Genomic DNA, 57,671 nt, shown 5'->3' on the forward strand with positions numbered 1-57,671 from the left:
AAATCCGCCGCCGTAAGCCACTCTCCTGCCGCCTGCTCTTCCGGCTCCTGCTTGCCTTGGAGCCGCAGCGCAGCACGAATCCGCGCCAGCAGCTCTTCGATCTGAAACGGCTTCGTAATATAATCATTGGCTCCAAGATCAAGCCCCGATACTTTATCCTCAACGGAACTCTTGGCTGTCAGTAGCAGTACGGCTGTGTGGGAATCATGGGCACGAATCCGCCGCAGCAGCTCAATCCCGCTCAAACCGGGGAGCATAACGTCCAGCAGAATTAAATCGACGTCCTGACTGCGGTATGCCTCCAGCGCATCCAGCCCGTTATCCGCCTTGGTGACCTGATATCCTTCACTCTCCAGCTCGATTTCAAGCAAACGGGATATTTTCGCTTCATCCTCAACAATTAGTATCTTCCCGCTCAAACGCGCCCCTCCTACCGATCGTATCGAAATGGCTTCTTAACCCGGAACGCGTGCAGCCCACTTGGCCGCTTGCGTAATCATTAAACGCAGCTGAGGCTGGAGAAAGGACGGTTCGTGATGGCCCGGCATCAAGAAGACCACACGTCCGATGCCATACGTATGGCACCAGGCAGCAGGCCACTGCTTGCCTTCGAATTCATAATGCAGCAACACGGTTTTTTCCGTAAACGGACTGAATATGAACCGATAAGGCTCCTCGTCCAGCACAAAAGGCTCTACGCCTTCCGTAATATCATGATCGGTCTCCCCCGGAACGAAGTACAGCTTCTCCATGGGCGGGTGTCCGTCAAAACGGGCGCCGATCAGCTGCGCCAGCTCATAACGATTGGCCAGCGTAACGCCGTTATGAATCACAAGCAAGCCGCCGCCTCCGCTTACATAGGACAGCAGACCTGCAGTCTGCCGGGGCGAAACGCGCTCGTCCCATAGGTCGCTGTAGGCGATGCAGAGCTCGTAAGGGTAGAGATTGCTTTCATGCAGCATTTTATGATTTTCCGTGCACTGCACGGTGAACATGTCGTTCAGTAGGTGTGTCATTTGTTTATCGATGCCTTGCAGCGGATGAAACTTCGGGTGGGTATAGCTGCCAAGCAGCAATGCTTTTCTTTTATCCATCGGTCATCCTCCTATTTACTACTCAATATTTCACATGATCCTTAGGAACATGCATGAAGAAGCTGGCATGGACTGAAATCTCCCCAACTTCATTACGTTATATCATGACATTATTCTTGGTTTTGAGCAAAGTAGCGGCCAAGCGCCACCATCATGCTGCCCATTCGCTCTTCCTCGGGAACCACCATGCGTTCAATGCCTTCCTCGCGAAGCCCCTGAGCCGTAACCTTGCCGACAGCCGCTGCCACGACCGGTCCGCGGAACGCCTCCAGCACAGCCTCCAGCTTGCCATGGGCACGTGCATAATCCGCAAGAAAACGAAACTGGGGGGCGCTTGTAAAAGCAACCGCGTGAACCTTACCGTCCACAATTTCATCAACGAGTTGCGAAACATCCTCCTCCAGCGGCGGAATGTGCTTATAAGGCAGGATCTGCTCTACTACCGCCCCACGACTTTCCAGCCAATCCACCAGCTTCGGAGCAGACTCGCCATGCAGCTGAAGAATGACACGCTTGTCCGATAGGTCATGCGGCTCCAAAGACCGGGTCAGCCCCGACGTACTGCCGTCATCATCTCTGACGACCGGTGCCAGCCCGCGCTTTTTCAGCGCATTGGCCGTTTTGTACCCTCTTGCCGCAATCGAGGTGCTCTGCAGCGTTTCATTCAATGTATCCAAAAGGCCCATCTGTTCTGCTGTATCATAAATAGCCTCCAGGCCGATTCCCGTCGTAAATATCGCCCACGGTGCAGGCGCTTTGAGCCAAGCTTCGATCGAACGGCGCAGTACTTCATCATCCAAAAATACGGTTCCCTGGGCCGGACGAAGCAGCGCGGTGCCACCCATCTTCTCCACCAGCTTGGCCATGTCTGCTGCCTTGCGCGGACCAGCCAAAGCGACGATCCGATCTTTCATATGCTGTGCCATGTTATATGCCCCACTCTCATCATTTTCTAGCTTGTGCATCCGTCAGTCTTACAGCTTCAAGCAGTTGACTCCAGTATAAAGGCCCCGCTCCTAGAGATAAAGCCACTTTGGTCTTATTCTTTCATAAAGCCCCCGTTTCCTGCCACAAACAAAAAAGCAGCAAAGGAATATAAGCTCCTTTACTGCTTCAACACGAAATATTCGGGGCATATTACAGCGCCCTTGAATCTCTTAAATCTTAAAGCGTTTCACCATCTCCTGCAGTTCTTCAGCTAAACGGCTTAAATCCGCAGAAGATGCGCTGACCTCTTCCATGGAAGCAAGCTGTTCCTGAGAGGCTGCCGATATGGTCTGGGTCTGGCTTGACGTTTGCTCCGACACCCCACGGATATCTTCAACGGACTTTTTCGTGGAAGCTGTATCTTGAGCCAATTCCTTAGCCGATTTCGAAGTGGTTCTTACCTGGCCGGACACCGTGTTCACTGCCTTTTTGATACGGGAGAAGGAGCGTCCGGTCAGATCCGCTGCGTCAACGCCGTCCGATACCTTCTGCCTGGCGGCTTCCGTCATTTCCATGGTTCGTTCCACTTCTGCCAGTATTCCTGTAATCAGCCCCGATATGTAATCCGCTGAGCTTTCCGACCTTTGAGCAAGCTTACGGATTTCCGCGGCTACAACCGCAAATCCTTTGCCCTGCTCCCCGGCTCTCGCAGCTTCGATAGAGGCATTCAGCGATAATAAACTCGTCTCCTTGGCAATGTCGGTAATGGCTGAAGCGATACCACCGATCTCCTCGGTCCGCTCAGACAGCCGATGGATAACCCCATTCAGATCATTCATCGCATGATCAATATCCTGCATCGTCGCTGCTGCGGTAATCACCGTCTGGTTCCCTTCTTGGGCCAATTCCTCCGTCTGGTTCATGGCTGCAGTAACCTTCTCCAATACATCCGCAATGTCATCAGCATGCCGGGATACTTGAAGAATACCCTTCAGAATCTCCTCCGCGGCGTTCAACTGACGTTCACTGCCGGCGGCAACCTCCTGAATGGAAGACGTAACATGCTCGACGGCGCTTGTATTTTGCAGGGCGCTTGCGGACAATTGCTCTGAAGATGCGGAAACATTCTCCGTCATGGCTTTGACCCCGTGAACCATGTCCCTGAGACTATCCACCATCTGCTGAAAGTGATCGGCCAACTCGCCAATCTCGTCACGCTTGAAACCATTCATGCGAAGCGTCAGATCCCCCTCGCTAATGACTTCCGTCGCTTGGCGCATACGGCGGATCGGTTTGATCACAGAGCTTACATTCCAAGTCACCATGATTAAGGCGGCTAGCAGCGAAACGCTCATAACCACAATCATCGTTTGGCGGATGCCATTAACGGAGTCGTCAACCTCCTTAACAAACATGGTCCCGGCAATTTTCCATCCGGTTCGTTCATTCGTAATGTAGTTCAATTGTTGCTCGATGCCGTCATGATCATAGTGAAAATGACCGGTTGGCTGCTCATACATCTTGGAGACCCAAGCTTCCTTAGCCAACGCGTCCGTCCCTGCGTCATAATCGGGGTGAAACAGATATTTGTGATTTTGATCCAGCACCATCGTATAGCCTTCTTTACCTACCTGCACTTGGACCAGACTCCGGATGCTATGAAGGTTGAGGTCAATGCCCACGACGCCTTTGCCGTCAGGCAGCATCTGAGCTAGCGTTACTACAATCAAGGAGCCCGTGTTCGAAGTATAGGGGGCTGTAATAATCGGTTGGCCCGATGCATTCATTGCCTGCTGGAACCATTCCGTTTGTCTAGGATCATAGTCGGACGGCAGCTTTTCCCCTGATGCCTTGATAATGCCAGCCTGTGCCGTACCGATAAAAACGTCCACCGTCTCCGGATGAAGTCCCAGGTACTGCTTCAGTGCATTGATAGTTGAACCCGCTTTCGCTTCGAGTTCCTTGTCGATTTCAGTGGACTTCATCGCCACGCTTAAATAATTCAGGTCATCGAACTTGGATTGCAGCGTGTGATTAATGATCTCATTCGCCGTCTCGACGCTCAGCGATGCACTGCGCAGAATTTCTTCCTCGACAGTTCCCTTGGCGTCACGGTAAGTGATAATACCGATAGCGCAGCTGGGCACAAGAAGCACGAGCAGAAATGTGAGAATCAGGTTTCTTCTAATACGATTAGCTCTTTTTTTCTTCATTGGTTTCTTTCCTTTCTAAACTGCAGTGAATCTCACCTGTCTTCTATAAAAAAATACTCCTTTCAACTTATCGGCATCTCTAAGACCATTCATTATGTAGTATATATAGGTAATTATTTCCACTAAAAGAGGGGTACCCATGTTATGCGGGTACCCCTCTTGGCGGCGGTCATAGACCACCTCTATATAAAGGCCATCCATCCTGCACAGCGAAAAACAAAGATGGCTGGCTCTTATAAGTTCAAACTACGTTACTTCGGCTGATTGGAAGGTATGAATCCGCTCAGGTCTACGCCAAGTCCGGCAGCGAGTCTTGCACCATATTCGGCGTCCGCACGGTAGAAATTGCATACGGCACGGAGCTGGATATCAGATTTGACCTGACTCAGGTCATCAACCAGATTGCGGATCAAATGATCCTTCTCCTGTTCCGTAAACGAACGGTACAATTCTCCGGCTTGGGTGAAATCATCTGTTTTTTCAATACGCTGGCGAACGACATGCCCGATGAGCGGTGCTTCGCTTTCATTTACAGTAGGGTCTTCCACAGGACCTGTTGTATAGCTGTTCGGCTCATAGTTTACCGGCGACGGATCTTGATTCACGTTCATCAAGCCATCACGTTGATGATTACGCACAGGAGCATACGGGCAGTTAATCGGGATCTGCAAATAATTCGCACCGAGTCGATGACGCTGCGTATCCGGGTAAGAGAATAGCCGGCCTTGCAGCAGTTTATCCTCCGACGGCTCGATGCCAGGCACCAGCGCACTTGGGGAGAAAGCGACCTGCTCAACTTCGGCGAAGAAGTTCTGCGGATTGCGATTCAAGGTCATGGTGCCGACCGTTACGAACGGGAAGCGATCCTCCGGCCAGGTCTTTGTAGCATCCAGTGGATCAAAGGACAATTCATCCATCTCTTCCGGGGACATCAGCTGTACCTGCAGGCGCCATTTCGGGAAATTCCCGTTTGCGATGTGCTCATGAAGATCACGGGTGGCGTGATTGAAGTCCTTGCCCTGCACTTCGACCACTTCATCGGCATTCAGCGTATTCACGCCTTGTACGGATTCCCATTTGTATTTAATGTAAGTCACTTTACCTTCGCTATTCACCCACTTGAAGGCGTGGACACTGAAGCCATCCATCTCGCGATAGTTCGCTGGTGTGCCATGATCCGAGAACACCCAGGTCATCATTTGCGTGGATTCCGGGGACAGCGTCATGAAGTCCCAGTACCGGCCAGGCTCCTGGATGTTGGTCTCCGGCGAAGGTTTCAAAGAATGCACCATATCGGGGAATTTGATCGCGTCGCGAATAAAGAAGACCGGAATATGATTCCCTACAATGTCATAGTTGCCTTCCTCCGTATAGAACTTCACGGCAAATCCGCGTGGGTCGCGTGCCGTTTCGGGTGACCCTGTTCCATGAATAACCGTGGAGAAGCGAACGAACACAGGAGTTTCCTGACCAATTTCCTGCAGGAATGCAGCTCTCGTATAAGGCTTCATGTCGTGCTCCACAACAAATGTGCCATGTGCACCTGCCCCGCGGGCATGAACGACACGCTCCGGAATCCGTTCACGGTCGAAGTGGGCAATTTTTTCGATCAGATGATAATCCTCAAGCAGCGTCGGTCCGCGGCGTCCTGCCGTTTTGGAGTTTTGGTTATCTCCGACTGGAGCCCCTTGATTGGTTGTCATTCTATCCATATATGAACCCTCCATCATTTCTATAATTGATTTTAGACTGAATCTAAATTTATGATTTGATTGTATCACTGGAGAATCCATTGGATCATGATTGTCGCATGAGTGTTATATGACCCTTCTATGATCGTTATATGAAGGTCGGATGAATTCATTTTGAGTACCGCAAAATGAACAAAAAAAGGGAGGGGGATTAGTCCGCCAGGCGGTATCCCACTCCTCTAACCGTTGCAATATAGCGCGGGGCTCCCGCGTTGTCGCTCAGCTTTTTACGCAAGCTTTTGATGTGGACGTCAACCACATTGCTGCCGCCCATAAAATCCGTATCCCAAATTTTGCACATCAGGTCCTCACGCGTGCAGACGGCTCCTTCGCTGTCCAGCAGGAGCATCAGCAAATGATACTCTGTCTTGGTCAAATGGATCGGAGTGCTGCCCCGGTGAATGGTCATTTTATCCCGATCAATGGATAAGTCTTTATAGACGAGGCCGCGCATGACCTCTTCTCCACCCGACAATCCGGCAGCAGGAGAGAATAATCGAATGGTTCGCTGCACCTGATACATCATCGTATCTTTGGAACGGGCAGGCCATACCATAAGCTCTTCGTTTAACAAACTTGAACCTGCTTTGCTCATTAACTCTTCCCCTACTAGGTATAGAATCGGAATAGAGGAATGTTCGGGCAGCAGGAGTTCCTTCTCCTTGTTGAACGCCGCCATATTCCGGCAGCCCGTCATATCGGCAATAATCAGTCCTGTATTCAATGCCGACTGAAGACGCGGTTCCCATTTGCGGAACATCATCACCTCGAAGCAGTTCTCGGTCAAGGTAATGAACATTTCATTCACCCGTCCGGGGGAACGGCTTAATAACGCAGCCCGCAGGGTTGTGGGACAAGCATCCCCTATCGCCATCGCGATCGGCGTCGTCGGACGAACATACAGATTGCCGGACTGGAAATCAGGAAATGAATAGACCGTTCCCAGTTCCGTCATTTCTTCCGTTTGGTTTGACATTCTGGACACACCCCCCCGAATACGACGTGAGCATGATGGATGACGTAATTGGTTTCACCGGCTACCGTAGCAGCCCAATCCTCTGGCACCTCCGTCATGACCTCGTCCACTTTACCGCATACTTCACAAATAATATGTTGATGATCGTCCATACGGGCATCGTACCGGCTCGCGCTCTCGCCCAGCTTCAATTCACGGATCAGCTGCTTATCCGTCAAATAACGCAGGGAATTATAAACCGTTCCGTACGCTAAATTATATCCTTTCTCCACCAGCCGGTTCATGATATCCGCAGCAGTCGGATGATCATGCGATTCCCGAAGGACATCGTACACCGCTTGGCGTTGCGTCGTCAGATTTAAAGATTTCAAGGTATTCACCCTTTTAATTTATTTTTAGATCAAGTATAAATCCTATTCTCTTCAAGGTCAACATCCCGTGCCAGAATTTCCGCTGGTAATCTTTAAGATTTCTTTAGATTCAATTAAAAATTCCTTTAGCTTGTGTGGTTAGAATTAGAACATACATAAAACGATGAAACATATATAGCCCGCCAAAGGAGGCGATCGATCGCCATGGAATCCATAGCCAAGCATCCCCGTCAAGCACCGTCATCCCCTGAATTATCCCGGCGGCAAGCCGGCACGATTCGGCATAAACCTGCGAAGCCCCGCAAGGGACGCACAAAATTAAGCTTGCTCCTGCTATTGTTTAGCGTCATTCTGATGGCCGTGTTCATAGCGCGGGTGTTTATTCCTCCTCCCATCAAAGCCAGTTCGGCCATCTTGATTCATGCAGATACCGGCCGCGTGCTCTATGCTATGCATGCCGATCTTCCCCTTCCTCCCGCGAGCATGTCCAAGATGATGACCGAACTGCTGGTGCTGGATGCTGTTCGTTCTGGGCAGCATGCTTGGGACGAGAATGTACCGGTCAGCCGATATGCCGCAGAGGTGCCCGGTTCAGGCATCGGCATGCATGAAGGCGAACGTTATACGTTGAAGCAGCTGTTCGAAGCGCTCATCATCCATTCGGCCAATGATGCGGCCGTAGCTATTGCGGAGCATCTCGGCGGGTCGGAGTCCCGATTCGTGGAGAGCATGAATACCCGGGCGAAACAAATCGGCCTCTCTGATCGCACCTTCTTCGCCAATGCTTCCGGTTTGCCTGCCGCTGACCTCGCTCCCTTTGCCGAAGCGGCCACCGAACGCGATACCGTCATGACTGCCAGGGATTCGGCCATGCTGGCCCGATGGCTGCTTAACAAACATCCGGATTTGCTCGAGGTAACCAGCCAGCGCGATTTGCTTGTTCCGCAGAAGAAGCTTTCCCTGCATACCACCAATCTTATGCTGCCTGGCGAGCCGCATTCTTACGAAGGTAATGACGGATTTAAGACCGGATACACCCGCTCCGCCGGTTATTGCTTTACCGGAACTGCGTCGCGGGGTGGAAATCGGCTGATTTCCGTCGTGATGGGAACCGGGGATGCCGATCAGCGGTTTACGGAAACCCGGAAGCTGATGGATTACGGATTCGAACGGCAAGGCATTCTTTCGAATCTCCTATCCGCCCTTTTTTAATTGTTGTCATAGAAGAACTCACGATTTTGAAGGCCAAGCTGCACTCTATGGGGTCGATTTAGGGTACACTGTTCGTAAGGAATCATCGTTTCCAATGGGGCGATTTACTGGAGGATATCTTAATGAGAAGTATATTAATCGTAGATGATGATAAAGAAATTTCCGGGCTGATCTCCATCTATCTGGAGAATGAGGGTTACCGCGTAATCCAAGCCCATGACGGGGAGGAAGCACTGCTGGCCATGACCACCAATAACGAGACGGTGGATCTCGTGATTCTGGATGTCATGATGCCTAAGCTGAACGGGATTGACACCTGCCGCAGAATCCGCGAAACCTCGTCCATTCCCATCCTGATGCTGAGCGCCAAGAGTGAGGATATGGATAAAATACTGGGGCTGATGACCGGCGCGGATGATTATATGATTAAACCGTTCAATCCGCTGGAGCTGACGACTCGCGTCAAAACACTGCTGCGGCGCTCCACTCTGTACAATGCGGAGCTGCATCGGGAGGACAGCGAGCGGATCGAGATTGATGGGCTCGACATTAACCGGAGTACGCATGAAGTAACGGCCAACGGCAAAGCGATCTCTCTGACGGCGAGAGAATTCGAGATTCTGTATTTGCTTGCCCGCCAACCGGGGAGAATCTTTAGCGCCGAGGATATCTTCCAGCAGGTCTGGAAGGAGAAATATTACGTATCCAATAATACGGTCATGGTTCACATCAGCAACTTGCGGGACAAGCTCGAGAAGGAGCTGGGTTATAAGCTCATTCAAACGGTATGGGGTGTCGGGTACAAAATCCATGCGTAAACTGCAATGGAAGATCATCACGCTGTTCTTTGTCGGCGGAGCCCTGACCCTGTCCATCCTGTTCATCGCCCAGCAGATCATCCGAATGATCGGTCGGGAATACTGGAAGGAGCCTTGGGTAAACACCCTTTTCAGAGTTGATCGTACTTTGGAGGATTTCTTCGGTTTCCCCATCATCCCGACGATCATCGGCATCATGCTATTTATCTGCATGGTATTGCTGCTGAGTCAGAGCACCATTCGTCAAATCAACCACTTAATGGAGGGTACACAGCGTTTGGCGAAGGGCGAATTGGATGAAGAGATTATCGTTAACTCGAATGACGAACTGGGCCAGATGGCAACGCACATCAATCAAATGGCCAAGCAGCTCAAGCTATCGCTGGAAGAGGAACGAATGGCGGTCCAGTCCAAGAACGAGCTGATCAGCAACGTCTCGCATGATCTTCGCACCCCCCTCACCTCCATCATCGGGTATTTGCGGCTGGTCAATGAAGACCATTACAAAGATGAAGTCGAGCTCCGGTATTATACCGATATCGCGTATGATAAGTCGCTGCGCCTGGGCGGACTCGTGAACGATTTGTTTGAATATACACGAATGGGGTACTCCCCGATGAACCGTGTTGACATTAATTTGGTGGAGCTGCTCGCACAATTGGCCGTGGACTTTTCACTAACCGGGCAGCAGGAAGGCGTACAGGTCAACTTCACGCCTAAAACTGAGAAAATCATGATCTCCTCGGACGGGGATAAACTGATGCGCACCTTCGAGAATCTGCTGTCCAATGCGGTACGGCACGGACGGGAAGCCGGGGTGGTGGATTTGAAGGTATCAAGTGATTCGAAGTTTGCCGTCGTACAGGTCATCAATTACGGCCCCCCGATCCCTCAATATGCGATCCCCTATCTGTTCGAGCGGTTCTACCGGGCGGACGAATCTCGCACCGATCAAACCGGCGGCTCCGGACTTGGCTTGGCTATCGTAAAGACCATCGTGGATGCCCATCACGGCACGATTCAGGTGACCAGTAATACGGAACGGACGATGTTTGAAGTTCTCCTACCTTTGGAGACTCCTGAAAATTAACAAAATAAAACATTTAATATTCGACATACAATTCCATTTTCCGATAAAATAGGGTGTGAATGTCTTCATCGCCTTGCCGCCCTTGTGCAAGGTACATGAAAGGAATGATCCCCCATGACTAATATACTATTTACCAACTTTTGTATATTTGTGACTTTCTTATACTTGTCCGGACTGCTGTCCAAAAAATATGTAGCAGGCGTTGTGACACCGTCCATCAGCGTTAAGATCAACGCTGGACTGCTCTTTGGCATTTACGGGATCATCTTGATGTACTATTCTTTCCCGATTGACCCCCGGTTTTTCGCGGATTTGCGGCATTTGGCCATTGTAGTGATCGCCAGCTACTTGGGTTGGCTTCCATCCCTGATTGCCGGCGTGCTCATTGCGCTCGGGCGATTGATTCTGTTCGGCATGTCCGCTTCCTCTGCCATTGCGGGAGCCGGCATGCTACTGATCGGCATCATATGCGGGACGGTATCTCGTATCCATTGGAATCGTTTAAACAAAATGCTGCTCATGAGCGTATCGAGCATGCTGGTGCTCCTAGGCATTATGTGGATGAATATCCAGGACCACCATAAGGTATATACTGTCTTCACACAGCACCTTATCATATCCGTCCTCGCCACGGTGGTCATCTACATGTTGACGGAGTATATCAACACGTCCAATCAACTATTTCTGCAGATGAAGAAAAATGCGGAAACGGATCACCTGACCAGTCTTCACAATTTGCGCCAGTTCGAGCAGCTGTTGTCGGAACGTTTTCTCGAAGCCCAGCATTTCAGCGAACGGCTGGGTGTTCTTGTCGTGGACATTGATCATTTCAAAAAAATAAACGACACCTACGGCCATGCGGCCGGAGATGCCGTTTTGCAGCAGCTCAGCAAAGTGCTGAGGGAGCATTCCCGTTCTTTTGATGAAGTGTCCCGCAACGGCGGGGAAGAATTCTCGGTGCTGGTCCCAGAAGCGACCATTAACGAAACGGCCGCTATTGCAGAACGAATCCGGGCCGCCGTAGCGGATCATATCTTTGTCCTGGAAAACGGAACCAAGATCCAGATCACCGTGTCGATTGGGGCTGCCGTACATCCCGATACGATCCGGTCGAAAAATGCCAAGGAACTGCTTCAGCAAGCGGACCGCGAACTGTACCGCGCCAAGGACAGCGGGCGCAACCGCGTATGCTCCGCTCCCGAAATCCATGATCTGATTCTTTCTTAATTCGAATCCGCCTTCAGTATTTCTTCAATGGCAGTCAGCGTATCTGAAGAGAGCTTAATACCGGAAGCCTTCACATTCTCTTCCACCTGCTCCGGACGGCTGGCCCCCACCAGTGCACTAGCTACGTTATTCTGACGCAGAATCCAGGCCAAGGCCAATTGGCCGACGGTCATACCCAGCTCGTTCGCAACAAGGCCCAGCGCCTGTACCTTCTGAATGCGGTCTTCACTCATTTTAAGCCCGTCGGCTCCAATCTTCGATGCGCGGCTGTTCTCCGGCACGGCTTGCTTGGAGGCGTACTTGCCCGTCAGCAGCCCTTGCGCAAGAGGAGAATAGACCACTTGACCAATGCCCTTCTTCTCGCCTAACGGGATGATCTCTTCCTCGATCTTGCGCTCGAACATGTTGTACAGCGGCTGATTCACCACGATGCGATCCAGCAAATAGCGGTCCGCCACGGCCAATGCCGCTTCCATCTGGGCAGCGGTCCACATGCTGACTCCTACATAGAGCACCTTGCCTTGCCGGACAAGGTCATCCAGCGCCCGCAGCGTTTCCTCTATCGGTGTTTCTTCATGATGTCGATGGCAGTAATAGATGTCGACATAATCGGTACCCAGCCGCTTCAGACTCGCATCGCACTGCTCTCTAATATGTTTGCGGGAAAGCCCCTGATCATTGGGTCCGTCCCCCATTTTGCCGAATACCTTCGTGGCCAGAACATAGGATTCCCTTGGGAATGCTCTCAAAGTTTCCCCGACAACCACTTCAGCCGCCCCCTGGGCATACACATTCGCTGTATCAAAAAAATTAACGCCGAGTCCATATGCGGTCTGAATCGACTTCACCGCATTCTCCCGTTCCACATATCCCCCGTACGTCAGCCAGCTCCCGAGACTGATATCGCTAACCTTCAGTCCGCTTCCGCCTAATCTTCTAAATTCCATATGTGAAACCTCCTTCATACAAGATAGATGCTTATCCCTTATTGTAACATCTTCCTGTACGATAGACAGATGTGCCCTGTCTAACGTTTATAACCGGTCGACTTTATTTTCACCATGACCGATACATTAAACTTGGCATGGGGATACATGGCGTCCCATTCCTCCATCTCCGTCTTATTGTTCCAGTGCGTCCCTCCATACCGAAGGCCGAAACCCAGCGGGTCCAGGCCCGTTTTCTGAATTTTCTCCAGCAAGTTTTTCACCGCTTGGGATAGTTCCTTGCTAAACTGCTCTTCGATCTTATGCAGACCCTTCTGATTCAGTTGTGTTGGATCCTCTTTCTCTTCCAAAATCGCCGTTATCCGAATATTGAAATCAATCGTTTCTTCCCCTGGTTTATCCGTTACGATCTTGTATCTTGCTCGGGTTCTATCCGTGTTGACTTCAAGCAATTTGCCGTCCATTTTCGTCCCGAAATTCGTGCTTAAATTACGACGATCCAACAGGTTAAACAGCCTGGTTTCATCCGGCGTCAGAATCACCTTCACCTTGTCCTTATCCATCAAGGCTACTCTCTCGATATTCAGGATCTTGTCAGTGGTAGTTTCCACAACGGGCATGACTGGATCTTCCCCTTCCTCTAACATTCGGCGGGACAAATCGAAGGAGTATGTCCTAGTAATGAAGGGAGATTCCGTCCCATCCTCGCTGAGCGCCAGAAATATTGCGTTCCCGGCAATCCGCTCCGTTGGAGGATCCGTCTTTAATACGGCTTCTGCCGAAGGAATGGCGACGGCTGGATACATTAAGAGCTGCATATCCCGCCTCCGAACGGTCCAGTCCTGGATTTTGCTGATATTTTTTCGAGCATAGGCTTCGCCGTACATGACCCCCTTGCAATGACCAAAGTCAAGTTCCTTATCCACTTTGGATTTGACCTCCCTGATCGCTTCCGCAATACTTGTTGATTCTTGTGTAATAAGGAAAGACTTCTTATCCCCAATCTTAGGGTCTCCTGAAGGAATCGCCATTTTGAAGGTAAATCGGTTCATATCGGGGTTTTTCTCAGAGACGTCAATACCAATGGACACGACAAAAAGTCTGAGATCGATATCCCTAAAATCACATCCCGACACAAATAAAAAAGAGCAGCACATGAGCCAGACCAGCCATCGTTTCAGGTCTTTCATGCCTTCTTCCTCCTTTTCCTCCATACCGCATAGAATAATAGGGCAATGAGCAGGAATTCCCCAGCGAACCGGACGTCCAAAAAGACAATCGCCATATCATTTAATATGTATTGATTAACGATAAACGACGTGCCGAAGATAATCAGGGAAAAGAGGAGAAGCACCCACCACTCGAATTTCCTCCTTTTAGACATCGCTTCCCCCTTATCGACCTTTAATCCGAAGCCTCCCAGAATCAACTCCTTGCCCACATGCCAATGAACGATGGAATTCACGAGGGAGAGGCACATATACACCACGTAGAAGACATAAATCATCCGTTCAATGATGAAATAACGAATCCGAAGTGAGTCCACCGTCGAGAAGGCAGGATACACGTGTCCTCCGGCGCCCGCGGCTCCCAATATGCCGATGGATGCAAAGATCGAAACCAGAAGAGTAAGAATACTAACCATCACAATCGCCCAAATATGCCGCACCCTGAATCGGTGAAATATCCGATTAAATACCACCATGTTCACGTAGCCAGTAAAAATATAGGTTGCCGCGGCTACAGTCCCGTAATTGGGCATGTTCCATGCATGGGTAATGATCTGCCTTACGGCATCCCAACTGAAATACGGATTGCTGAAGATACGCCATGACATATAAGCGATGATGGGGACGGTAATGTACAGAATCATCTCCAGGGCATAAATAATGGACTCGGAATCCAGCCTGGCACTTAGTGCCACAACCACCAGAAATCCCATCAGAACGATATAGGGTGATACATCCGGACTGATGTATCGGGAGGTAATATCAACGAAACTGACCAAGGTAATGACGCTGGAGAAATACCACCCGAGTCCGTATAAAACAAGCAGGATGCCGGATATCCACTTGGGCATAACTGAATGAAAAATCTCCGGCAGCCCTTGTCCCGGAAATTTCTGAATCAGCTTCACGAAGGTAAACAGCAGCAGAGTGCCAATCGGAATGGACACGAGGATCGACATCAGCGCACCGTCAAAGCGATCCGTAATCAAGACGCGGGGGACATAATTAATCAGGTTGATGGTTGCATTGAGCAGGAAGAGGTAATAAAAATATTTATTTCTAACCACTTCGCTGATCTCCTTTCTTGTTCCAATCCATCGCAAACATCTTCAGGTAGGGTTTGCCAAAGGACCTGAGGCTCGTAAGGTACATGATCATGGCCACTATGCCCAGAACGATGCCAACCAAGCCGAAGAAGGTGGCCAGGACAATGAACAAATACTTCGTGACACGTATGCCGAAGCTCATCATACTAATCGGTATCACGAAATTTGTTATCGCAACGGCGGAAACCAAGATGATCATGATGTTACTGACCAGTCCCGCTTCCGTAGCAGCAGTCCCCAGAATGAGACCCCCTACCGTGGTTGCGGTTTGACCAATCGCTTTGGGCAGCCGGACACTCGCCTCTGTCAGAAATTCCATCGCCAGCAGCATGAAGATCACTTCGAAGAAAGACGGGTATGGCACCGTAGCCCGACTTCCTGCAATAAGCAGCGTAACCTGCATCCTCAATATTTCCGGATTGTAAGAGGTGAAGGCCACGTAAAAACTTGGTATCAGCACGGTGACAAACAATGCGATATACCGGATGACCTTGAGAAACCAGCCCACCGGGGGAAGCTGTATTTTGTCATCCATCGCCGTAAAGAAATCATTGAATATAGCCGGCAGTAAAATGGCATATCCCGTGGAATCCATCAACACAGCGATCTTTCCTTGAGATATATTCAATACAGTCCGGTCAGGGCGTTCGGTCAGCATAAGCGTCGGATACAGACGGAATTTAGGATTCATCGTATGTCTCTCGATTTCAGAGGCCGATTGCACAATATCCGCCTTGATCTCGGACAATCGCTTTCTAAGCTCCTGTAATACCGTTTCTTCCACTTTGCATGCATCATACATAATGATGATTCGAGTCTGTGATATTTTGCCAAGGGTCATGAATTCCGTCTTCAAATTCACGGTTTGGTAACGGTGACGAATCAGATTCAGGTTCACCTCGATATTTTCCGTAAACGAATCATCGGGGCCTTGAATGACGTTCTCCGTACTGGCGGGTTGGATGAAGCTTGCATTAACCAATACGGCGTCAAACAGGAGCACGCTGTCCCGAATGAATATGGCTACGCAGCCCCTTAGTATATTACGGAGCAACTCCTGTTTATCTTTTGGCTCCACACTTGAGGGAAAGGATCGGATGAATTGGTCGTATAACTCCAAGGAATTCAGCTCATAGAAACGGTTGATCAAATTATCGTTAATCATGATAGGGTCGCACATACTCTTAAGATAAATCAATAACGCATGCTCACCTTCATTCTTCAGCTCACGCTGCTCGATATCCCCGACATTACGAAGATGTTCTTGCAGACATTGCCTGGCTTCCTCCGCATTTAGATATTGTTCGCTGGTCATGATACCACCCCTCATTCACTAAATTCCGGTTCTCCCGCTGTTCTTTAGGTTCTGCACAAATGTCCCAAATTATTTACAATCATCCAGAAAAACTTAGGAAGACTGCGAATCGAAATCACCTAGTTTCTAATCATTCCCACGTGGTAATAATGAAGACAAGAGTCGGAGTTTAAGGGCAACGCCCATAGAAACTGAGGAGGAATCGTGAATGAACCCATCCAATTCATCGCATCAAGAACTGCCGCAATATCCGGAGTCACTGTGGAGAGCGACAACGAAACTGCCCACCTTCCCCCGCTTGGCCGAAGATATTGAGACGGATGTTGCCATTGTCGGAGCCGGCATAACCGGCATTACAACCGCTTATCTGCTTGCCAAGGCAGGCAAAGATGTCGTGCTGATCGAAGCAGGGCAAATCCTGAACGGGACCACCGGTCATACAACAGCTAAGGTTACGGCACAGCATGGGCTGATCTATCATGAATTTATGAATCATTTTGGGGAGGAGAAGACAAGACTCTATTACGAAGGAAATCGGGAAGCGATTGAATTCATCAGGAATATTATTGGCGGAGACGAAGAGAAATTCGGGCTGAAGCTGGAGGATGCCTATATCTACGCTCAACAGGAGGACAAGTATCTCTCGAAGCTGGAGGATGAAATCAAAGCCTATGAAAAGCTCGGCATTCCGGGAGAATGGCAGGATAGCCTTCCTCTGCCTATGCCGATTCGGGGAGCCATTAAGATGCCCGGGCAATATCGATTCCACCCTCTGCAATATCTTAAGCATCTGACCGAACAATTCCTGATGCTCGGAGGGCGGATCTATGAGAATACGACCATGGATGAAAAGGCCGAAACCGATGGACCGCTCACGCTGCTGACCAAACGGGGCGGTCACCGAATTACTTGCAATCACGCAGTGTCCGCATCTCATTTTCCGTTCGTTGACGGAAAAGGATTATTCTTCACGCGGCTGCATGTGGGACGCTCCTATGCCATTGCTGTCAAACCCGAAACCGCTTATCCGGGCGGGATGTATTTAAGCGTGGATCAACCGACCCGTTCCCTGCGGTCAGCTTCTTATGGCGGTGAGGATTTGGTTATCGTCGGAGGCGAGAATCATCCGACGGGCCGCAGCATCTGCACCCATCAGCATTACGAAAACCTGGAGCTGTTTGCAGGAAAGCTGCTGGGCGCTTCCGCGATTCCTTATCGCTGGTCGGCCCAGGACCTGATTACTCTGGACAACATGCCTTACATCGGGCCGATCACATCCAATCAGGACCGGATCTTTGTCGCGACAGGCTTCCGGAAATGGGGCATGACAACAGGAACATTGGCCGCGAATATCATCTGTGATCAAATCTTGGAGAAGGATAACCGTTACGCCGACGTCTTCAACCCGTCCCGCTTCATGGCAGATCCAAGCATCAAAACATTTGTTGCACAAAATGCTATGGTTGCGAAAGATTTCGTTTCCGGCAAGTTCGAAATGTCCCATGCTGATATTACCGAGCTGAAGGCAGGCGAAGGCGCCATCGTCCGCCATAACGGTCAGCGCGCCGGGGCTTACAAGGATGATAAGGGGAATCTCCATCTCGTGGATACGACATGTACCCATCTCGGCTGCGAAGTGGAATGGAATGAGGGCGAACGCTCATGGGATTGCCCTTGTCACGGATCACGCTACCGTTATAATGGCGAAGTGATTGAAGGGCCGGCCATTGAGCCGTTGAAGCAGTTGGACCCGGAGAGCTAAGCGGACGCTGCGCTCCCTCAAGGACTCTAACCTAAAAGAAGTGAAGCCCATGCGAGCTTCACTTCTTTTTTTATAACAGGGGACTACACACCGGAGTGGCCTAAATTCAACCAAAAATAACATATTTCTGGTATAATAAGCTTACAAATCGTTACGGGAGGGACAGCTATGGTTCTAGGCCCTGAGTATTTGGATCGAATTAAAGAGGACGTCTCGGAGACTAAGGCAAAGGAGAAGCTGCGCGGTATCCGGCAGCAAAGCCTGCTTAGTGATTTTTTAATGACCCTTGCTGCTGCAGGTGCCTTCATTGTGGTGGCTGCCATCTTTGGTTTTATCTTGTATAACATACGATATTAGAAGCCCTTCCCCATGCTTCCAAGGTGGTAAGTCTCTGAAGTTTATACTTTCTTGCAAGTCCAAAAAGGCACCCTGACGGGTGCCTGTGTCATGTTATGACCTAGCCTGGATTAATCTAGTAAACCTAAGCGATTTCTGGTGCCGGCTCCTCGCGGTAGGCCTCAAGCGATCGGTCCACGATGACCTGTATGAAATCCGGATCCATATCCTGAATCCATGGCATGGCGTTATTCCAAGCATTTTCCTCGATTTGAAGCGCGATCTGATTCTGCTCCCATTCATCCACCGTTCGATCCATCCGGTCACAGAGTTCTGTCAGCATCAGGTCCATCGAATGGCCCAGCTCATGTGCGAATACCACCGCAAAATAGGCATGAAACAGCTCAAGTGTCCCAAACAGCTCCAGACACTGCTGGCGTATGACTTCGGTATACATCGTCACGCTGTGCGAATTCATAACATATTTCCCGCCGATTAACCGGCCCCCTGGGAAATACGCCTCCATCTCCACGGTGACACTGCTGCCCGACCGACGTAGAAGCTCTTGCGTAATTCGGTTCAGTTCGGACTTATTCAATAATGATCATGGCTCCCTTTAAAGATATAAACATAAACATAAACATCATTATAAAAGAACCATATGAAATTGCAATAACAAATATGCCTGCTAGCTTACTCTAAACCTACCAAAAAACTTTAATTAAGCCAAAAAAAGAAGACCCACTCGCACTCCAATGGGTCTTCTTATGATGGAAATCCTCGCCTCGCTATCCAGCCTCATGCTGGTCGCTGAATTGACTGTTATACAGGTCCGCATAGAAGCCGCCTTGAGACAGCAGCTCTTCATGGGTTCCTTGCTCGATAATGCTGCCCTTGTTCATGACCAGAATCAGGTCTGCATCCCGGATCGTGGACAGCCGATGCGCAATGACAAAGCTGGTTCGGTCCTTCATCAGCTCATTCATCGCTTTCTGGATATAGAGCTCTGTCCGCGTATCCACGCTGCTGGTGGCCTCGTCGAGGATCAGAATCGATGGATTGGCCAGAATGGCACGCGCAATGGTAAGAAGCTGCTTCTGCCCTTGCGATATGTTGGAGGCCTCCTCGTTCAGAACGGTATCGTAGCCGTCCGGCAGTGTCCGGATGAAGTGATCCGCGTGAGCCGCTTCCGCCGCTCGGATGATCTCTTGTTCCGTGGCGCCTTCGCGTCCATATCCGATATTGTCCCGGATTGTCCCGTTAAAGAGCCATGTATCCTGCAGCACCATTCCAAACAGGCTGCGGAGTTCACCGCGTCGAAGAGCCGTAATATCTGTGCCGTCTATCGTAATCTTGCCCTTATTCAGCTCATAGAACCGCATCAGCAGATTAATAAGCGTAGTCTTGCCTGCACCGGTCGGGCCGACGATGGCGACCGTTTGCCCGTGCCTTACGTCCACATTCATATCCTCGATCAGAAGCTGGTCTTCTTTATAGCCGAAACTCACGTTCTCGAAAGACACGTCGCCAAGTGGCTGCTTGAGTGCTGCCGGAGCTGTATGCTCTGACACTTCTTCTTCCTCATCCAGCACTTCAAATACGCGCTCTGCCGATGCTATGGTAGATTGAATGACGTTCGCGATATTCGCAAGCTGGGTGATCGGCTGCGTGAATTGGCGTGAATATTGGATGAATGCTTGAATATCCCCGATCTCAATCGCTCTGCGGGTAACGAGCACGCCGCCGACAACACTGACGATCACATAGCCGATATTGCCGACAAAACCCATCAGCGGCATAATGGTACCCGATATAAACTGGGCTCTCCACCCGGCATCATAGAGCTTATCGTTGACCTCATTAAATTGCTCCATGGACTGTCGTTCCCGGCCAAAGGCCTTCACCACTTTATGACCTGTGTACATTTCTTCCACATGCCCGTTCAGCTCACCCAAATGCTTCTGCTGAGCCACAAAATGCTTCTGCGAGCGTTTGGCAACCACAATTGTAACCACCACACTAAGCGGTAGGGTCAGAATAACTACTAATGTCAACAGCGGGCTGATCGTGAGCATCATCACGATGACGCCAACCAGCGTGACTATCGAGGTAATCATCTGCGTCAAGCTCTGCTGAAGCGTACTGCTGATATTGTCCATATCGTTGGTCACCCGGCTCAGCGTTTCCCCATGTGTCCGAGCGTCGAAATATTTGAGCGGCAAACGACCGAGTTTGTTGTAAACATCCTTACGCAAATCATACACGGTTCGCTGGGCCACGCCAGCCATAACATATTGCTGGATGTAAGCAAACAGTGAGCTTAAGAGATACAAGCCTGCAAGCCAGAGCATGATCGTCCGAATCGCGTCAAAATCGATCCCGGCCCCCGGCACGCCTTGCATCTTAGCCATGAAGCCTTTGAACAGGATCGTGGTTGCATCCCCCAATATTTTCGGGCTCACGATGCTGAATATCGTACTGAGAATAGCTGCGATCAAGACGATCATCAGCTTGCCGGTATGCGGTTTGAGATATCGCGTTAACCGGCGAAAAGTGCCTTTGAAATCCTTGGCTTTCTCCCCCGCCATTCCAGGTCCGTGTGGGCCGCCGCCAAAGGGACCGCCCGGTCCCCGAGGATGTCCTCCCCGTTTCTTCTCACTCATGCGATCTCCTCCTCTGACAGCTGCGAGGTAACGATTTCGCGGTACACATCGCTGGAAGCCATAAGCTCCTCATGCGTGCCGATTCCGGCTATGCGTCCCTCATCCAGCACAATAATACGGTCAGCGTCCATGACGGTGCTTACCCGCTGAGCAACAATCAGAACGGTAGCTTCCGTCGTTTCCTCGCGGAGCGCTGCGCGAAGATTGGCATCCGTCTTGAAATCCAGCGCCGAGAAGCTGTCGTCAAACACATAAATCTCGGGTCTCCGAACCAGCGCCCTTGCAATCGAGAGCCGCTGCTTCTGACCTCCGGATACGTTGCTGCCGCCTTGCGAAATCTCGGCATCGTACCCGCCTTCCATAGATGAGATGAAATCGGCCGCCTGAGCAACCTTCGCAGCATGCCGGATTTCCTCGTCCGTCGCATCTTCTTTACCATAGCGGATATTCTCCGCGATAGTTCCGGTGAAGAGCAGCGCCTTCTGTGGCACGAATCCGATCCGGTTCCGCAGGTTCTCCTGCATCATGTCCCGGATATCCGTACCATTGACGAGGATCCGCCCCGAGGTCACGTCATAGAAACGAGGGATTAAGCTGATCAGCGTCGATTTACCCGAACCGGTTCCGCCGATAATGGCGGTGATTTCACCCGGCCCGGCATGGAAGGAAATATCGGATATGGCGGGCTCCTCTGCACCCGGATAATAGAAGGTCACATCCTGGAATTCAATCGATCCCTGCTGCACGCCGGTATTGCGCGGCTGCTTCGGATCATGGATCTCCGGCATCATGTTCAATACCTCATTGATCCGGACCGCTGATGCCTGTGCACGCGGAATCATGACAAACATGACGGATAGCATGATGAGAGAGAACATGATCATCATTGCGTATTGGAGAAATGCCATAAGGTCACCGACCTTCATGTGGCCACTATCGATTCGCAGCCCCCCGAACCAAACAATCGCCAGCGTTGCAAAGTTCATGACCAGCATCATGACAGGCATCATCGCACCCATGATTTTATTCACTTTGATGGAGGTGGCTGTCAAATCCTCATTCGCATCATTAAAACGGACAGTTTCATGATTCATCCGGTTAAATGAACGAATGACCCGGATTCCGGTCAGATTCTCCCTTAGCACGCGGCTCAGTGTATCGATCTTCACCTGGATCGCTTTAAAGAGCGGAATCCCCTTTTTGGCGATGAGGAAAATAGCCAGGGCCAGAATCGGCAGGACGATGAGAAGTACCGTGGTCAATCCCGGGTCTCTCGATACGGCCATTATAATGCCCCCGATACACATCATCGGCGCAAGCGCCATCATGCGAAGGATCATGATCGTGACCTGCTGCACCTGCGTAATGTCGTTCGTTGTACGGGTAATCAGGGATGCCGTACCGATCTTGTCAAATTCCTGCAGCGTGAAATTCTCGACATGGGAGAAGACGCGTCCCCGAACAATTTTCCCGAATCCCGTAGCTGATTTGGATGCCAAATAACTCGCGGCAATGGAGCACAACATGCCCCCAGCTGCTACCAGGAGCATAAAGCCGCCCACACGCCAAATGTAAGGCACATCTCCCTTCACGATGCCGATATCCACGATGTCCGCCATCAAGGTTGGCAGGTAAAGATCAGATAGACACTGGAAAAATGTGAACAGCAGGACAAAAATGACCGCTGTCCGGTACGGTTTCAAATAGTGAAACAGTTTTAACAAATTCCCCACCCCTACTCATTGTCTGAAGTTGTTTCGTTCGTTTTGTGCTTTTGCTCGTGAAAATGATACACCTTCGTTAACAGCTCCGTCAGTTTGACGCTGTCCTCTTCTCCTAAAAATTCCACCAGCTCGTTAAAGTTGTTTCTGACGTTCTGATAGGTTTCTTGGACAACGCGATTCCCTTCCTCCGTAAGCTGCACACGAACCGCACGTCGATCCTGTACATCCATCACCCGTTCAACCAGACCTTTGCTCTCCAGAGCGTTAATAAATTGAGTGATCGTCGGTGACGTAACATTCATCATGCTGCTGATTTCGGACACTTTCATGCCAGGACCGTCAGGCACGATATGATGTTTAAGTCCCATCAGAACGCGAATCTCGCCGGGCGTATAGCCGGAAATCAAGTGCCGATCCCATTCCTGCTTATGGAACATGCGAATGCTGTACAAGAGCCTGCCGGCTACGCTATCTTCTCGCCGGCCAGCCTTCATGCACAGCCCTTCCCGCGAATCTTTTTCCTCTTTCCCGTTGTTCCCTTTAGGTAAATCTGGATGTATATTCTCTTCCATGGTCCACCTCTTTTCTGCAACTACTTAAGCAAATAGATAGTCTGCCAATTTATTTGGTTTCCTAACTATATACCCGAAGAAGACCGAAGTCAAATCGACTCCGGACCTCTCAATAACATCCATTATTCGTCATCGTACAAAAGCTGCTGGTAGTTCCCTTTGCGGTCTCTCTCGCTCTTCCGCGAGGACTTGCCTGAGCTCTTATTCTGGCGGCGGGTGCTGACCCTCTCCTTACTGGCAATATAGGCGAGCTCCCGCTCCGTCTTCTTGTAGTTCGCATATCGTTTCGCATCCAGCGTTCCGTCCTGCAGCGCTTCCTGAACCGCACAGCCGGCCTCCGTCTCATGGCGGCAATCCTGGAACCGGCACTGCTGCACCAGCGCCGAAACATCCGCAAAGGTTGCCTCGAACCCTTCTTCCGAATCCCACAGCTGCAGCTCCCGCATGCCTGGCGTATCCACCATAATCGCGCCTCCCGGCAGCACGAAAAGCTCCCGGTGCGTCGTGGTATGCCGTCCCCTTGCGTCCTCCTCGCGTATCCCCTGAACCCGCTGCAGCTCCTGGCCGGACAGCCAGTTCAGGAGGGTGGATTTACCGGCCCCGGAGGTACCCGTAATGGCAATCGTCTTCCCCTGTATCAGATACGGCTGCAGCTGCTTCTTTCCTTGATCCATCAAGGAGCTCACCGCATGAACCGGCACGCCCGGTGCAACAGCCTCTACCTGCGCGACATAATCTTCCGGCGATTCACATAGATCCGCCTTGGTAAGCAGCACGACCGGTGCGGCTCCGCTCTCCCAGACCGCAATCAGATAGCGTTCAATCCGGCGAACACTAAAATCCTTGTTGAGTGCGTTAATGATAAACACGGTATCCATGTTCGCGGCAATGATCTGCTCATCCGGCACGCTTCCTGCTTCCTTGCGCGTCACAGCAGATTGGCGGGGGAGCAGCTTATGAATGACGGCACGGGATTCCCCTTGCAGCGGTTCCACCATGACCCAATCGCCAACAGCGGGAAAGTCGCTTTTGCTGGCTGCTTCGTATTCGTATTTGCCCGTGACAATCGCGGACTGCTCTCCCTCTTGCGTAATAATGCGGTATTGCTTCGAGAATTGGGCTGTAATACGTGCCGGTGCCAGCGCTTTATCCTGCTGCAGGATCTGCTCAGCCATCAAACTCCAATGTTCATTCCATCCATATGCTTGTAGCGTAGTCATGTCTTGTTTAGTCAAATTCGTTATATCCCCTTATCGTTATTGGATTGGTTGTTATCAAACACAAAAAAACCGCAGATTTGTATCCGCGGCTGATCTGAATCTATGCAAGAAGAAGGCATCAACCCCCATACAGCCTACATTCAAGCCGTTAAAGGTCATACCAAGCCCTTAAATAGACACAAAAAACCCGCAGGATACCAAGCACGGTCTCCTGCGGGTTCTTGAGTATGGAGTAAAAGACAAGTATGTTTACATGCCTTATACCCCTATACCATTAGAATTTCCCGTCCAAAGAGACCAACGTCAATGCGACCCATCCACTATGCATCATAACCATTTGACATCAGCCTCCTTCAGCTAAATTAATATATTCGTATTATAGGGGTCATATTTCCAGGTGTCAACATCTCATGCAAAAATTAGATTCGCCTGTAGTGCCTCCACTCCTCAGGCAGCAGCATTCCGTACTGGCGATTCAAAAAGCGGTCATCCACCAGCGTCAGTGTCCCGCTGTCCTGCTCTGAGCGGATCAAGCGTCCTCCGGCCTGCAGCACTTTGTTCATGCCCGGGTACACGTAGGCATAATCGTATCCCCGCTTGCCGGTACGATCGAAATAATCCTTGATGATATCATTCTCGAATGATAGCTGCGGCAATCCTACGCCGATGACCACGACACTCGACAGCCGTTCTCCCTTCAAATCAATGCCCTCGGAGAAAATACCGCCCATTACGGCAAAGCCGATCAGCGGATCCTCCGCATCCGCCTGGAAGGCATCCAGGAATGCCTCCCGCTCCTCCTCACTCATCCCATGCCCCTGAAGCAAGGTACGCGCTCCCGGGTTCATTCTGGCAAACGCCTCATGGATATCCTGCATGTAGGGATAGGACGGCAGGAACATCAGGGTATTCACCGGCTTTTCCTGAACCAGCGCACTCAGCATCCGGACGATGGCTTCGCTATTTCGCTCCCGATCCTTGAAGCGCGTCGATAACGGCAAAATTCGAACATCCAATTGCTCGGAAGAGAAGGGAGAGGGAATCGAGAGGCTGTAGTCCTCTTCCTCTGCTCCCAGCATATCGCGGTAATACCCGAGCGGCATGAGAGTTGCCGAGAAAAATACGCTGGATCGGTAGTTTTTTCCCGCTTGCTGGAGCAAATAAGAGGGGTCCAGACAAAACAGCTTGAGAAACACCTCGCTCTGACTCATCTCCGCATACGTGACAAAGCGGTCGTCATACAGCTTGGAGATGCGCAGATACCCCTGCACGGCAAAATAGCACTCCAGGAGCGCATCCGCCTCATCCCCGCTCTTGCCAGTCATCAGTTCGGCCTCTGCCTGGAGCGAAAAATCCTCCAGCAGCTCCACCATCATCTCCGGCTGCTGGGACCCGACAATCCGCTCTTCCTCCTCACTGACCTTGCGCAGCACTTTAAATCGGTTATTCACCCGCTTCGCGGCGTTGTAAAGCGCGGGATTGCTCTCTTTGTAAGCTCGTTGCAGTTCCAGAAAAGCCGATTTATTCAGCTCGGCCGAGAACATTCCCCGCGCCCGGTCCACCAGATTGTGTGCCTCATCAATGAGCAGCACACTGCGCTTCTTCACGTCCTCCGGCATCCGCTTGAAGGATACACGCGGGTCAAACACATAGTTGTAATCGCAGATGACGGCATCAGCTGCATACGCGGCATCCAGCGAGAACTCAAACGGACACACCGTATGCTTCCGGGCGTACTCTTCAATAACGGGCCTCGTGATCAACGTTTCATTCGAGAGCAAATCCAGTATGGCGCCATTAATCCGGTCATAGTAGCCCTCCGAGAACACACAGCCCATCTGCCCGCAGCCCTCAGCTTCACGAAAACAAATCTTGTCCTTCGCCGTCAGCGTGACCGTGTGCATGCAGAGTCCTTGACGCTCCATGCGCGCCATGGCTTCCTCCGCGGTCGTTCGGGTGATCGTCTTGGCAGTCAGATAAAAAATCCGCGACAACAGGCCTTCACCGATCGCTTTAACCGAAGGAAACAGCGTGGATATCGTTTTCCCTATGCCCGTTGGCGCTTTGGCAAACAATTTCCGTCCTTCCCCGATGCTCTTATAAACGGCTCCTGCCAACTTTCGCTGTCCCTCGCGGTAGGCGGGAAACGGAAACTTCAATTCGCGGATGCTTCGATCCCTCCGCTCGCCATGCTCCCGCAGCAGATTGGCATAAGGCGCATAAGCCGCCACGACCTCCAATACGAAGGATTCCAGCTGTGCACAGCTCCATTCCTGTACGAACTGCTTACGCTCTCCACTCGGGACTTGGAAGTAGGTTAATCGCACTGCCATCTTCGGAATCTCATGCTGCTTCGCGTACATATAGGCATACATTTGGGCCTGCGCCCAATGAACCGGGTACGTGTGCTCCGTAATCTCGCCTAAATCGCCGGAGGTCGACTTAATCTCGTCAATCATCATCCGCTCTTCCTCTTGAATCAGACCGTCGCAGCGGCCTTCCACCACAAACAGAAGATCCTCGTAAGGAATCTCCACTTCAAGCTGAACTTCCTTCTGATCGTTCTCACCATAGTCGCGCTGTACCTGTTGATGCGCACGGGTCCCCTCGGTAAGGGATGTCGCCGTGCGAAAACCCGAGGTAATGCTGCCGCTGCGAAAGACATATTCCACCAGCGGCCTGACGGATATTTGGATAGTATGAGGCATGATGGTCTCCTTCGTTCATGTTCTATGAAGGGTATTATACCAAACATTCGTTCCTGAAAGCGAAGCATCCATCTTCATTCGCCAACAAAAAGCGTGCAGACGGCATCCTGACAGGATAGCGTTCTGCACGCTGTATGCAACAAATATTTACGGGGCTTTCTTCTGCATCTGATCCAAACTCTTGAACTCGTACCCCCGGTTCCTGGCTTCCTCAATGATCCGCCCAAGCGCCTCGGTGTTGTCCTTGGAAATCGAGTGCAGCAGAATCACAGCGCCCGGGTGGAGCTGTGCGGTTACCTTATCATAAGCATACTGCGCACCGCGCTGGGACTTCACGTCCCAATCCATATACGCGAGCGACCAGAAGACATTGGTATAACCCAGCAGCTTGCTGGTCGCCAGCGACCGCTCATCGAAAATGCCGCGCGGTGTACGCAAATATTTCATATCCGGCTGGCCGGTTATGCGCATAACCTCCTTCTTCACCCGCTCCAGTTCCTCGGTCAGCTTCTCTGCCGAGATCGTGGTCACATCCGGATGATTCCAGGAATGGTTGCCGATAATATGTCCCTCAGCCGTCATCCGCTTCAGCAGATCTTCCTGTGTCTTTACGTAATGTCCGGTCACGAAAAAGGTGGCAGGCACCTTCTTCTCTTTGAGCGTATCCAGGATACGGGAGGTATATCCGTTCTCGTATCCGTTATCAAACGTAAGATAAAGCTCCTTCTGCTCGGCATCGCCCATGAAGATCGCGCCGTATTTTTGCAGAAGCTCCTTAAAACCCTCCTCATTGATGGAAGGCAGCTGGCCATTGACGCTTTTTTTGAATCCAAAATGAAACGGACCGCTTCCTACTGCCAAAGCCGCTCCCGATATGGACAGCATCACCGCCAAACTCATCAGAAGCGCAAAGGCCGGCCGAAGGATATCGCGTTTCTTCATATCCGTTCTCTCCTTCTTTGTTGTGATATGGATTGATTCCCCTCATGAAAGACGTACAAGGGTTGCATCACCTAATATCCCACAAATCGGAGCAAACTATGTGCTAGCCAAAGAGGACCCTGTCACCGGATATAGCAGAGTTTCACGTGATCTTGATCAATCGGCCTTTCTGATGACTTTGCAGTGCATACTCAATCATACGGATGACATTACGGGCTTCTTCAGGCTGAACGGGTAACGGGCCATCCTTAAGAATCGCTTCAGCCAAACCCTGATAAAAGGCCTGATAACGTCCCGGCAGCGTCTCAATCTCACCCTGAACCGCCAGTCCGCTCAGCTCAGTAGCAAGCTCCCCGTACTGGTCCGGCTGGTCTTCACCCCAGCCCGCATCCCCCGGGTGCATTCCCTGCTTCAGCTGGCTTTCCTGAGGGTCTGTTCCATATTTCAGGAAGCTTCCTTTATCCCCGTGCAGCTCGAATTTCGGGCCGGCTTGCCGGACCAGCGAGCCGGAATGCAGAATAACGCGAAACGTTTTGTAACCCAGCACCAGATGAAAATAATCATGGGTTTTGGACCCGTTGCGCTCCGTTCTCAAATCCGCCCATAGCGTCTCCGGCAGACCGAACAGGAACAGCGCCTGATCAAGCAGATGCGAACCCAAATCGTACAGGATGCCGGACCCGGGAATCCCCTGTTCCCTCCACCGCTCCGATTGCACTTCCGGACGGTAACGGCTGAACTGCGACTGATAAATGGATAGCTTCCCGAGCGCTCCCGTCTCCAGCAGGTTGCGGACAGTCAGAAAGTCATTGTCCCAGCGGCGGTTGTGATATACCGTCAGAAGTACTCCCTTCTGTTTGGCCAGATCAATCAACTGGTCCGCTTCTGCGGATGTTACGGTAAACGGCTTCTCGACGACCACATGCTTACCGGCCTCGATGGCTAACCGGGTATATTCGTAATGCGTTGCATTCGGACTCGTAATGATGACAACATCAATATCCGGATTAGACAAAAGCTCATCCACACTATCGACAACCGCCGTATCAGGCAAATCCTTGTAAACCTTGTCCGGATCTGATGACACAACCGTGTGGACTATGTAATCCGGCACGCTTCTCAGGATAGGTGCATGAAACACCGACCCGGACAGGCCGTAGCCGATGATTCCCGCTTGTATTGCCATAAAGCACGCCTCCTCTTCCCATGGTTCTATGTTGATTCGATATGTATCGCTTTGATTCCTTGCAACATCTTAACATTCCGCAAATATTTTACAACCTCAAATAATACAGCCGCCTGCACATCTATCACTGTGCAGGCGGCTGCTCAATTGCCATTGCAAAAGATAACCTGAAGATCGCTTCCGGCTTAGCAGATTTTAGTAAGGATCCGCCTCATGGCCCATACGGTTAGCATCCTCAACCGCCTGCTCCCGGTCGGGCTCGTTCGAGCCCTTTCTGGCCTGCTCGAGTCCTTCTCGTACGCGGCGTCCATATTCCTCATCCGCATTCGTAAAATATTCCACCATCTTGTCTTGAATCCGGATATCACATTGGATGAGCGCACCCACCAGATTGCTAATCAAGTCGTTTCGCTCCCAATCCTCAAAGGCTCTGTACGTATCCCCGGCCTGCTTGAAGTCCAGCGTACGGTCCAGCTTCTGCCGGACGAGGTTGGCATCATAATGGGGCTGATGAGGCTTCGCCGTCTGCGAGGCTTCCACCAGACCATCGGTCATGGAAGGCTCGTAATCCACATGCGGGCTTTGCCCTGGTGCCTTATCCACGTAATAAGACATCTGCCCGCCGCGCTGGTTGGTAGCGACCCGCTTCTTCGGCGCATTGATCGGCAGCTGCAGATAGTTGGTGCCCACCCGATGACGCTGGGTATCCGAGTAAGAAAATGTGCGACCTTGGAGCATCTTGTCGTCCGAGAAATCGAGTCCATCCACCAGCACGCCCGTGCCAAAGGCCGCTTGCTCCACTTCGTTATAGTAGTTCTCCGGATTGCGGTCCAACACCATTTTGCCCACCTTCAGGAACGGAAATTGATCTGCCGGCCACAGCTTGGTTGCATCAAGCGGATCGAATTCCAGCTCCGGATGCTCATCATCGCTCATAATCTGAACGCATAGCTCCCATTCCGGATAATCCCCGCGTTCAATGGCCTCATATAAATCCTGTGTTGCGTGGCTGTCATTCATGGCCTGGATCTTTTTTGCTTCTTCCTGCGTGAGGTTCTTAATGCCTTGCTTGAGCGGCTCCCAATGGTATTTGATCAGCACACTATGGCCATCTGCATTGACCCATTTGTATGTATTCACACCTGAGCCCTGCATTTGGCGGTAGTTAGCCGGAATGCCCCATGGGGAGAAGACAAACGTGATCATATGCGTCGCTTCCGGGGAACGGGATACAAAGTCGAACATGCCGACTGGACCCGGAACGTTGGATACTGGATCCGGCTTGAACGCATGAACCATGTCCGGAAACTTGAGCGGATCGCGGATAAAAAATATTTTCAGGTTATTGCCAACCAAATCCCAGTTGCCCTCTTCGGTGTAGAATTTCACGGCAAATCCACGCGGATCCCGAAGCGTTTCAGGTGAGCCGGAACCATGAATAACGGTTGAGAACCGGACAAACACCGGTGTACGCTTGCCTTCAACCTGAAACAGCTTGGCCCGAGTATACTTCGAAACAGGCTCATCGCCTACTTTCCCGTATGCTTCGAAGTAACCGTGAGCTCCAGCACCCCGTGCATGCACGACGCGCTCCGGAATGCGTTCCCGGTCAAAGTGCGTGATCTTCTCCAGATAATGATAATTTTCCAGGGTCATCGGACCCCGATTCCCTACCGTTCTCACATTCTGATTATCCGAAATAGGATGTCCCTGACGATTAGTTAGCGTATCCTCCCGCTCCGTCTCGCCGCGGTTCTGGGCAAAGCCTTCCCGACCTGGGTTCGTTCCATTATTACCATCATGTTCCTGGCCACTCACGAATGTCATTCCTCCTTGGATATAAGGCTTGTAAAATGGTTCTCTTATTATGGATATTATGTCCAAGGCGTGAAAATGTATGAAATGCCCCTTAATTTTGAAACAAACTTAATCCTGCTCACCCAATAGGGCGCGGGTAAAGCTGATCCATTCCCTGACGGCAAAGGACAGATACCGGTCCTTCCTCCAGATCATTCCGAGCTGCCAGGGAATGGACGGATTGTCCAGCGGCAGTATCGTCACGCGCGAGGAATCGATTTCCTTACAGATTGTCTCCGGGAGCAGAGCGATGCCCAAATTGGCGGCCACCATGCCACTGATGAGGTCCCACTGCGAGCTTTCATAGACCACCCTTGGCTCGAAGCCCGCGCTGACGCATTCGCGGATGATCCGGTCATGCAGCGTAAAGTCCTCTCGAAACAATACAAATGCCTCGTCGGCTAGCTCGTTCAGGTGTACATGATCTCTGCCTGCCAGCCGATGGGACGGATGGACCAGCAGATTCAGCTTCTCTTTCACAAAGGAATAATAGTGAAATACATCTTCATTGACAGGCAGCACCGCGACTCCGATATCGGTTTGACCGCTTTCCACATCCGCTTCGACCTTCTTGGCGCCATCCTCAATCAGCTGAATGGTAATCCTCGGATAGTCCCGGTGGAACTGCCCGATCACCTCAGGGAAAAAGCTTGAGCCTACCATAGGTGGAAGCCCGATCCGGAGATGGCCGCGCTTTAGGTTCATGAGATCCTCCAGCTCGGCCGATACCCGCTGAAAGGAATCCACCATCTGCTGCGCCTGCTGATACATGATATGACCAGCATCCGTCAGCTCAATCCGCTTGCCCTGCCGGTAGAACAAGGTTACGCCCCACTCGTCCTCCATGTTGCGAATCGTTTTGCTAATCGTTGGCTGCGTAATATACAGCTTCTCGGCGGCTTTGGTGAAGCTTTGGTTCCTCGCTACCTCAAGAAAATACTCCAGGTGCCGTATGTCCATCCGATATTCCCTCCGGTTTCTTCTATGTATAGATAAATGGAATGCATCTCATTCGATATATGCATTTTACCTATGAAAATTATCGTTGTAAAATTTCATTAACAATGAAAATAAAGGAGTCCGGTCATGATCAACATGTTGAAAGGAACACTCCAAGTGGCCGGTTTCATGCTTCTTTCCTTAGGGATGGATCAACTGGCCGCTTGGCTGAATATAGGGATTCCGGGCAGCATTCTCGGAATCGTTGTGTTGTTTATACTTCTCGAAACCAAAGTCCTACGCCTGGAGTGGATTGAGCTTGGCGCCAATTGGCTGCTCGCCGAATTGCTGCTGTTCTTCATCCCTGCAGCGGTCGGCATTATGAAATATTTCCCGATGCTGGAGGCCGAAGGACTCCAGATTCTGGCCGTGGTTTTGTTCAGCACCGTCATTGTGATGGTCAGCTCTGGACTGACTGCCGGCTTCATCTCATCCAGAAAGGAGCGTAAAACACCATGAACATCCTGCTGACCGTCATTCTCGGCTTATTATTGACGATCGGAATTTATGGGGGGACCAAAAGACTGTATCGCCGCCTGCCAAAGGTCTATTTATCGCCGCTCCTGATCACCCCGGTACTGATTGTTGTGATATTGACACAAACAGGGGTATCCTATGAATCATACAATGAAGGAGCGCAGTGGATCAGCAAGCTGCTTGGACCGGCTACAATCGCTTTTGCCGTGCCTTTGTACAAAAACTTCCAGACTCTTAAAAAGCATGCGGCCGAAATTATGCTCAGCGTGCTGACCGGATCGGTACTGGCCATGTTATCCTCTGCAGTTCTTGCTAAATGGATGCACCTGAACAGCTCGCTGGCCACCAGTCTCGTCCCGCGCTCCATAACAACGCCCATTGCCATGAACGTCTCCGAGGTCATCGGGGGCGTGCCGAACATGACCGCCGTCTTCGTTATTATGACCGGGATTCTAGGCTCCATGATCGGACCGGCGGTCATGCGAATTTTCCGGATTCGGGGCGATATTGCACGAGGTGTGCTGTTTGGGACCAGCGCCCATGGAACCGGCACCTCCAAGGCATTCGAATTCAGCTCCCTTTCGGGAACGATCTCCAGCATTTCGATGATCGTCGCTGCTCTCTTCACCCTCGGAACCGCACCGCTGATCATGTCTTTTCTTTATTAATATTTGCTAAGCCCCTGACAAAACCGGTGATGGCCGGTTTTTTCGTTGTCTTTTTTGTGTTGTTATAAGAAGCTTATGGACTTACTTTAACTCTTTGACAACCTCCTCCGAAGAGGTCATAATTAGTTCTGTTCATTCATTTTGTAAAATATATGGTATACAGAATGTATATCAACAGTAAGAATAACGTCTATCGATTCTTAAATAACGAGTGGCCGCTGGAGTTTTCGAAAATAGGGTTACGGCGGCATTGAAAGGATGGCGATACAGGTGTTCTCCTCCTCGCGGTTTCGGTTAACGATTACGAAGCCTTTTATATTTTTCTCTGTCATTATGATGCTCAAAAGCTACCTGGCCTGGATGGTCATTTTTGATGATGTTATGCCATGGAAACCGCTCATTACGGAAATCCCTTTTATTTGGCTTGTGTTCAGCTTAATCGAATGGTTCGCTTCCAAGCGAAAGCTCGCTGCCTATATGAGTGTTAACTTATTGCTAACCGCCATATTCTTTGCGGCCATTATGTATTATAAATATTACGGTGTTATTGTTACGTATCACGCGCTGGAGCAGGTCAACCAGGTAACCGCGGTAAGCAATAGCGTATTCTCCTTGATGGACCCTTACTATCTGTTGATCTTTACGGATATCATCGGTATGTTTTTTCTATTATGGCGCAGTGATCGCGTTAAAAAATGGAAGATTCGGCATGCCAAGAAAGAAAAGCGCAAAATCATTCCTATTGTTTTTGTCGTCTCTTTAATGCTGTGCCTATTCCAGATTATGCCGAACCGCGCAAGCATGAACGAAATCGTGAAGGCGCAGGAGATGGGCATTCTTAATTATGAGGCTTATACGATTTTCCAACAGGAGAACAAAGAGCTCGTGGATGCCAAGGCCATCACGCAGGATAAAGTCAACGAATTGAAGGGTGTCAGGGCGTCTGATCAGGAAGCTGTGCTCTCGGGCGCAGCCAAAGGGAAGAACTTGATCATCATTCAGATGGAGTCCTTCCAGAATTTCCTGATCGGTTTGAACATTGATGGCAAGGAAATTACGCCAAACTTGAACAAACTCGCTAAAGAGAGCTTATATTTCCCGAACTTCTACCAGAATGTCGGTCAAGGAAATACCTCGGATGCCGAGTTTGTGGTGAATACGTCCTTCTACATTCCGCCGCGGGGAGCGGCAACGCAGCATTATGCGGACAGGGTTCTACCCAGCCTGCCGAGGTTGCTGCAAGGGGAAGGTTATGATACAGCCACTTTCCACACCAATGTGGTGGAATTCTGGAACCGCGGAGAGCTGTACAAGGCCCTCGGGTTCAACCGTTATTACGATAAAGCGTTCTTCGGTGATGAAGATAAACTGTTCTTCGGTGCCTCGGATGATGCCCTGTACTCCAAAACATCGGCCGAGCTGAAGAAGATGGACGATGCCGATAAACCGTTCTATACCCAAGTCATCTCCATGTCGGCTCACCATCCGTTCACGATTCCCGAAGATAAATATCGGATGACGCTGCCGGAGCGATATGAAGGCACCTTTGTCGGCGACTACATCCGCTCGCAGAATTACGCCGATGATGCGCTGGGTAAGTTCATTGAGCAGCTGAAGAAAGACGGCGTGTGGGATAACAGCCTGGTTGTTCTCTACGGCGACCACCTTGGACTTCCTATATATTCCTTGGACAACAAGGATAAAGAACTGATGCATGAAATTTACGGCCGTGATTATAACTCCGCAGATATGATCAATATCCCGCTTATGATCCATGGAGAAGGCCTTAAGCCGGAAGTGAAGGAGCAAATCGGCGGGCAGATCGACCTCCTGCCGACGGTGGCCAACCTGCTCGGCGTATCGATGGACAATCAGCTTCATTTCGGTCAGGATCTGTTAAACAACACTGATAATAACTTGCTGCCGGAACGATACTACCTTCCTTCCGGTACATTTATCAACAATACGACCCTATACATTCCGGGAATCGGCTTCGAGGATGGAACCAAGCATCCGCTTTCGAACTCGGACGAGAAGAAGACCCAAGCTACCAAAGAAGAATTCGAACGCTCGCTGAAGTTGCTCCATCTGTCGGACAGCTATATCAGACAGCTGCCATACCATAAATAGTTCGTTGCTTAATAGGACAACTCTTTCGGATAATCGGAGGGTTGTCCTTTTTTTGCTTGGCAGAGAATGCCGGAAATCCTTGATATGTAAGGGTTTATACAGCCGAAAGCAACGGTTATTTGACATAGTGGCTTACTTTTTCTTATGATTAATAAGAAAAACGTCTATCGACGTACTTTCTCAGAGGACAGACCGCATATAGCGGAAGTTTTTCTTGCGAGATAAGGATAGCAAGTCTCTGAAGTTTATACTTTCTTATCTCTTAAAATAGCCCCACAAAGTGGAGCCTATGCTTCGATGCTTACTCCAAATACTTTGCGGGGACCCCAAAACATATAAATGCGATTATCGAATTTGTTCAGCTTCGCTGAAAACTATAAATTTTTATGATCTTAGCAATATACCTTGTTTTGAATACCGCATTCGTGGTGAAATTACGTACAACAACTTAAATGACTCATACTCATACGCTGACCATTAAGCCATATATTTTTCATGAACAAATCGATTATGAATTGTAGGAGTGACGATCCGACTTGGACCCCATACGAAGGACAAACAGAATTATATGTTCAACACTTGGCCTTCTTCTGATTGCTTCCGTTACGCATGTTCCCCTGGTGGACATCACCGATTCCGCTGCCGCTACGCAGGGATTGGAAGCGTCTGAAGGAACTCTTCCATCGCCAACGCCGGTACTCAAGAGTCCGGAACCTGTTCGGTTGATGCTGGAGTCAAAACGCCATGTGTATCTGCTTTCCTTGCATAACGTTACATCACGTACCACGGATACCGATATGTTTCTGCTCCTCAAGCACATGATGCTAGACCCTTTAAAATTCCGGTCGAATTATGTTGACAGCCATGCATAGTAAGTGATGGTTATTAAAAAACTAATTCGGATCAGATAAAAAAGGATGTGTTTTGTTTGGATGACAGTATAGGCTTAAATTTATTCTTAGTTGCTGTGCTTATCGCAGCTACCGCTTTTTTCGTTATGACGGAATTTGCTATCATAAGACTTCGTCCCAGCCGAGTAGACCAATTGGTAATGGAAGGGCGTAAAGGCGCGCTTGCCGTCAAAAAGGTAACTTCGAATCTGGATGGATACCTGTCTGCGTGTCAGCTGGGAATTACCATCACGGCACTCGGTCTTGGTTGGCTCGGGGAACCGACCATCGAGAAAATTCTTCACCCGGTGTTTGATAGCTTTTCCATTCCTGCTGCTATCGCATCGCTAATCTCATTTTTGCTTGCATTTATTATCATGACTTATATTCACGTCGTTATCGGTGAACTTGCGCCGAAGACGATTGCTATTAATAAAGCGGAAGCCGTGTCGTTCATCTGTGCGACACCTATTATCTGGTTTAACCGGATCATGTACCCGTTCATCTGGTTGCTGAACGGATCCGCCAACAAGATCGTTCGTCTGTTCGGCATGCATCCCGCCAGTGAGCACGAAGAAGCTCACTCGGAAGAAGAACTCCGCATGATTCTGAGCGACAGCTATGAGAGCGGAAAGATCAACCAAGCCGAATACGGTTATGTAAGCCGGATTTTTGCTTTTGATGATATGCTTGCCAAGGAGATTATGGTACCTCGTACCGATATGATCTGCCTGTATGTGGATAAGCCGCTTGCCGCCAATCTGCAAATCATCAAGCGCGAGCAGTACACCCGTTTTCCGGTTGTACGCGGTGACAAGGACCAGATCGTCGGTATGGTGAACACCAAGCAGTTCTTCCTGGAGTTCGATGACAATTCCAACATCGACTTGACCAAGCTGATTCATCCGGCCATGACAGTATCCGAAGCGATTCCGATCAAGAAGCTGCTGCGGAAAATGCAGCAGGAAGGCACGCATATGGCCATCCTGATCGATGAATATGGCGGCACTTCCGGGATGATCACCATTGAAGATATTCTGGAGGAGATCGTCGGCGAGATCCGCGACGAATTTGACGAGGATGAAGAACGCGAGCTGACCCAGCCTGAGCCGAACCGCATCATTGCGGATGGCAAGGTATCCATTAACCGGATCAACGACCTGCTTCACACCGACTTGAGCACCGATGACCTGGATACGATCGGCGGCTGGCTGTACGGACATAACTCCGAGCTTGCCAAAGGTGATACATGGAGTTACAGTGACTTGACGTTTACCGTCATCGAGAAGAAGACTCACCGCTACACGAAGCTGCAAATCGTTAAAGAAACGGCCGAAGCAGCAGCGGAAGAAGCAGCTGCCGTCGCGGCTGCAAGCGAAAACAACGAATAGATAATAGATAGCCAAGCCGCCATGCAGCCATTACCGGGTTATGCATGGCGGTTTTTTATATGCGGGAATGATATTTTAGCACTTTAACAAGTTATAACCCTGCTGTAATATAGAAATAATCTAATTCCATACATATAGGGGGCAGCAAGCCATGAATCGTCAAATCGCTATTATCGGAAGCAGCGGCGGCAATCTGTACAATCTCGGCGGCAAAGACCCGCTCAAGCTGCTGGATGAAATATTGATGCAACTGGAGAGCGCAGGCCTATCCTGTGGGGCACTGCAGTTTATTGCTGCCCAGGTCTCCATGGATGCAGCCAAGGATACAACGCCTGCCACTCTTTACAGCTGGAGCATCTCTCAAGGGGAGCCGGTCGTTATCGCCGAGGGTACGCTACAGCAGGTCAATCAAGCGGCTGAACGGCTGGATCGGGAGATTGCAGAGCAGATTGAACTCGGCGAAATCGACGGCATCATCGTTATGAGTGCCGACCCTGAGGGCAGCAACCGGCACGCCATTGAGGCTGCTGCCAAGTTCCGTCTTCCAGTGACCGGTACCGGCGGAACTTCCATGGCCATCATACAAACCAAAGGCGCGCATGTCATCGCCGCCTCGGGTACAACCGGGACCACCAACCGAACCCGTGCGGTCACCTTCGTCACTTCCCTCAGCAAGCATTGGCGGCTTACGTACCGGCCGGTCATCGGAAATGCAACCGCGAACCTTCACGGGACTTCCGGGAGCTCGTCGCCATGGCGGCGCATCAATATTCGCGGCATTATGATGGCATCCCTCCCCGGTTTCATCGGCATGGCCCTGATCCTCGCGGTCAGCAAGATCCCGGGGTTATCCTCGCTGACCGAGGTGTTTGATCTATTGATCAAGGCGCTGCCTGTCATCGTCGCTGTCATTGCAGCCAAACAGGTATCCGAACTGGACGAGGTATCCATCGTGGCAGGCATCGTGGCAGGTGTCCTTTCCGTCGAAGGGGGCATTATCGGAGGCATCCTTGGCGGACTTGGCGCAGGTATCATCGTCCATTACATATTCCGTCAATGCGTGGAATGGCGTTTCCCTGCAACCACGGTCAACATTGTAGCAGGCGGCATATCGGGTCTGATTGCCGGGTTGCTGGTTTACTTCCTCATTGCGCCGATTGCGCTGAGTGCAGGGCAAGGCATCCGCTTCCTGATCGAAACCCTTGTCTCCTGGAGCCCGGCCATAGCCGGATTGATTGCAGGCCTGCTGATCTGGCCCGCGATCATTGGCGGCGTCTATCATGCGGCCATCCTGCCGATTGTACTGCTGGAGATGGAGACAACAAGCAACAGCTTCCTCGGCGCGGTCGATATGGTCGGTCTGGTGATGGTGTCCGCAGGAATCACGCTGGCCAACATTATCGCCCCACGGGATAAGGGAGAAGCGGCCGTAGCGGCTCCCGGGTTTGCCATCAATATGGGTTTTGGCACTTTCGTTGAAGCTGCCTATCCCTTCATGTTTTCGAACAAACTTGTGTTTGCTGGGGCAATTGCTTCCGCAGGTCTTGGCGGCATGCTCGTCGGTTTATTCGGCGTTCGGGGAACTGCCTACGTGCCTTCCTTCATCGGTCCCATCACATCAAATAACACCATTGGCTTCCTGATCTCCATGGCAGCAAGCATGCTCTGCTCTTTCCTTATTACGTTCTTCGTAAACAAACTATCCGGTTATCGGGATGCGAAGAACACTATGAGTATGTAGTGAGTTTGTAGTACATGGTCAATTACAATATGCAGGATTTTAGCTAACCATTTAGTCTCAAAAGGAGTTTATATAATAGATAGGTTCCTAGTTAGATGCCTATACACAATCGAAAAGCGGAAGGAGGTTATCAAAATCGTGAAATTCAGAAGCCTATCGCTGTTTGCGCTGACAAGTGTCCTGCTAGCCGCTTCGCTAATCTGGAACAGCGAACAAGCAGCCGCTAACGATGCGGAAGACTATTCCGTGATGGCGGCAGGCACGCCCATAACGGACGTTCTTGTTCACAAAGGCAAAGCGTACGTTCCGCTCAAGTCCTTAGCCGATGCAATGGGGTATGAGATTTCCTATACGCTGAAGCAGGAGTTGGACAACTTTCATCAATATGACTTAAAGGCTGCGAACAGTCCCGCGGTATCGATATGGGGCAACGACAAGTGGGGATATACGATCGTTCGGCGGGCAACGCAAGAGATGAGCGTAAACGATATCGACATTTACAAGCCAGCCAAGCTATGCCCTGAAGAATCGGACCATTGCAAGCTCGATGAACGTAAGTACGAAGGACCCCTCTTCATAAAGAAAACCCTCTACGTACCTGTCCGAGACATGGCCACAGCCTTGAATCTGAAGCTGACCGTGACGCAAACCCAGAAAGGGCGCAGCATTCATCTGTCCAAGCGCTAAAGCTCCCATTCATCTGCTCCCTAACGAATACTACTTAAAAAAAACCAGGCAGAGTCACAAACTCTGCCTGGCTTTTAATCGAATAGAGGCAATCCAGCCTTCAAATTCTTCATTCCAGTTCTCTGATCTCTATGTCATCCGCGGACGTGATTTTCGAAATATCAAACTCTCTGAAACTATGGGTGCTCTCTTTCCCATTCATATCAAAATCCTGCTCGATCTTTTTTACACGGTCCGGCGTCTTCAAATCCGCCCCATAATATTCAATGTGAAGGTCCGTCTCCCCCTGTACCGTCACCGATGGCAGCCGCCGAATCAGCTCCAGCACCCGTTCCTTCTCTTGCGCCTGATTGTTTGCCGTCAAATCCGCGAACACGATTAAATTGATATTCTGACTGACATTTCCGTCGGCATTTGCGAGTTGGTTATAATCACGCTCAACCGTGTCTAAATCCGAGTTGACATAAGCATTCGCAAACGCCTGGTCCGGATAAAGCTCAGCCAGCAGAGGTTTCAACTGGTCTCTCAGCTGTTGTCCCCAAAGCAAATTCAAATATGTATCATCCGATATGACTGGAGGGCTGGCATCATTGCTGCTAATCGTGAATTCCAGTTCAGGGGACTGTACCGGATGGGCTCTCAGATTGTATGTGCCGATGGCCCAGGTATAGTTCACGTCCGTTACTTTAAAGGGTTCGTTGTACTTCTGTTCCAAATAGGACTCTGTTGCTTCCTGGACCTCTCGTTTCTCGGCGGCCGTCTTCATAAACGGAGCAGATCCCCAAGTATACCCCGCGTGTATGGACCCGGCGAACAGGGCAAGTCCGATCACCGTCCGCACGACGATTTTCCACGGAGAGGAGAGTTGCCGCCTCCGCTTCTCGTCGAACATCGGTTTCTTGGGTGATCGGTAGTTGAAGTAAATAACCGGTATAATCAGACCTATAATATGAATCCCAATAGCGAGCGGACCCAGAATCAGGCCCAAAAATCCTAATGTCATGAAAAAAATAAACAAAGCCGCTCCCTGAAGCGCTATAAGCAGCGTTCCGCCTATAATCATGCCCGGCGTCCCGATATAAAACATCCCGAGCCCAGTGCAGATCAGAGAGAGCAGCGTGGCAATCCATTGATGTTTCTTCAAGTTATCATCCGTCCTTCATGCAAATGGTTTGTAAATCATGGTCAGATCCTGACACACCCTATTATAACCGCTGTGGAGCTTGGAAAAAGAAAATTTTCGATCGATATGCTCTCACAGAAGGCTAGCCGCGTATAGAAAGGTGCCCTTGCGATGATCGAATATGGTTTAGGTTCGCTGAAACCTGATCATTCAATCATCTAAAAACCAAAACCCATTTCACCGTGGTGAAATGGGCTGGAGGTTCAACCGAGGTCTGTTTTCCGATCAAGCTCTAAACATCAGACCCTACTCCTTCGGATGGATCATTTCTTCCGGACGAACGATCCGGTCAAAATCCTCTCCGGTGAGCAAACCGCTTGCCAGAGCCGCTTCACGAAGTGTTGTCCCTTCTTTATGCGCTTTTTTCGCGATGGCCGCGGCATTCTCATATCCGATATGCGGGTTCAGCGCCGTCACCAGCATCAGCGACCGCTCCATGTTCGCACGGAGAACGTCAAGGTTGGCTTCGATGCCGACCGCGCAATTCTGGTCGAACGAATCCATGGCATCCGACAGCAGGCGTACGGACTGCAGGAAGTTATAGATGATGACCGGTTTGAAAACGTTTAGCTCAAAATTTCCCTGGCTTGCTGCAAAACCGATCGTTGCATCGTTGCCCATCACTTGGCAGACTACCATCGTCAGTGCCTCGCTCTGGGTTGGGTTCACTTTCCCCGGCATGATGGAGCTTCCCGGTTCGTTAGCAGGGATCGAGATCTCGCCAATCCCGGAACGGGGACCGCTTGCCAGCCAGCGAACGTCGTTGGCGATTTTCATCAGATCAGCAGCCAGCGCCTTTAGCGCCCCATGGGCAAATACAATCTCGTCATGGCTGGTCAGCGAATGGAACTTGTTGCTAGCGGACGTGTAGCTTTTTCCGATCTGCATGCTGATTTCGGCAGCCGTCATTTCTCCGAATTTCGGATGCGCGTTAATGCCGGTCCCGACGGCAGTACCGCCAATAGCCAGCTCACGCAGCGGTTCTACGGCGGAAGCCAGCATCAATTCACACTTCTCCAGCATCCGATGCCAGCCGCTGATTTCCTGTCCGAGGGTCAGCGGCGTTGCATCCTGAAGATGCGTGCGGCCGATTTTGATCAGGTCCTTATATTCATCGCTTTTCTTCTCCAGCGTTTTCTTTAAGCGGCGCAGCGCCGGCAGCACATGATCTTCAACAGCCACGACCGCGGCCATGTGCATCGCTGTCGGAAACGTATCGTTAGAGCTTTGGGATTTGTTAACGTCGTCGTTGGGATGAACGCGCAGGGCGCTGTCTTTTTGCTCAAGCAGTTGATTCGCACGGTTCGCAATGACTTCGTTCACGTTCATATTGGACTGTGTGCCGCTGCCGGTCTGCCAAACCACCAGCGGAAAGTGCTCATCCCACTTGCCGGCCACAATCTCGTCGGCGGCGGTCGTAATCGCATCCACTTTGTCTGCATCCAGCTTACCGAGCTTGCCATTCACAATGGCCGCGCTCTTCTTCAATATCGCAAATGCCCGAATGATTTCCTTCGGCATCGTTTCGGTTCCAATCCGGAAATTCTCGGAACTGCGCTGTGTCTGTGCTGCCCATAGCTTATCCGCAGGCACTTTAACCTCACCCAGGGTATCCTTCTCAATACGATAATCCATCCCAACTTCCTCCTTTGGCTTCCTTGAATTTAAGCGCTTAATATTCCATCTCCCCTATTATGACATAGACTTGCCCTAGAAAAAAACAGACGGGATGAACGGCTTTGTCTTCTTGGATTAAAGCGCTGGCTCGGCTGCCTTCTTGGCTCGCTTACTCACCGTCACCTCATATGAAACAACGCGGTTGTCGAACGATTCGCTGCCGCTTCTTCAATCACACGCTAACGGTAATATTCCCGCCTTACAACAGCCACTCAAACCAGCGCGCATGCCCATCCGTCCGTGCCACCGTAAACTGGCTCGGCACACCTCCGAGAATATAATCGGCATGGAGACGCTCATCCTCCATATTGTTGTAGACATGCACGATATCGCGGACGCTTCCGATTTCATTTAAGTGATGCAGCAGTTTTTGCTTAGACGCCTCCGGAATCTGATTAGCCACATGCGTATGAAATACGCAAATGACGGCCTCCTCCGGGATGCCCCTCACGATTTCGGGAAGCAGCGCGGTCCCATCCCCTTCCCGGAACTGTATCCCGGTCTGCTGCTTCAATACCTCCGCCGCATGCTCCAGCATGGATACCCTGTCGTGATTACCCGGCCAGATTAAAGACCGCAGCCACAACAAATGCTCCGGGTTTCGCACGTCATTCACATGCAGATCGATCCCCATCCGATAGACGACCGGGGGACTGGAAGCCAGCAGGAACGGCGTGCGGCTCCCCCTGATCTCCGATGTGATATGAACCTTTGACCCCGCAAGGCCGTAACTCTCCGCGTCCCCATAGGAATAGCTGTATTGATCCCACAGCAGCTGCAATCCGGCACTAGTTCCAAGCTCCACCAAGGCAAGCGGCTTACGGACCTTGTCATAGATCGAGCAGAACACCGGATACAAATACGCACAGCGGCGGACTTCGTTCGTTTGTACCCGTTTACTCTCCAGTATCCCGATAATGTCTGCCTGATGCTTCAGCACAAATGAACGAAAATGGGGATAACAAGAGCTCATTTCCTTAGGATGTTCCACAAGGCCGGGGTAATACACCCTCAGCTCTGGTCCCTCACCCTGGAGCAGCAAATATTGAACTGCACCAAACAGCATATTGGGTACAGGCTGGCCTGCAGGAACAAACGTTGCGACTTGCAGCACCTCTTCATCATCGGCTATATGGCGCGACAAATACTCATAGAACACACTGGAGCCCGGACATTCCCGCTCAGCAAAATGACGAAACACGTTGACCATCCGTTTATGAGCCACCTTACATCACACCCCTAAAATTGTAATTAACCTTTATCTTGCTTAAGGCTAATGTTACATCTTTCCAAGATGCGCGTGGATTTGGATCTTTTATCAGGCTCATTAAGAAAAATAAGATGGAGACAAAAAAAAAGAACCGATCCTAAATGAACTGCACCCCAATCGTTAGGTCATGTCTAACAATTAGGGGCATTTCAAAAGGGCGGTTCTTCTACTAAGGATGCTGTTGTTGTCTAGACTGCCGGACGATCTAATAGATACAAGTTCCGATACCGCGGATAGCGCTCCATCAGCTCATCGTGGGTACCCCGCATAACGATTTGGCCGTCTTCCATGAATAGGATCTCATCCATGCGCTCAACGCCCACCAGATGATGCGTTACCCAGATCAGCGTCCGGTCCTGTAGACTGGCGAACATGGTGGATAACAGTTCCCGCTCGGTTTTGGGATCCAGCCCGACCGTCGGTTCATCCAGAATGACAACAGGCGTCTTCTGCAGCAGGATTCGGGCCAAAGCCACGCGCTGGCGCTCTCCCCCGGAGAAACGCTGTCCGGCTTCCTGCATACGGGTGCGGAGACCCTCTGGAAGGGAGGCCACCAACGGTTCTAGCCGTGCCAAAGCAACCGCGCCCCGTATTTCCGCTTCCGTAGCATCCGGCTGTCCGAGCCGGATGTTGTTTGCTAGCGTCGTATCGAACAAGTGCGGACTCTGATTCAATACCGAAATAACAGAAGATATCTCATCGCCAAACCGCGCAGCATCCACTCCGCCTAGGGTAAGACTTCCCCCCGAAGGTGCCAGCACGCCCTGAATCAGCTGCAGCAGGGTGGATTTACCGGCACCGGAACGCCCTATAATGGCTACCTTGGCCCCAGGAGGAATATCCAGGGATACATCCGTTAATGTAGACCCTTCCCTATTCGCACCGGATCGTTCCAGCCCGGATTCGCCGCCTGCTGCCTGATCATAACGGAAGCTGACGCCATCCGCCTTCACATGGACACCGCTGCTTATGACCGATTGGATCTCTCCATTTTTCAGCTGTTGCTCCCGGTTCTGCTCCCCTTCAGATGTTTCTGCGCTTTCTATCGCCTGAAGTCTCGCGACCGATTGGCCGTACTGCGGAATCCGCTCCACGGCTTCGGATACCGGCAGGAATGCGTCCATTAACGGGAATACAACCAGAACCAAAGCCGCGATCAGCGTAACATCGATCGAGCCGTCCGCATACTGTCGTCCTGACCAATACACCATTGATACCACCGTCACGGCAACCACGCATTGACCGATAAAAGCCCGAAGACGCGACCAGCGCTTAAGGGAGCGGTCGGTCCGGTCGACCTCGGCTTCATCCGCCTCATAACCGGTCAGGAACTCCGTCTGCCGGCCGCTGACATACCATTCATGAATACCCAGTACCGCGTCGGTTAGCTTCTGGTAGAGGTTGCTGCGGGCCTGCTTCATCTCCCGGTTCTTCCGTTTGGTGAGCAGCAGGGAAACCAGCGGCAGCACCAGAATCAGCACCGCTACATATAACGCGAGCAGAAGGGCAAATGCCGGGTCAAACAGGCCGACAGCCAGAATAACCCCGGCGTATAACACAAGCGCTACAATCGATGGAAAAACCGTTCGAATATAGACGTCCTGCAAATACTCGATATCATCAGAGAGCACGCCAAGCAGATCCCCGGTGCGGTACCGGGAGGACAAACGAAGGGCTTGCGGTTCCAGAATGCGGTACAGCCGCAGACGCATCTGGGACAGGATGCGAAGAATCGTGTCATGTCCCACCAGGCGCTCCACGTAATGGATGACCGCGCGTCCGATGCCGAAGGTCCGAACCCCTACGGTCGGCACGTATACCATCAGGATGTTTTCCGGTCGCAGGGCGGACTTGGAGATCAAATACCCGGATGTGAACATCAGCATCCCGGCGAACAGGATCGTGAGCACGCCAAGCATCACAATCAGCAAAAAGCGCCAGAAGTTTGCCGTTACGTAAGGCCGAAACCACGATTCCTGCTTCATTGTACTCCCTCCATCTGCGATGTAATTAATCCATAATAGACACCTTGCCGAGCGATAAGCTCCTCATGGGTTCCCGTCTCCACCACCCGCCCCTGATGCAGAACGAGGATGTAATCCATATCCTGCATCCAGTGCAGTCTGTGCGTCGCGAGGAATACCCACTTATCTTGAAAAAGAGACAGCATCGTCTCCTTCAGCTCGTATTCCGTCTCGATATCCAAATGGGCCGTCGGCTCATCCAGCAGCAGAACCCGCCGGCCGCCGAGCAGCGCTCTGGCTAAGGCTACACGCTGGGCCTGGCCACCGCTTAAAGTGCGTCCACCGCCGCCGATCATCTCCGCAAGTCCGCCCGGCAAGCTCTTCACCAGATCCGATAGACCCGCAGCTTCGACCGCGGCTTCGACTTGCGCTGTTGATGCCTCCGGTGCATAGAAGCGCACATTATCCGCCAAGGTAGCACCGAATAAATACGGCTGCTGCGGCATATAGGTGACCTCGGTCCGCCATGCCTGCCGGTTCCTGTCCTCCAGCTTCACGCCGTTCAGCTCCATCACGCCGGACGTTGGTGCCAAGAATCCCCCTAATAGCTCGATGAGCGTGGATTTGCCGGCCCCGCTCTCCCCGACGATGCCGATCTTGCGCTGACCTGGTATCCGGAAGCTGACATCCTCCAAGGAAGCCGGCCCCAACTCTTCGTGCCTGAGGCCGATACCGGACAGCTCCAGCACGCTGTGATTATCCCACTGGAATTGCGGCTGCGGCGAATTGGGCTCAGACAAATTATCTTTAATTTTAAATGTTATATCGCAGGAACGCCCTTTCCGGGCCTCCTGAATCATGGATTGCATCGCTTCCCCTGCCTGCTTACCGTCCAGCGTGGCATGAAAGTCCGCCCCGACCATGCGCACCGGCAGGAAATACTCCGGTGCCAGGATCAGGATAAGCAGCGCGGGCAGCAGCTCCAGGCTGCCGTTAATGAGGCGTAAGCCTAAGTTTACCGCAACAGATGCCACGGACAGCATCGTAAAGAAATCCAGCGCGAAGGACGACAGAAACGCCACGCGCAGGGTCCGCATAGTAGCTGCTCGATATCCCTCGCTGACCTGCTGTATGCTCTCGCTGTGCTTGCGGCTCTGTCCTAGAAACTTCAGGGTAGTCAGACCTCTCAGCGAATCTACAAAATGATTAGACAGCATCCGGTAAGAATCCAGCTGCCGCTCGGTCTGCTTTCTCGCGGCAAGCCCCACGAGGATGAGAAATACGATCAGGATCGGCATGGTCACCAGCAAAATAATGCCCGAAATCCGGTCCGTCATGAACACGTACAGCCATACCAGAGCCGGGGTAATGCTCGCCCCCATCATGCGCGGTATGGTCAGCTCCGCATATTTGCGGAACTTGCCGATGCCCTCCAGCACAAGCGTAACCACATTGCCTGTTCCTTCCGACCGGACAAAGGACGGCCCCTTCCGAAACAGCTCATCCAGCAGCTGCTTCCTCAGGCTTGTGCCCGTCTCCTCGGCAAAGCGCTGTGCGATTCCTTGCTGCACGGCTGAGATGCCGTGTCGTGCCAGAAATGCAAGCAGGAACAAGGCAATGGTCTCCCCCTGCTCCTGCAGCGTTGATCCGGCAAACAAGGCGGATATGGCTTCCGCCAGCCACTTGGCTTGCAGGAGGATGGCCATGCTCTGTGCCAGGGTACATACGGCGACAAGGAAGAATACCGTCTTGGCGCCTTTGTATCCCAGCAGATCTTTTCCCATCAGTACTCCAGATGCTCCTTCTCATGTACCCGTTTGTGGAAAACGAAGTAACTCCAAATTTGATAGCCCAATACGAATGGCAGCAGCGTTACCGCCACAATCGTCATAATCTTGAGAGAATACGGTCCGGAGGCCGCATTATAAATAGTCAGGTCAAATGCCGAATTGATGGAACTGACCATCACGCGCGGGAACAAGCCCACGAACACGGACGTTACCAGCAGAGCGATAACCGCCCCGGTCATCCCGAAAGCCCAGCCGTCCCGCTTGATGTTCATGAAATATCCGCCCAACAGGAATGCGAGCAGAGCCAGCACCAGCAGCACGGTTAACACCACGCCACGCTTCTCGAAGACATCGGTCATGAAATACGTCATCACCCCGAATGCCACGAACAGGGCCGCTACGGGAAGCAGGAGTCTCCGGGCCAAACGGCGCGCCCGTTCCTGAAGATCCCCCATCGTGCGCAGTGTTGTGAACATTAAGCCATGCAGCAGGCAGAGCATCACCATCGTCAGCCCGCCAACCACAGTATAGCCATTCACAACATCAAACAATCCGGCATGCAGTTGCATCTCTTCATTAATCGGGAGCCCCTGGATCAGGCAGGCAAAAACAACGCCAAGCAGGAATGGCGGAAGCACGCTGCCGGTGAAGATTGCACCGTCCCACACCCGTTTCCAGCGGACATCGCCCACTTTGCCGCGGAATTCAAAGGCCACCCCGCGTCCGATCAAGGCCAGCAGAAGAAAGACAAGCGGAATGTAGAAGCCGCTGAACAGCGTAGCATACCAGTTCGGGAAGGCGGCGAACATCGCGCCGCCCGCCGTCAGCAACCAGACCTCGTTAGCATCCCAGAACGGGCCGATCGAGTTGATCAGCACCCGGCGCTGGGTATCATTTTTGGCCAGCAGCTGCGTGGACATCCCGACCCCGAAGTCGAAGCCCTCCAAGAAGAAGAACCCGATAAACAATACGGCAACGAGCACAAACCACAGTTCGTTAAGAGACAGCATTGTAGCCCTCCTTATTAAACGGATCGCTTGCGTGGTGGTCATCTTCCTCCGCCGCATACGGTCCTTTCTTAATGACTTTAATAAATAGATACGCCATGACGGCTGCCAGCACCGCATAAATGGCGGTAAACATGATCAGCGAGAACAGAATCGAGCCTGCGCTGACGTTCGGTGAAACACTGTTCTCCGTGGTGATCAGTCCGAATACCGTCCACGGCTGCCGCCCGATCTCCGTCATAATCCACCCCGACGTGTTGGCAATGAACGGAAGTGAAATACCGAACAGCATCAGTCTGAGGAACCATTTACCGGCCTTCTCGACCTTTTTGCGCAGCATGAGCCATGCTCCGTACAACCCCAGCAGAATCATGATGCTGCCTGCGGCCACCATAATCCGGAAGCTCCAGAACGTGGTGCGCACAGGAGGGATATAATCTCCAGGTCCATACTGCTGTTCGTATTGCGCCTGCAGCTCCTTCATCCCGATGACTTCACCGGAAAACTTGCTATAGGACAAAAAGCTGAGCAAATACGGGATTTTAAACTCCATCGTGTTCTCCTGCTTATCTGGATCGATGGCTGCAATGACCGTCCAAGGCGCAGGATCGTCACTCGTTTCCCATAGGCTCTCCGCAGCAGCCATCTTCATCGGCTGCGTATCCACCAGATACTGTGCTTGCTGGTGACCGAACACCGCAACCAGAATGGAGGTGATGAGACCAATCACGATGGCGATATGGAATGATTTCTTAAAGAAATCCAAATCTTGCTTCTTCATTAACTTGTAGGCACTCACACCCGCTACGAGGAACGCCCCGGTTGCCAGTGCCCCGAAGATTGTATGCGGGAACTCTACCAACAGCTGACCGTTCGTAATCAGTGCGAAGAAATCATTCATCTCCGCTCGCCCGTTGTTCATCTCGAACCCAACGGGACGCTGCATGAACGAATTCGCTGCCAGAATCCAAAAGGCGGACATCAGGGTGCCAAAGGACACCAGCCAGATACTGAGCAGATGGACCTTCTTCGATAACCGGTCCCACCCGAATATCCACAGTCCGATAAACGTCGACTCAAGGAAGAACGCCAGCAGCGCTTCGATGGCAAGCGGTGCGCCAAACACGTCCCCGACAAACCGCGAGTAATCCGACCAGTTCATGCCGAACTGGAATTCCTGCAGAATCCCTGTCACAACCCCGACCGCAAAGTTAATTAGGAACAGCTTTCCCCAGAACTTGGCCATTTTCTTGTAGACTTCCTGGCCTTTGACAACATACATCGTCTCCATGATGGCAATCAGAAACGCCAATCCGATGGACAACGGTACGAAAATAAAGTGAAAAATGGTTGTCGATGCGAATTGAATTCGCGCCAGCATAACCGGATCCATATTAAGATACCCCTTTCTTTAGCTCACGTGATCACTTCAAATTTGATTCTTTTTGTATTGTCGCAGACCACGCCCTAAAGGATTGTGATAAACATCACAATATCAGGGCTGAAACGGGGGCAAAAAGTTATAAATTTGTGACGAAAATCACTAAGTAGGCGGTGGAATATGTGAGGATTATCAATTGGAACATGGCTTGCGGCATCCACTCACAGACCAAGCCCGGTATTTACGCACCAAAAAAGCAGGTTCGCCCTCAGGCCAACCTGCTTCGGTGTATGCTACAATCTTATTGAACCGCGCCAATCTCGGTCTCGATGAGCTTGAATTCCGTTACGTCTGCGATCCCGCGGTTGGTAATGCGGATTTCCGGAATCACCGGCAGCGCAATCAGCGAGAAGGTCATGAACGGCGCATGGATATAGCATCCGAGCTCCTTCCAAGCTTCCTCCAAGGCAGCGACTTCTTCCGCTACGATCTCAACCGGACGGTCCGCCAGCAAACCGGCAATCGGCATCGCCACTTTCGCCAGCACCTTGCCGTCCCGTACTACGATCATGCCGCCTCCGCACGCCGCCAGCTCATTCGCAGCGAGTGCCATATCCTCGGCATTCGTACCCATCACAAGCAGGTTGTGACTGTCGTGCGCAACCGTGGACGCAACCGCTCCGGACTTGAGTCCGAAGCCGCTCGCAAAACCGAGCGAGATTTGTCCCGTCGTGCCGTGGCGCTCAATGCATGCCAACTGAACCACGTCCTGATCCAGGTCTGGCTGGATCACCCCTTGCCGCACGGAGAGCACCGCCGTCATCTTGGCGGTACGGGCGCTGTTCTCGATGACGCGTACCACGTTCACTTCTGTACGTGCGGCATCGAATTTGCTGCGCAGCAGGAAGTCATCCGCGGTAAGCGAACGCTGCAGCCGAACCGAGTTAAACGCTTTTTCCGGATATTGATATACCGGGAACGCCTTCACGAGCCGGCCGTTCTCTGCAACCACTTCGCCATCCGTGATCACGACGGAAGGTACCATGCTCAACAGATCATCAATCAGCAAAATATCCGCCGTTTTACCAGGTGAAATGCTACCAAGCTCCATGTCCATGCCGAAATAACGAGCGACGTTGATCGTTCCCAGCTGGATCGCCGTAACCGGGTCCACGCCCTCTTCCATAGCGCGGCGGACCACGTGGTTCATGTGACCGAGTCTCAGCAGCGTCTGCGGATACACATCATCCGTAACCAGAGAGATATTGTCTGTACGCACCTTATCTTCCGTTATAACCTTAACAACTTCCTTCACATCCTGCCAAGCCGAACCCTCACGGATCATCAGGTGCATACCGAGGCGAACCTTCTCCAAGGCCTGCTCTCTGGTTACCGTTTCATGGTCGGAGCTTACGCCGGTTGCCATATATGCCTGCAGCATCCGGACATCCTCTGCCGGAAAATGTCCTGTCACCGTCTTGCCCGCACGCAGCGTGGCTTCGATCTCCCCGCTCATGGTCGGATCGCCATACACGACGCCCGGGAAATTCATCACTTCGCCAAGCCCGGCAACACCGGGCCATGTCAGCCCTTCCTCAATGTCGGCTACGCCCAGCTGCGCCCCAGCATCCTCCAGATCAAAGGTCGACGGTACACACGAAGGAACGGTGGTGAACACCTTCATCGGCAGCTGCTGCCCTTCCTCATGCATCCAGCGCACACCTTCCATGCCGAATACGTTGGCAATCTCATGGGGATCCATATAAACCCCAGTCGTTCCACTAACGATAGCCGCCTTGGCAAACTCTGTCACGGTGAGCATCGTGCTCTCAACATGCATATGACCGTCGAGCAGGCCTGGCGAGATATAGCGGCCATTCGCTTCGATGACCCGAGTCCCTTCCCCGACCGTATGATCCGCGTTGCCGATATAAGCGATGCGTCCGGATGCCATGGCCACGTCCACCTGCTCCTGAAGCTCGCCTGTAAACACATTCACCAACGTGCCGTTCTTGATGACCAGATCGGCAGGCTCCTGTCCTAAGGCAACCTTTCCCAGCTTCCGGCTAACCTCGTATCGTTTCTGTCTCTTGCTTGAACTCATGATGATTGCACGCTCCCCTTTTTTCTTATCATGAACGGTAAAAACACAAAATCGATCCGCTGTATAACACGCCAAACACCCCGGGCAGCGTATCTGCCCGGGGTGCCTGTACTATATCCATAGAGGAAGAGAAATCCCGTGCATCAGCAATGTATGCTATCTAGTCTGCACATCACCTCATCCGTTAAAACCTGCCGGATTTCAATCAAGATGATCCTCCAGCCCGACTTCAATCATTGCGAAGCTGGGCTTTGGGTGGGGATTCTCAACCTTCATGTAGTCAAGTCATTTACGGTAACCTGGTAGAAACGCCTGGGCCCTATTCCCCGGCATATACATCAAGATTTGATTTTGATTAAACTTACCCTTCCATTCTCTTTTCGTTTCATTTGTTGTATGAATTATAATCCTCTTGCACGAGAAGTCAAGCCATTGGAAGGAACTGTTTATCTTACGCCCTGCCAGCTCAAGCCAATTTCCGACCCATTCTCTGCACACGCTCAAGCCATTGCTTTCTTGCCACTTCAGGCATTTTGCGAAGCTGCGTAATGTTCGTGGCACGAACCGTGCCTACGCCGCAGAACTTCAGAATGGAATGCTTCATCATTTGATGTCCCGGCTGACCGAGATAGAAGCGGTAGTAGATATATGGCGAATCCATCGTGACGATCAAACGGGCCGTTTTCCCTTTGAGCAGCTGCTCCGGCAAAGGCGAGTTCCGGCGGTACTTAAACGCAAAGCCCGGCAGAAAAACCCGGTCGATGAACCCTTTGAGCAGCGCCGGCATGCCGCCCCACCAATTCGGATACACAAACACCAGGTGATCCGCCCAAGAGATCAGTTCTTGGGCTTTTTGCAGATCCGGCTCCAGCGGTTGTTTACCCTTATAGCCACCGGACAGATTCAGGTCAAACTCCATCTCCGCAAGCACCAGCTCCCGCACCTCCGCCCCGGATTCGGCCGCCCCCCTTGCATAGACCTCTGCTAGCTGACTGCCATAACTGTTCTTAATGGGATTGCCTTGAATAATTAAAACCTTTTTCATATGTTTCTTCCCCCTCATGATTTGGTTAACAAACACTAACCTGATGGTAAAAAGAAAAGGTCACTCCCGACCTTTTCCCAAACCTGTTAATGCCAATAGATGCGCCGTCACTTCAGGTGCCAGCGGCGACAACGGTTCCTTCAGCTCTCCTTGCATCGTTGAGATTGCAAGCTGGCTGAATGCACCAATGATCAACACAGCGGTTAATCGCGTGTTCTGCGGCGGAATATCCCCCTGCAACACCGCTTGCTCAAGCAGCTCATGCAAGGCGTCCAGCGGCTGACGTCCCCTGCTCTTGAGCACCTCCGTAAACAGCTCGTGATGCTGGGACAAGAGCAGCAAGCCGTATTTATCCTCGTCATACGCCGCCAATACCCGGATGACGAGCGCCGACAGTCTCTCTGCAAACAGGCCGGGCCGGGAAGCATAATCATCCACCAGACGCGTATAACTGCTGCAGTATTCCTCGAACGCTTCCGCAGCCACGGCATCCTTATTCGTAAAATGCTTATAGATCGCTGCATCCGTTACACCCGCCGCTGCGCCGATCTCCTTCACCGATACGCCATCCACGCCTTTCTCGGCGAAGAGTTTCATAGCAGCCTGCAAAATATCCTTCTTCTTGCTATCGAAATGAGGTTTCTTTTTCATGCTCATATCATAAGTGAACACTAACCAAATTGCAATAACCAACGCAAAAAAGAGGCTCCCCCTTGCCTGGAGTGCCTCTTCATTCATATTTTTACGCTTCCCATAGCTTAAAGCGCGCACTCAACCCTTTTCGCCATTGGCTCAATCTCCATGCCCAAGCTAAACTCCGGCTTCAACAGGGGCTGCCTTTGCCTTTTTGCCGTAAAGCATCATAAGCGGGATGCTGATCACAAATGCACCGGCAACAAGCAAGAACGGAATTCTTGGGTCGATGCCATATGCCCAGCCGCCAATGATGCCGGAAGGCGAAATGACAATAAGGATGAGCACCTGGAGCAGCGCGAATATTTTGGCGCGGTTCTCATCGTCTATCGCATTGGCCACCGCCGTCTCCAGATACGGATATGTCATCATCGTACCGATGGCGGCAATGACAGTGCTCAAACTCAGCACCAGCAGATCCCCTTGCGGCGCAAACACCAGTATGACATTGGACAATACCGATATTACGAATCCCCATACCATCGTCCGGTGCACATGCTGCTCCCCGATTCGGGGCATGATCCACCGCATGAATATTAGCATAATGACAGAGGAGAATGCCGGAAAAACCGAGATCAGGCCGCTGCCCAAATGCAAATATTCCACCATGAAGATGGAGACGTAGGTCGTCTTCACCGTCATCTGAAAATTGAACAATATATAAACGCCGAAGATCATCAGCAGCAGCGGATTTCCGAGCATGCTCTTCATCACCAAGGCATAGTCGGACATCCCTTCCCGCAGGCTCATCGCCTTCGTTTCCTTCATCTTGCGGTATCCGATATCCGTCTCCCTTGTCGCATAATGACGCCCAATGAACTGGATCGTCATCAGGATACAGGCCAGCACGAACATGATGCGCACCCCGGGCACAAGCGTGAAATGATACACCAGCAGTCCGCCGATCGGTGCAAACAAGCCGCCCACTACGCTAATCAGCTGCAGCAGCGTAAAGACATAGGTTCGCTCCTTCGGTGCGGTATCCTCCACCAGCAGACAGTAAAAGGCGGTATGCGGCACCTTCTGAAAGCCGTTGATCACGGCCGCGATCACAAAAAACCAGAAGTTCTGTGAAATGGCCCAGAGCAGCGTGGCCACGGTCCAGCTTAGTACGTCGAAGTATAGCAGCGCCTTTTTTCTGCCTAAACGGTCTGTTAAATACCCGCTAAGAAACGAAGAAAGCACCTGCACAAGCAAACCGATGGAGGTAATCCAACCGATTCCCGTCTCGTTTACCCCAAGTTGGTACATGTAGATGGAGGCGTACGTCGTGAACATACTGTAAGGGATAAGAAACAGCGGCTCGTAGACGAGACAGCCCCGCGCATTGCCAGTCAATTGCCGAAACGAAGTTGAACCCATAATATCCTCCGGACCTCATGTAATCGTTGCTTAGCCATTATAGCGCAACCGGGCCGGCAGCAGGATAGGAATGTTGAAGGATTTTTAGAGCTCATTCCGGACATGACAATCCAGGAAAACGTCAGTCCTTAATCGCGTTCAACAGCCCCCTCGCCTTCTTGTACGGCAGCCTCAGGCAATAGAACGGTGATGGTGGTTCCCCGGCCTACTTCAGACCACACATTTACCCGGCCCCGATGTGCTTCGACAATCGCCTTCGCGATGCTCATCCCGAGCCCCGAGCCATCCATACTCTCTTCGGTGTTCGTTCCCCGGTAATAACGCTCGAACAGATTACAGCGGGTCTCTTCATCCATCCCTACACCTTGATCCGCTACTACGATCGCCGCGCCAGCAGGGTGCCTCTCTACTCGCACTTCAATGTTGACGCCCTCCGGATTATGCTTCACGGCATTCGTGATCAGATTATCCATCAACCGCTGCAGCCATTTGGCATTACCGTCAATGAGCAGTGCTTTTTCGCCACCGATATAATTAAAATTCGCATCCAGCGTGGCATCGTTGACGTATTTCAGCACACAGCGACGCACCAGCTCGTTCAGATCAAGCCGGGTCAGCTCCTGCGGCCGGATTTCGCTTCTCAGATGGAATACGAGCGAGAAATCATCGATAAGCTCCAGCATGTACCCGCCCTTCTCCCGGATCACGGTTCCCATCTCCCGCAGCTCTTCCTGGCTCCAATCCTGGGGCGCGCTCTCGAGCATATAGCCGTAACCCTGGATGGAGGACAACGGAGTACGCAAATCATGCGATATCCCGGACATCCATTCTTCCCGATTACGATCGAGCCGCTCCCGTTCCCTCTCGGTCTCGGCAAGCTGCTCCGCCATCTTGTAAAAAGAATGAATCACTTCCTTGTACAGCTTGAAGCGCGTGCGCAGCTTTCCGTTCTTACGGAATACCCGCTTCCGGTCCTTCGGTGTCAGCACTTCCTCATACGCTCCTATGCCCATCCGCTCAAACCATCCGGTAAACAGCAGCAACGGACGGCTGTATCGATATCCATGCCATATGGCCACCCCGAGCGACAGCAGCAGCACGCAAATCATGGTAAACAGCGCCACACGAATCAGCTCGTTCATCATTGGTCGCTTCTTCAGGGCACCGTCCCGCGGCGTATGATACACCCAGGTGTTGCCGCTGGCAGCGTCGCGATAAACCGCAATATGCGTTGAATACGTGCCGGGCTGCTCTTGCATCGCGATGATCTCCAGCGGATGGTAGCTCGTCTTTTGATCCGCATGGGCTCCAATCCCCTGGACAACGCGGCCCTCCCGGTCAATGACGTGCAAATAGCCGCCTAGACCAGCCAATTCGCGACGGAGGGCTACTTCATCCTCCGGCCTCACCCTACCACCGTCTTGGTACCGGGCATACCATGTCCGAAGATGATCCGTGCTCTCATCGATCCAGCCAATCATAAACAGCAGAGGTTCCGTATACGTCAGGTCCATCTGCCAATCCATCATATACTTTCCAAAACGGCGCTCCTCCTTAATCTCAAGCAAGTTGCTTACCGAATATTTCGAAGGAACACTTGAGGTCGTGTTGGTGGAATGAATCACATTCCCCTTCATATCCACGACTTGAAGCCACATATCATTCTCCTGCAGCAAGAGCTTCCAATGGTCCTCCAACAATACTTCGCCTTTCTCTGTCACCGTCTCCATGACGATACTGTCGAGGACACCTGTTGGAAAGTTGCGTTGGAGCTCATCTTCGCTGATATGTCTGATCAGGAAGAATAAGAGCACGATCAGGAAGCAAAACATAAACGCCGAGAACGCAATCAATTGGTACGTAAAATGAAAAGCCAGCCTTCTGCGCAGTCTCATCGGACTTTCTCCTTAACCAGCTTGTAGCCGAGCCCCCGGACCGTCAGCAAATATTGCGGGTTGCTCGGATC

At 51.4% G+C, this 57,671-nt stretch carries 45 protein-coding genes, 1 pseudogene and 1 riboswitch (2 of these 47 cut by a window edge); of the genes and pseudogenes, 12 read left to right on the plus strand and 34 right to left on the minus strand.

Translation table 11 applies throughout. From position 1 onward, the window contains the following. The 7 genes from MHH48_RS32825 to MHH48_RS32855 all read right to left on the minus strand — a co-directional run. On the minus strand, nucleotides 1-419 hold the 5' portion of the coding sequence (locus MHH48_RS32825) for a response regulator transcription factor (protein ID WP_076323921.1). 280 nt of this gene lie to the left of the window's left edge; the window shows 419 of its 699 coding nt (coding positions 1-419); its start codon is at nucleotides 417-419; its stop codon lies beyond the left edge, outside the window. Between the two features lie 36 nt (nucleotides 420-455). After that, a complete protein-coding gene (locus tag MHH48_RS32830; protein ID WP_076323920.1) occupies nucleotides 456-1,094 on the minus strand; it encodes a ThuA domain-containing protein in 639 nt (212 codons plus the stop codon). Nucleotides 1,095-1,204: 110 nt separating this feature from the next. Then, nucleotides 1,205-2,020, minus strand: a complete 816-nt coding sequence (locus MHH48_RS32835; protein WP_076323919.1) for a uroporphyrinogen-III synthase — start codon at nucleotides 2,018-2,020, stop codon at nucleotides 1,205-1,207. Between the two features lie 231 nt (nucleotides 2,021-2,251). Further along, nucleotides 2,252-4,234: a methyl-accepting chemotaxis protein gene (locus MHH48_RS32840; RefSeq protein ID WP_076323918.1), complete on the minus strand. Its 1,983-nt coding sequence runs from the start codon at nucleotides 4,232-4,234 to the stop codon at nucleotides 2,252-2,254. A 251-nt stretch (nucleotides 4,235-4,485) separates the two neighbouring features. Continuing rightward, nucleotides 4,486-5,946, minus strand: a complete 1,461-nt coding sequence (locus MHH48_RS32845) for a catalase (protein ID WP_076323917.1) — start codon at nucleotides 5,944-5,946, stop codon at nucleotides 4,486-4,488. A gap of 190 nt (nucleotides 5,947-6,136) precedes the next feature. Continuing rightward, nucleotides 6,137-6,961, minus strand: coding sequence for a winged helix family transcriptional regulator (locus MHH48_RS32850; protein ID WP_076323916.1), 825 nt, complete (start codon nucleotides 6,959-6,961; stop codon nucleotides 6,137-6,139). Beyond that, complete coding sequence (locus MHH48_RS32855) at nucleotides 6,937-7,332, minus strand: transcriptional repressor (protein ID WP_076323915.1); 396 nt, start codon at nucleotides 7,330-7,332, stop codon at nucleotides 6,937-6,939. Before MHH48_RS32855 ends, MHH48_RS32850 begins: the two co-directional genes overlap by 25 nt. 204 nt (nucleotides 7,333-7,536) lie before the next feature. Between MHH48_RS32855 and MHH48_RS32860 the strand changes: the two genes are divergently transcribed. The 4 genes from MHH48_RS32860 to MHH48_RS32875 all read left to right on the plus strand — a co-directional run bounded on the left by MHH48_RS32860 (nucleotide 7,537) and on the right by MHH48_RS32875 (nucleotide 11,679). Further along, nucleotides 7,537-8,544, plus strand: a complete 1,008-nt coding sequence (locus MHH48_RS32860) for a D-alanyl-D-alanine carboxypeptidase family protein (RefSeq protein WP_076323914.1) — start codon at nucleotides 7,537-7,539, stop codon at nucleotides 8,542-8,544. 122 nt (nucleotides 8,545-8,666) lie between these two features. Then, nucleotides 8,667-9,362, plus strand: coding sequence for a response regulator transcription factor (locus MHH48_RS32865; RefSeq protein WP_076323913.1), 696 nt, complete (start codon nucleotides 8,667-8,669; stop codon nucleotides 9,360-9,362). Next, entirely contained in the window at nucleotides 9,355-10,452 is a 1,098-nt protein-coding gene (locus MHH48_RS32870; RefSeq protein WP_076323912.1) for a HAMP domain-containing sensor histidine kinase, read from the plus strand. The genes MHH48_RS32865 and MHH48_RS32870 overlap by 8 nt, the downstream gene beginning before the upstream one ends. A gap of 114 nt (nucleotides 10,453-10,566) precedes the next feature. After that, nucleotides 10,567-11,679, plus strand: a complete 1,113-nt coding sequence (locus MHH48_RS32875) for a diguanylate cyclase (protein ID WP_076323911.1) — start codon at nucleotides 10,567-10,569, stop codon at nucleotides 11,677-11,679. On the opposite strand, the gene MHH48_RS32880 is transcribed toward MHH48_RS32875, so the two are convergent. The 4 genes from MHH48_RS32880 to MHH48_RS32895 all read right to left on the minus strand — a co-directional run bounded on the left by MHH48_RS32880 (nucleotide 11,676) and on the right by MHH48_RS32895 (nucleotide 16,276). Continuing rightward, complete coding sequence (locus MHH48_RS32880) at nucleotides 11,676-12,626, minus strand: aldo/keto reductase family protein (RefSeq protein WP_076323910.1); 951 nt, start codon at nucleotides 12,624-12,626, stop codon at nucleotides 11,676-11,678. The two genes, MHH48_RS32875 and MHH48_RS32880, sit on opposite strands and share 4 nt — an antisense overlap. An 80-nt stretch (nucleotides 12,627-12,706) precedes the next feature. Then, nucleotides 12,707-13,816, minus strand: a complete 1,110-nt coding sequence (locus MHH48_RS32885; protein ID WP_076323909.1) for a Ger(x)C family spore germination protein — start codon at nucleotides 13,814-13,816, stop codon at nucleotides 12,707-12,709. Continuing rightward, on the minus strand, nucleotides 13,813-14,922 hold the full coding sequence (locus MHH48_RS32890) for a GerAB/ArcD/ProY family transporter (RefSeq protein ID WP_076323908.1): 1,110 nt from the start codon (nucleotides 14,920-14,922) through the stop codon (nucleotides 13,813-13,815). Before MHH48_RS32890 ends, MHH48_RS32885 begins: the two co-directional genes overlap by 4 nt. Next, complete coding sequence (locus MHH48_RS32895; protein ID WP_076323907.1) at nucleotides 14,915-16,276, minus strand: spore germination protein; 1,362 nt, start codon at nucleotides 16,274-16,276, stop codon at nucleotides 14,915-14,917. The genes MHH48_RS32890 and MHH48_RS32895 overlap by 8 nt, the downstream gene beginning before the upstream one ends. A gap of 208 nt (nucleotides 16,277-16,484) precedes the next feature. On the opposite strand from MHH48_RS32895, the gene MHH48_RS32900 reads away from it, so the two are divergent. Together MHH48_RS32900 and MHH48_RS32905 are read left to right on the plus strand one after the other, a co-directional pair. Further along, nucleotides 16,485-18,038, plus strand: a complete 1,554-nt coding sequence (locus MHH48_RS32900; protein ID WP_076323906.1) for an FAD-dependent oxidoreductase — start codon at nucleotides 16,485-16,487, stop codon at nucleotides 18,036-18,038. A 168-nt stretch (nucleotides 18,039-18,206) separates the two neighbouring features. Further along, nucleotides 18,207-18,395 carry a hypothetical protein gene (locus MHH48_RS32905; protein WP_076323905.1) on the plus strand — a complete coding sequence of 63 codons (189 nt, stop codon included), beginning with the start codon at nucleotides 18,207-18,209 and terminating at the stop codon, nucleotides 18,393-18,395. Nucleotides 18,396-18,519: 124 nt separating this feature from the next. Here MHH48_RS32905 and MHH48_RS32910 read toward each other — a convergent pair whose 3' ends face one another. The 10 genes and pseudogenes from MHH48_RS32910 to MHH48_RS32955 form a co-directional block, all read right to left on the minus strand. Further along, on the minus strand, nucleotides 18,520-18,972 hold the full coding sequence (locus MHH48_RS32910) for a hypothetical protein (protein ID WP_076323904.1): 453 nt from the start codon (nucleotides 18,970-18,972) through the stop codon (nucleotides 18,520-18,522). A 190-nt stretch (nucleotides 18,973-19,162) separates the two neighbouring features. Next, on the minus strand, nucleotides 19,163-21,037 hold the full coding sequence (locus MHH48_RS32915) for an ABC transporter ATP-binding protein (RefSeq protein ID WP_076323903.1): 1,875 nt from the start codon (nucleotides 21,035-21,037) through the stop codon (nucleotides 19,163-19,165). Continuing rightward, nucleotides 21,034-22,761: an ABC transporter ATP-binding protein gene (locus MHH48_RS32920; protein WP_076323902.1), complete on the minus strand. Its 1,728-nt coding sequence runs from the start codon at nucleotides 22,759-22,761 to the stop codon at nucleotides 21,034-21,036. The genes MHH48_RS32915 and MHH48_RS32920 overlap by 4 nt, the downstream gene beginning before the upstream one ends. A gap of 11 nt (nucleotides 22,762-22,772) precedes the next feature. Beyond that, nucleotides 22,773-23,333, minus strand: a complete 561-nt coding sequence (locus MHH48_RS32925; protein WP_076323901.1) for a MarR family transcriptional regulator — start codon at nucleotides 23,331-23,333, stop codon at nucleotides 22,773-22,775. 122 nt (nucleotides 23,334-23,455) lie between these two features. Then, nucleotides 23,456-24,568, minus strand: coding sequence for a ribosome small subunit-dependent GTPase A (gene rsgA / locus MHH48_RS32930; protein WP_076323900.1), 1,113 nt, complete (start codon nucleotides 24,566-24,568; stop codon nucleotides 23,456-23,458). Between the two features lie 404 nt (nucleotides 24,569-24,972). Next, nucleotides 24,973-27,261 (minus strand): ATP-dependent DNA helicase, encoded by a 2,289-nt coding sequence (locus tag MHH48_RS32935; protein WP_076323899.1) that lies wholly within the window; start codon nucleotides 27,259-27,261, stop codon nucleotides 24,973-24,975. A 147-nt stretch (nucleotides 27,262-27,408) separates the two neighbouring features. Continuing rightward, nucleotides 27,409-28,203, minus strand: coding sequence for a delta-lactam-biosynthetic de-N-acetylase (pdaA, locus tag MHH48_RS32940; RefSeq protein WP_076323898.1), 795 nt, complete (start codon nucleotides 28,201-28,203; stop codon nucleotides 27,409-27,411). 142 nt (nucleotides 28,204-28,345) lie between these two features. Further along, nucleotides 28,346-29,389, minus strand: a complete 1,044-nt coding sequence (locus MHH48_RS32945) for an oxidoreductase (RefSeq protein WP_076323897.1) — start codon at nucleotides 29,387-29,389, stop codon at nucleotides 28,346-28,348. A gap of 195 nt (nucleotides 29,390-29,584) precedes the next feature. Next, nucleotides 29,585-31,123 (minus strand): annotated as a pseudogene (locus tag MHH48_RS32950) (catalase); the annotation flags it as partial. A gap of 192 nt (nucleotides 31,124-31,315) precedes the next feature. Further along, nucleotides 31,316-32,206 carry a LysR family transcriptional regulator gene (locus MHH48_RS32955; RefSeq protein WP_076323895.1) on the minus strand — a complete coding sequence of 297 codons (891 nt, stop codon included), beginning with the start codon at nucleotides 32,204-32,206 and terminating at the stop codon, nucleotides 31,316-31,318. A gap of 126 nt (nucleotides 32,207-32,332) precedes the next feature. Between MHH48_RS32955 and MHH48_RS32960 the strand changes: the two genes are divergently transcribed. The 6 genes from MHH48_RS32960 to MHH48_RS32985 all read left to right on the plus strand — a co-directional run bounded on the left by MHH48_RS32960 (nucleotide 32,333) and on the right by MHH48_RS32985 (nucleotide 40,229). Then, entirely contained in the window at nucleotides 32,333-32,704 is a 372-nt protein-coding gene (locus MHH48_RS32960; RefSeq protein WP_076323894.1) for a CidA/LrgA family holin-like protein, read from the plus strand. Beyond that, nucleotides 32,701-33,390 carry a CidB/LrgB family autolysis modulator gene (locus tag MHH48_RS32965; RefSeq protein WP_076323893.1) on the plus strand — a complete coding sequence of 230 codons (690 nt, stop codon included), beginning with the start codon at nucleotides 32,701-32,703 and terminating at the stop codon, nucleotides 33,388-33,390. The genes MHH48_RS32960 and MHH48_RS32965 overlap by 4 nt, the downstream gene beginning before the upstream one ends. 270 nt (nucleotides 33,391-33,660) lie before the next feature. Then, on the plus strand, nucleotides 33,661-35,520 hold the full coding sequence (locus MHH48_RS32970) for an LTA synthase family protein (protein ID WP_076323892.1): 1,860 nt from the start codon (nucleotides 33,661-33,663) through the stop codon (nucleotides 35,518-35,520). Between the two features lie 928 nt (nucleotides 35,521-36,448). After that, nucleotides 36,449-37,801, plus strand: a complete 1,353-nt coding sequence (locus MHH48_RS32975; RefSeq protein WP_076323890.1) for a hemolysin family protein — start codon at nucleotides 36,449-36,451, stop codon at nucleotides 37,799-37,801. 151 nt (nucleotides 37,802-37,952) lie between these two features. Further along, the gene (locus MHH48_RS32980) at nucleotides 37,953-39,542 is read left to right on the plus strand and encodes a PTS sugar transporter (RefSeq protein WP_076323889.1); all 1,590 of its coding nucleotides are present in this window, start codon (nucleotides 37,953-37,955) and stop codon (nucleotides 39,540-39,542) included. Nucleotides 39,543-39,680: 138 nt separating this feature from the next. Then, a complete protein-coding gene (locus tag MHH48_RS32985; protein WP_256720655.1) occupies nucleotides 39,681-40,229 on the plus strand; it encodes a hypothetical protein in 549 nt (182 codons plus the stop codon). 109 nt (nucleotides 40,230-40,338) lie between these two features. Here MHH48_RS32985 and MHH48_RS32990 read toward each other — a convergent pair whose 3' ends face one another. The 13 genes from MHH48_RS32990 to MHH48_RS33050 all read right to left on the minus strand — a co-directional run. Next, complete coding sequence (locus MHH48_RS32990; RefSeq protein WP_076323887.1) at nucleotides 40,339-41,373, minus strand: hypothetical protein; 1,035 nt, start codon at nucleotides 41,371-41,373, stop codon at nucleotides 40,339-40,341. Between the two features lie 285 nt (nucleotides 41,374-41,658). Next, nucleotides 41,659-43,047, minus strand: a complete 1,389-nt coding sequence (fumC, locus tag MHH48_RS32995; RefSeq protein ID WP_076323886.1) for a class II fumarate hydratase — start codon at nucleotides 43,045-43,047, stop codon at nucleotides 41,659-41,661. 241 nt (nucleotides 43,048-43,288) lie between these two features. After that, complete coding sequence (locus tag MHH48_RS33000) at nucleotides 43,289-44,314, minus strand: DUF2332 domain-containing protein (protein WP_144023484.1); 1,026 nt, start codon at nucleotides 44,312-44,314, stop codon at nucleotides 43,289-43,291. A gap of 233 nt (nucleotides 44,315-44,547) precedes the next feature. Beyond that, complete coding sequence (gene cydC, locus MHH48_RS33005; protein ID WP_076323884.1) at nucleotides 44,548-46,344, minus strand: thiol reductant ABC exporter subunit CydC; 1,797 nt, start codon at nucleotides 46,342-46,344, stop codon at nucleotides 44,548-44,550. After that, complete coding sequence (gene cydD, locus MHH48_RS33010; RefSeq protein WP_076323883.1) at nucleotides 46,341-48,107, minus strand: thiol reductant ABC exporter subunit CydD; 1,767 nt, start codon at nucleotides 48,105-48,107, stop codon at nucleotides 46,341-46,343. Before cydD ends, cydC begins: the two co-directional genes overlap by 4 nt. After that, on the minus strand, nucleotides 48,107-49,123 hold the full coding sequence (gene cydB, locus MHH48_RS33015; protein WP_076323882.1) for a cytochrome d ubiquinol oxidase subunit II: 1,017 nt from the start codon (nucleotides 49,121-49,123) through the stop codon (nucleotides 48,107-48,109). The genes cydD and cydB overlap by 1 nt, the downstream gene beginning before the upstream one ends. After that, nucleotides 49,110-50,513, minus strand: coding sequence for a cytochrome ubiquinol oxidase subunit I (locus tag MHH48_RS33020; RefSeq protein WP_076323881.1), 1,404 nt, complete (start codon nucleotides 50,511-50,513; stop codon nucleotides 49,110-49,112). The genes cydB and MHH48_RS33020 overlap by 14 nt, the downstream gene beginning before the upstream one ends. Before the next feature lie 289 nt (nucleotides 50,514-50,802). Beyond that, complete coding sequence (gene ade / locus MHH48_RS33025; RefSeq protein ID WP_076323880.1) at nucleotides 50,803-52,605, minus strand: adenine deaminase; 1,803 nt, start codon at nucleotides 52,603-52,605, stop codon at nucleotides 50,803-50,805. 257 nt (nucleotides 52,606-52,862) lie between these two features. Next, nucleotides 52,863-52,964, minus strand: a riboswitch (purine riboswitch). Between the two features lie 107 nt (nucleotides 52,965-53,071). Continuing rightward, entirely contained in the window at nucleotides 53,072-53,650 is a 579-nt protein-coding gene (locus tag MHH48_RS33030; protein ID WP_076323879.1) for an NAD(P)H-dependent oxidoreductase, read from the minus strand. Between the two features lie 60 nt (nucleotides 53,651-53,710). Further along, on the minus strand, nucleotides 53,711-54,301 hold the full coding sequence (locus MHH48_RS33035; RefSeq protein WP_179090664.1) for a TetR/AcrR family transcriptional regulator: 591 nt from the start codon (nucleotides 54,299-54,301) through the stop codon (nucleotides 53,711-53,713). A gap of 159 nt (nucleotides 54,302-54,460) precedes the next feature. Next, nucleotides 54,461-55,705 (minus strand): MFS transporter, encoded by a 1,245-nt coding sequence (locus MHH48_RS33040; RefSeq protein ID WP_076323878.1) that lies wholly within the window; start codon nucleotides 55,703-55,705, stop codon nucleotides 54,461-54,463. 128 nt (nucleotides 55,706-55,833) lie between these two features. After that, nucleotides 55,834-57,600, minus strand: a complete 1,767-nt coding sequence (locus MHH48_RS33045; protein ID WP_076323877.1) for a HAMP domain-containing sensor histidine kinase — start codon at nucleotides 57,598-57,600, stop codon at nucleotides 55,834-55,836. Further along, on the minus strand, nucleotides 57,597-57,671 hold the 3' portion of the coding sequence (locus MHH48_RS33050; RefSeq protein WP_076323876.1) for a response regulator transcription factor. It continues 645 nt past the right edge of the window; only the last 75 of its 720 coding nucleotides appear in the window; the start codon falls outside the window, past its right edge; its stop codon occupies nucleotides 57,597-57,599. Before MHH48_RS33050 ends, MHH48_RS33045 begins: the two co-directional genes overlap by 4 nt.

The organism is Paenibacillus sp. FSL F4-0100 (assembly GCF_037993005.1).
In the GTDB taxonomy this organism is placed as follows: domain Bacteria; phylum Bacillota; class Bacilli; order Paenibacillales; family Paenibacillaceae; genus Paenibacillus_AQ.

Excerpts from the sequence above, each read along its gene's own strand:
- MHH48_RS32845 (WP_076323917.1), bottom strand. The coding sequence starts at position 5,946 with ATGGATAGAATGACAACCAATCAAGGGGCTCCAGTCGGAGATAACCAA.
- cydB (WP_076323882.1), bottom strand. The coding sequence starts at position 49,123 with ATGCTGTCTCTTAACGAACTGTGGTTTGTGCTCGTTGCCGTATTGTTT.
- cydC (WP_076323884.1), bottom strand. The coding sequence starts at position 46,344 with ATGAAGCAGGAATCGTGGTTTCGGCCTTACGTAACGGCAAACTTCTGG.
- MHH48_RS32835 (WP_076323919.1), bottom strand. The coding sequence starts at position 2,020 with ATGGCACAGCATATGAAAGATCGGATCGTCGCTTTGGCTGGTCCGCGC.
- MHH48_RS32895 (WP_076323907.1), bottom strand. The coding sequence starts at position 16,276 with ATGACCAGCGAACAATATCTAAATGCGGAGGAAGCCAGGCAATGTCTG.
- MHH48_RS32915 (WP_076323903.1), bottom strand. The coding sequence starts at position 21,037 with ATGAGTGAGAAGAAACGGGGAGGACATCCTCGGGGACCGGGCGGTCCC.
- MHH48_RS32880 (WP_076323910.1), bottom strand. The coding sequence starts at position 12,626 with ATGGAATTTAGAAGATTAGGCGGAAGCGGACTGAAGGTTAGCGATATC.
- cydD (WP_076323883.1), bottom strand. The coding sequence starts at position 48,107 with ATGGGAAAAGATCTGCTGGGATACAAAGGCGCCAAGACGGTATTCTTC.
- MHH48_RS32875 (WP_076323911.1), top strand. The coding sequence starts at position 10,567 with ATGACTAATATACTATTTACCAACTTTTGTATATTTGTGACTTTCTTA.
- MHH48_RS32965 (WP_076323893.1), top strand. The coding sequence starts at position 32,701 with ATGAACATCCTGCTGACCGTCATTCTCGGCTTATTATTGACGATCGGA.
- MHH48_RS33030 (WP_076323879.1), bottom strand. The coding sequence starts at position 53,650 with ATGAAAAAGGTTTTAATTATTCAAGGCAATCCCATTAAGAACAGTTAT.
- MHH48_RS32830 (WP_076323920.1), bottom strand. The coding sequence starts at position 1,094 with ATGGATAAAAGAAAAGCATTGCTGCTTGGCAGCTATACCCACCCGAAG.
- MHH48_RS32945 (WP_076323897.1), bottom strand. The coding sequence starts at position 29,389 with ATGGCAATACAAGCGGGAATCATCGGCTACGGCCTGTCCGGGTCGGTG.
- MHH48_RS32960 (WP_076323894.1), top strand. The coding sequence starts at position 32,333 with ATGATCAACATGTTGAAAGGAACACTCCAAGTGGCCGGTTTCATGCTT.
- MHH48_RS33020 (WP_076323881.1), bottom strand. The coding sequence starts at position 50,513 with ATGGATCCGGTTATGCTGGCGCGAATTCAATTCGCATCGACAACCATT.
- MHH48_RS32905 (WP_076323905.1), top strand. The coding sequence starts at position 18,207 with ATGGTTCTAGGCCCTGAGTATTTGGATCGAATTAAAGAGGACGTCTCG.
- MHH48_RS33035 (WP_179090664.1), bottom strand. The coding sequence starts at position 54,301 with ATGAAAAAGAAACCTCATTTCGATAGCAAGAAGAAGGATATTTTGCAG.
- MHH48_RS32980 (WP_076323889.1), top strand. The coding sequence starts at position 37,953 with ATGAATCGTCAAATCGCTATTATCGGAAGCAGCGGCGGCAATCTGTAC.
- MHH48_RS32900 (WP_076323906.1), top strand. The coding sequence starts at position 16,485 with ATGAACCCATCCAATTCATCGCATCAAGAACTGCCGCAATATCCGGAG.
- MHH48_RS32885 (WP_076323909.1), bottom strand. The coding sequence starts at position 13,816 with ATGAAAGACCTGAAACGATGGCTGGTCTGGCTCATGTGCTGCTCTTTT.
- pdaA (WP_076323898.1), bottom strand. The coding sequence starts at position 28,203 with ATGAAGAAACGCGATATCCTTCGGCCGGCCTTTGCGCTTCTGATGAGT.
- MHH48_RS32955 (WP_076323895.1), bottom strand. The coding sequence starts at position 32,206 with ATGGACATACGGCACCTGGAGTATTTTCTTGAGGTAGCGAGGAACCAA.
- MHH48_RS32925 (WP_076323901.1), bottom strand. The coding sequence starts at position 23,333 with ATGGAAGAGAATATACATCCAGATTTACCTAAAGGGAACAACGGGAAA.
- MHH48_RS32865 (WP_076323913.1), top strand. The coding sequence starts at position 8,667 with ATGAGAAGTATATTAATCGTAGATGATGATAAAGAAATTTCCGGGCTG.
- MHH48_RS32935 (WP_076323899.1), bottom strand. The coding sequence starts at position 27,261 with ATGCCTCATACTATCCAAATATCCGTCAGGCCGCTGGTGGAATATGTC.
- MHH48_RS32870 (WP_076323912.1), top strand. The coding sequence starts at position 9,355 with ATGCGTAAACTGCAATGGAAGATCATCACGCTGTTCTTTGTCGGCGGA.
- MHH48_RS32840 (WP_076323918.1), bottom strand. The coding sequence starts at position 4,234 with ATGAAGAAAAAAAGAGCTAATCGTATTAGAAGAAACCTGATTCTCACA.
- fumC (WP_076323886.1), bottom strand. The coding sequence starts at position 43,047 with ATGGATTATCGTATTGAGAAGGATACCCTGGGTGAGGTTAAAGTGCCT.
- MHH48_RS33040 (WP_076323878.1), bottom strand. The coding sequence starts at position 55,705 with ATGGGTTCAACTTCGTTTCGGCAATTGACTGGCAATGCGCGGGGCTGT.
- MHH48_RS32860 (WP_076323914.1), top strand. The coding sequence starts at position 7,537 with ATGGAATCCATAGCCAAGCATCCCCGTCAAGCACCGTCATCCCCTGAA.
- ade (WP_076323880.1), bottom strand. The coding sequence starts at position 52,605 with ATGAGTTCAAGCAAGAGACAGAAACGATACGAGGTTAGCCGGAAGCTG.
- MHH48_RS33045 (WP_076323877.1), bottom strand. The coding sequence starts at position 57,600 with ATGAGACTGCGCAGAAGGCTGGCTTTTCATTTTACGTACCAATTGATT.
- MHH48_RS32850 (WP_076323916.1), bottom strand. The coding sequence starts at position 6,961 with ATGTCAAACCAAACGGAAGAAATGACGGAACTGGGAACGGTCTATTCA.